Genomic DNA, 41,927 nt, shown 5'->3' with positions numbered 1-41,927 from the left:
GCTTCTGCTTCTGCTTCTGCTTCTGCTTCTGCTTCTGCTTCTGCTTCTGCTTCTGCTTCTGCTTCTGCTTCTGCTTCGGAAAGGGTCTCTTCTAGCGGCTCATCCGCGTCAACGACTGTCTCATCACGCTGCGAGGTGAATTCAACCGTTTCGTCCGACTTGGGGTCTTCCACCGGCTTTTGATCGGTCTTTTTCTTACGAGCCACCGCGACGTTCCCCTTATCGAATCCAATTTCATATGAATAACAGGCCACTCTAAGTTAATCAGTGGTCTCTCCACGCTCAACCCGCATCGCGTGTTTGACAAGCTTTTTCACGGCTTTCCGCATTTTCTTGGGTGTCGGCTCTTTGGCGATCTTTAGGCGCTCATAGTCCAAAGAATAAAGGGGCTCGGCCGTGGCTTCGCTGATGGAAATCAGCCACAAAGGTGCTGTTCCGGTCCAGATTTCGGCAAATTGTCGCGCCGTTCGGGGCGAAAACAGCGGCGCGAGCACAGGTCTGTCACCGGATGCAGCCGCAGCCGCTTCGGATGTCAGCGGTAACAGGCGCTGTTGATAGACAATCTGATCGCGAACTGTCAGCCCCGATTCGGTCAGGCGTCTGGCAACATTTCCCCGCGTATGTTCACCCCTGAGATGCAGCAACGGGCTTTCAGGCCGCTGCTTCAAAAGGTAGGCCACCAGTTCTTCGGCGGTATTGCCCACCATCATTGCATCCCATCCGGCCCCTTTGGCGGTTCCAGTGGTCGCCGGACCAACACAATAGGCGGGCAGATTGGGTTTGACGCCAAGCGAAGCGGCGGCATTGACCGAGTTGGCCGAAGTAAAGATCAATCCGCGAATTCCGTCCGTTTCGACCGCAACCCTCAGGGGTCGGATTTCCAGGATTGGAGAATAGATGACGTCTATCCGTGACCTGACGCGGTCCGAAAGCTGTGCCACAAACCTTTCAGAGGCGGCGCGAGGGCGGGTCATCAACAAATACAATGGCGGGGCCTTCGGCCTTGGGATTGTTTGCGTCCGCGCAGGGTGATACCCCGCTTGAGTGTCATGATGCAACGGATCAGGCCTATGGTGCAAACACTTACCGTTCTTGGATTGGAAAGCAGCTGTGATGACACGGCCGCCGCTGTTGTGCGCCAATCCGATGGTGCGGGTGCCGAGGTTCTGTCGTCTATCGTTCACGGTCAAACCGAGCTGCACAGCGCATTTGGCGGGGTCGTACCCGAAATCGCAGCGCGGGCCCATGCCGAAAAGCTGGACATTTGCGTGGTGCAGGCATTGGAGGTCGCAGGACTGACACTGGCAGATATGGATGCGATCGCCGTCACTGCGGGTCCCGGCCTGATCGGCGGGGTCATGTCTGGCGTCATGTGCGCCAAGGGGCTGAGTGCCGCGACCGGGCTTCCCCTGATCGGCGTAAACCATCTGGCGGGTCATGCGCTGACGCCGCGCCTGACGGATAGTATCGCGTTTCCCTATCTGATGTTGTTGGTTTCAGGCGGGCACTGTCAGTATCTGATCGCGCACGGGCCGGAACAATTTACGCGACTGGGCGGAACAATAGACGATGCCCCCGGCGAGGCGTTCGACAAAACCGCCCGCCTGCTAGGCCTGTCGCAACCCGGCGGTCCTTCTGTGGAGACTGAAGCACGTTCTGGCGATCCCAAGCGTTTCCGGTTTCCCCGACCTCTGCTGGATCGGCCGGGATGTGACCTCTCCTTTTCGGGGCTGAAAACCGCGTTGATGCGGATGCGGGATCAGATTGTTGCCGAAAAGGGCGGTCTGACCCGTCAGGACCGCGCCGATTTGTGCGCCGGGTTCCAACAAGCCATCGTCGATACTCTGGCCGAGAAAACCCGCCGCGCGATTGACAGGTATCTTGAGGAAAACCCTACAGACCCGGTTATTGCCGTCGCAGGTGGTGTGGCCGCCAATACCGCCATTCGGTCTGCATTAGAGACTGTTTGTGCAGAAAAAGGCGCGCGCTTTACCGCACCGCCGCTCAACCTGTGCACCGACAATGCCGCCATGATCGCCTATGCCGGGATGGAACGGTTTCGCCTGGGCGCACGCGATGGGCTGGACCTGACGGCCCGTCCACGCTGGCCGCTGGATAAAACCAGCCCCGCGATGCTGGGCGGCGGCAAGAAAGGCGCCAAGGCATGAGCGTTTCCGTTCTGGGATCTGGCGCATTCGGCACGAGCCTGGCCATTTCACTGGCCGGGAACGGGCCGGTTACGCTGTGGTCTCGAGATCAGGATCAGGCCCAGCATATGCAAACAGAACGTGAAAACACTCAGCGTTTGCCTGGCGTGTCTTTGCCTGCTGATATCACGGTGACATCGAACATCGATCAGGCGACCAAGGCTGATGTTCTGCTGATAGCTGTCCCCATGCAAAAAATGCGCGATGCCTTGCAAGCGCAGGCCTCTGATCTGGCCGGAAAAACCTTGGTGGCGTGCTGCAAGGGTATCGAGCTATCGTCCGGGCTTGGGCCGATTTCAGTGATCCAGCAAACGATCCCGGATGCGCGACCCGCCCTGCTGACCGGGCCCAGCTTTGCCGACGACATTGCACGCGGGTTGCCAACGGCGCTAACCTTGGCCTGCGCAGATGACTCGCTGAGTCTGACGCTGCAACACGACCTGACCACTGCCAACCTGCGCCTTTATCGAACCACCGACATGATTGGGGCGGAACTTGGCGGCGCCTTGAAGAACGTAATGGCCATCGGATGCGGCGCTGCAATCGGGGCCGGGTTGGGCGACAGCGCACGCGCCGCTTTAATGACACGCGGGTTTGCAGAAATGCAGCGCTTTGCGCTGATGCGCGGGGCGCGACCTGACACTCTGATGGGATTGTCTGGATTGGGGGATCTGGTCCTGACTTGTTCGTCCGAACTGTCCCGAAACTATCGCTTTGGCCTATCATTAGGTCGGAATATCCAGTTCGACACCCACACCACTGTTGAAGGGGTCGCCACAGCGCGGGCCATGACGAAAATTGCCGCCGCCGAAGGGCTGGACATGCCAATCAGTACAACGGTGGCAGACCTTAGCAGTGGCGCTTACAGTGTGACCGAAGCTATCCGAGCCCTGCTCAACCGACCCCTGAAGGAGGAATAATATGCTGATCGCTCTCATCGCCCGTGACAAGGACGGCGCGCTGCAAACCCGGCTGGACAATCGCGCTGCCCACCTGGCCTATATTGAGGAAACGGGTGTCGTTGCGCAGGCGGGTCCGCTGCTGGACGGCGACGCAATGATCGGCTCGTTGATCATTCTGGAGGTCGAAGACATGGCCGCCGCGCAAAATTGGGCGGACAACGATCCTTATGCAAAAGCCGGGTTGTTCCAATCGGTTGACCTGATTGCGTGGAAAAAGGTCATAGGCTGATGGCGTACTGGCTGTTCAAATCCGAACCATCGACCTGGGGTTGGGACCAGCAGGTTGCAAAAGGGGATGCGGGCGAAGAATGGGACGGCGTGCGCAACTATCAGGCGCGCAATTTCATGCGTCAGATGGCAGTTGGCGATCGCGGGTTTTTTTACCACTCGCAAAAGGAAAAGGCGATTGTTGGTATTGTCGAGGTCTGCGCCGAGGCGCATCCCGATAGCACCACGGATGATGAGCGTTGGGAATGCGTGGACATCAAGGCCGTGCGCCCGTTTGCAACCCCCGTCACGCTGGATCAGATCAAGGCCGACGAACGTTTGGCGGAAATGGTGCTGGTCAAAAACTCTCGCCTGTCCGTTCAGCCGGTCAGCGATGCGGAATGGCAGGTGATCTGCGATCTGGGCGGCACGCAGGCCACTTGATACCAAATTAAAGGGAAGGCCCTGACAGATGCAGAACCTTCCCTACCCCGCGTGCTCCCGACTCACCACACGCGTATGGAAATTTTGGCTCTGACCGTCCTGGTCACATGCTGACACTAGCCGATCCTTGCGGCGCAGTTCAAACCGCAAGTACCTAAAATTGGAAACGCCCGCCAGGGATCTGACGGGCGCTGCAAAAAAAGTATAGCGGGATCAGCCGTAAACAGCCTCTTTGCCGAAATGCTTTGTCAGCATGTAATACACGACGGCGCGGTATTTGTTGCGCTCGGACATACCATAGGTCTCAAGGGCCTTGTTGATCGCTTCCATCAGTTCCGGTCCGTCCGACAGGCCCAGCTTTTTGATGAGGAAGTTGTTCTTGACCGTTTCCAACTCACCTTCCTGAGTTGCCGCGACTGTCGATGCGTCGGCGTCATAAATTGCAGGGCCACAGCCGATTGTGACTTTGGTCAGCAGATCCATATCTGCGTCCATACCGCATTTGGACTTCAGGTCCTCGGCATATTTAGCGATCAGGTCGTCGCGTTTTCCCATGGTTATCTCCCGGTTGAAACTCGTTTTTGGCCTTACCAGCGCCGCAGACACGGTAACGGGAGCGGGAATTTGCACAAAGGGAAAAATTAGCGGCATTCCCCCTAAACCCTGCCGGTTTGATCTGAGGCTTGATTTTGATGGCCCTTTATTTAACAATAAAGTTAAATACAATGCTCGTTCCGGAACCAGGAGGTAACAATGCCCGTGTCGCTACCCAACGAAACTTCGCAATACAGAACCGCACGAAACACCTTGCTGTCGGCTGAGGCTGAATTGCGGGCTCAGATTGAAAATGTTGCAAAGCTGCGTCGTAGTTTGCCCAAAGGCGGGGCAATTCCGCGGGACTATGCCTTTCGATCAGACCGGGGTGCGCCGACACCGTTGTCGTCCCTGTTCGGATCACATGACACCTTGGCTATATACTCGCTTATGTACGGGCCGGATGCAGAGGCACCTTGCCCGATGTGTTCTGCCTTCCTGGACGGGTTGAATGGGCAGATCGCCCATATATCGCAGAAAATCGCCTTTGCGGTCGTGGCGCAAAACACCTGTGAAAGGCTGGCAGCGCTGAAAGCGGATATGTCGTGGGATGATCTACCGCTTTATTCTGCATTGGGCACAGACTATCAGCGCGACTATCTGGCTGAGGCCGAGGATGGAAGCCAACTGCCGATCCTGAACATCTTTCAGCGCGATGCGGACGGCATAAGCCATTTCTGGAGTTCTGAGCTGTTCTTCGAGCCCAGTGACTGGCATCCGCGGCACGTGGATGCGGCGTGGCCGCTGTGGAACATTCTGGACTTCACACCACAAGGACGCGGAGATTTCTTTCCGTCCCTGCGTTAAATACCCGCCAAGATAACCTATCGGCAATAACCCCATCCGGGACCCTGTAGATGAAAGTGGTCCGCGTGCAAGCGATTGAAATCAGGACCCAATACCACACGAAACCAATCACATGCGCCGCGCCAGATCTGGTGCAGAAATTGACCTTCAGGTCCTTCGTCGCCCCAATCGGATAGCAATGTCAGACTGCGCCCATCCGCGAATTGCAAACCAACAATATCAATGGAATCCGCCTTGGCATGGCTACTCCAACCACTGCTCTGACCCTGAGCGGTACGCATCTGGCGGCAATTGTAACTGCCCACATGCCGCAAGCGACTGACCTGCGTGCCCAAAAGATCTCTCGCAGCGGGTTGAATTATATGATGTTCCCACATGGCCAGCCGCAGAGTGGTCGCGCAACTGGTTTCGACCGCATTTACATCCGCTGTCACCAGCGCAGACAACAGGCCGCGCCCGGTGATGCCGCAATTCTCATCCACGACCAGATCATCCATCGCCTCAAAGTTCGCGCCGGCGTCGGCCAAGGCGGCGCGGCACTGTACTTCGTTCGCTAGCGCGCGATTAAGCTGAAACCGGGTGATTGGCGTGACTGGCGCGGTGACTTTCAGCTCTCGCAGGGGGTTCCAATGCGTTGGCACGGGTGTTTCCGGGTGCGCCAGCAACCACCATCCGCCCCCTCCGAACAGGATGGCGACAACGGCGATACTGAAAACAAAAGACGCCGCCGATAACAGGAATCGGCGGCGTCCGGAGTGTTTGCTCATGCGTTTTTTCGCACTCAATAACGGTAATGTTCCGGCTTGTAGGGGCCTTCGGGCTTCACGCCAATGTAAGACGCCTGCTCGTTGTCCATCTGGGTCAGCTTGACGCCGATGCGATCCAGATGCAAACGCGCGACCTTCTCATCCAGATGCTTGGGCAGGATGTAGACGTCGTTGTTATACTGGTCGCCCTTGGTGAACAGCTCGATCTGCGCCAGAACCTGGTTGGTGAACGAGGCCGACATCACGAAAGATGGGTGACCGGTCGCATTCCCAAGGTTCAGCAGACGGCCTTCGGACAGAAGGATGATGCGATTGCCCGAGGGCAGTTCGATCATGTCCACCTGTTCCTTGATGTTGGTCCATTTGTGGTTCTTCAGGCTGGCCACCTGAATTTCGTTGTCAAAGTGGCCGATGTTGCCGACGATGGCCATGTCCTTCATCTCGCGCATATGCTCGATGCGGATCACGTCCTTATTGCCGGTTGTGGTGATGAAGATGTCGGCCGATGCGACTTCGTCTTCCAGCAGCGTGACTTCGAAACCGTCCATCGCGGCCTGCAGGGCACAGATCGGGTCAACTTCGGTCACTTTCACACGGGCACCAGCACCGCGCAGCGACGCGGCTGAGCCTTTGCCAACGTCACCGTAACCGCAAACCACGGCAACCTTGCCGGCCATCATAGTGTCAGTGGCGCGGCGGATGCCGTCAACCAGCGATTCCTTGCAGCCGTATTTGTTGTCAAACTTCGACTTGGTGACGCTATCGTTCACATTGATCGCCGGGAACGGCAGTTGGCCGTCTTTCACCAGTTGATACAGGCGGTTCACACCGGTGGTGGTTTCCTCAGACACGCCCTGAATCTGGTCGCGCATCTTGGTGAACCAGCCCGGGGATGCTGCCATGCGTTTGGCGATCTGCGCTTTGATGACTTCTTCTTCTTCGGACGTCGGAACAGCAATGATGTCCTCACCCGCTTCGGCACGTGCGCCCAGCAGAATGTACAATGTCGCGTCGCCGCCATCGTCCAGGATCATGTTTGGGCCTTCGTCGAACAGGAAGGATTTGTCCAGATAATCCCAGTGCTCTTCAAGCGTCTGGCCTTTGATAGCGAATACAGGAATGCCAGCCTCTGCAATTGCAGCCGCCGCATGGTCCTGGGTCGAGAAGATGTTGCACGATGCCCAGCGCACGTCCGCGCCCAGCGCGACCAGAGTTTCGATCAGAACAGCCGTCTGGATGGTCATGTGCAGCGAACCGACGATACGGGCACCCGCCAGAGGTTTGCTTTCGCCATATTCTGAACGCAGGGACATCAGGCCCGGCATCTCGGTTTCGGCAATGTCCAGCTCTTTGCGGCCAAACCCAGCCAATGAAATGTCTTTAACGATATAGTCCCCGGCCATCAGGTGCTCCATTTCCGGTAAATCATAGTCCGGGCAGCCCCTAGCATTCCTTGGGGCAGGTGGCAACGCAAATGGCCGGAAAGGGGATAAACCGTCCGTCTAAATCAACTTGGTTCACCCTTTAGTTCTATCTTTGGTATCGCTTCAAAAAAATCTGTGCCAACGGCGACAATACAACTAATGCCGTTCGCCTGGGTCACCAGAACCGTATAGCTTCCGGTTGTCTTCGAGGTCCAAACCTCCATAACTGCCCGCGCGCCGCGTGTTTTCTGCAGTCCGCCAAAGACCAGCTCTTCTGAATAGCTGCTTTGCAGTTTGGCGATCACATCCGCGCGTTGTGCGCAGCTTTTGGCGAAAGCAGGCGGCGCTGTGGCGGCCATGCCGAAGGTCAGGGTTATTGCGAATAAACGTTTGAACATAACATGCTCCTTTCGATACGCGTTTCGGTTCGAGAGGGGCACAACTGAAAGGAGTACGCCCCCCTCAGTCCATATGTCGGGATCAATACGTGCAGGTTCAAAGCACGAAAGCTCAAGAATTTGTTGGCAGCCTGTGATCCAGACAGGTACATCATAGCACAAAAGCGCGAAGTTAACGTGTCCTAGTTCACAAGGCATGGCAGAATGGCAACACAACCCAGAGCATGGCAGCGAATGCTTTCCGGCCGCAGGCTGGATTTGCTGGATCCGACGCCCGTGGATATCGAGATTGAAGATATCGCGCACGGTCTGGCCTTTGTGGCGCGCTGGAACGGGCAAACCGCTGGCGATTATGCCTATTCCGTGGCCGAGCACTCCCTTCTGGTTGAAGAGCTTTTCGGCCGGATTGCACCCAAAGCGCCCGTGAAGTGGCGATTGGCCGCGCTGTTACACGATGCGCCGGAATATGTGATCGGAGACATGATCTCACCCGTCAAATCCGCCGTTGGCCCGGATTACGGTGCGCTGGATGACCGTCTGGCGGCGGCGATTCATATCCGGTTCGGATTACCCGCCGAGGTGCCGAAAACGGTGAAACGGCAGATCAAGAAGGCCGACAAGATCAGCGCATGGATGGAAGCGACCCAGATTTCCGGGTTTTCCGAGGATGAGGCGACAAAGTTCTTTGGTCGGCCCGATCAGACCGTGATGGAGGGCTTGCAAATAACGCTCAGACCTCCGGTTGAGGTTCGAGAAGCGTTTATGGCGCGGCATGAGGCGTTGATATCCTCGCTATAAAATACCGGTCTCATCCACTGTCGGTTCTCATCCCAAGGGAAAAGCCTGCGCAAGCCTGTACTCAACCTGCAGGATATGGGTACAGTTAAAAGCTCAACCAGTGTTTCAATCATGTAACAGAGAACCGGCAAAATCTTGCCGCGTATTGGCAGGCCTCTTTTCACAACCCATCGGATCACCCTAAAACATGCTTGTCTTCGAACGGGCAGTGAAGCTTCTTGAACAACGACATGCGCAATACGAATACGACCTGGCCGCGCTTGTCCGGCAAAACCCGAACCGCGCTTGCGGTTGGGCTCTTTAGTCTGATTTCTGCCTGCTCGCACAACCCAACCGATGTGGAACTTGATCCGGAACGTCAGTCAATGGCGTTGCGAGAGGTCTCTCAAAAACAGGCGCGGGGGCAAAGAGTATGGTGTGTTCCCTACGCACGCAGCCTCAGCGGTATCGAAATTCGCGGCAACGCAAAGGATTGGTGGGGCAAGGCGCGCAGTTCTTTTGGCCGCGGCAATGAGCCGGTCGTGGGTGCGGTGATGTCGTTTCGGGCAACCCGCGGGATGCCGCTTGGCCATGTGGCTGTCGTGTCAGATGTTGTTACCGATCGGGAAGTCATCGTGAACCACGCCAACTGGCATCGCAACAAGGTGTCCCTGAAAATGGGCGTCAAAGACGTATCCAAGCACAATGACTGGACCTTGGTTCGGGTCGAAAGCCTTCCGGGTCAATATGGCAGTTTGTACCCCGTGAACGGGTTCATTTATCCGGACTCTGGCAATCCACCTAAATGAGAGTCCTCTGAACGGTTTACCGCTCAGATCCACCCAAGTTCATTGCGTGCTATCGCGGTTTGCGGTTCGCCAAATTCCGCGTCAGGGTCATAAGGAAAAGGTGCCAATCGAGTACGCCCGCCTGTTCAGGTAAGGCGGGCGCTTATGGATCGGCATGAGGTTCTGCTGAACCAGCTTTAACCGAAGACGTAGAAACACAGCTTGTTGCCGTCCAGATCGCGAGCATAAGCACCGTAGAACCGATCAGGGACGCGCTGGCCGGGTTCTCCTTCATCTGTAGCTCCCAAGCTTATTGCCTTTTCGTACAGCGCTTTGGCCTCATCCTTGGAGTCTGCTGCAAAAGCAACCATTCCACCGTTGCCGGTCTCGCAGGCTTCGCCATCGTAGGGTGTGCAAACGGCGAGCATCGGAGCTAACGGGTCATTTCCGATGAAGGCGATGCGACCAGCGTCGATCACAACTTTTGCGCCCTTGTCGGCAAACAGTGTCGTATAAAAACTTTTAGCGCGCTCCAAATCCGAAACGCCGATGGTCACATAGCCGATCATTGATTTACTCCATTGTGACGAAAGATGAATTCCCTGCCCGAACCTCGGGCAAAGTGGAACTGGTATCAAGTCACTAAACCGTCAGGACCGGCGCAATATTGCAGACTTTTCCTAGGCCATGGCATTCAAGGTATTTGGGCGGCCGGACAAGGCGGTGATGAAGGGCTTGGGGATCACGTTGCGCCCACCGACAGAGGTGCGGCGGGCGTATACGAAGCGATATGGGGAGTTGTTAGCGCTTCTTTAGGGGACATTATTATGTTTAAATCAGTCTAGATAGCTACCAATTTCATTTTGCAGATCGGCAACTCTACGAACCGTCATACGCCCCAAGCAATTAACGACCGCAGTATCGTATCCCCTGTAAATCGCACCATACAGAACATTTAACTCACAGGTCGTGTCCCGGACCTCCAACCACGCACGCTGGGAGTTTCGCAGCAATTCTTCTTGGCCGGTATACGCAGTATCATCAAGTTCACGCTCAATGATCTTCGTCTTTAACAGAACCAATTGGTAGAATTCATTCAGCACCAAGTCAGCTTGCTCGGAAAGGGCGCGAGCGCAACTTGCTCGGTGAGCTTGAAAGTGAAGGTCATAACCCTCGGCAGCGTACATGCATTCATCGAACTGGGCTTCCGCACATTGTTCAAGTTCTTCGTAAGAACACGAACCCAAGTGTATGTAGTCTTCAGCTTCGAATGCTTGCGCTGCGCCAAAACCGCCTAAAGAAAAGACCACCGATAGCATCAACTTTTTCATTAAATCGCCTTTTGCCTGTTTTGCAGACGCAATTGAAGAACCAATGCGGCAAAAGAGAGGCAAAGCCCATTTGGTCCGTATCAAACACCCGGAGTGAAACTAAGCTTTTACCGCGGACTGCGCTTCGCCAATATCCGCTGCAATGTCCGACGGTGCATGTTCAGGCGCCGTGCGGTCTCGGAAACGTTCCGGTCGCACAGCTCATAGACCCGCTGGATATGCTCCCAACGGACGCGGTCCGCACTCATGGGATTTTCTGGTGGTGGGGGCAGTTCGTCGCCCTTGGCCAGCAGCGCATTGGTGATGTCGGTGGCGTCGGCGGGTTTCGACAGGTAATCCGTGGCGCCGATCTTGACCGCAGCAACGGCGGTGGCAATCGCACCGTATCCGGTCAGGACCACAACCCGGCTGTCGGGGCGCTTTTCGCGCAAAACTTCGACCACATCCAGACCGTTGCCATCTTCGAGACGCAGGTCAACGACCGCGTAGGCGGGCGGGCGGGCGGTGGAAATGGCGCGGCCTGCGGCGACGGAACCTGCGGTTTCAACCTCGAACCCGCGTTTTTCCATCGCTTTTGCCAGACGTCTCAGAAACGGTTCGTCATCGTCCACCAAAAGCAGCGTTTTATCGGGGCCGATGTCGAGGTCAGAGCTGTCCGCCATATTCTGTTCTTTCCGCTATTTCACGCCTTTGGCTTAACCATGAGTAATAGCAGCGCCATCCCAAAGGTCAAACAACCCGTCGTTTTCTAGATTTTGTCGAGGAAACAGCCAACCTTGTGGGCCATCTGCTCGGCGGTGTCGTCCCGGTTGAAGAATTCGATGAACCCATCCTCGGGTGTGACAAGATAGGTAAAGGTCGAGTGGTCTACCAGATAGTACTCATCGCTTTTGTCATGGGCCTTGTAATAAGTTTTGTAGGCCTTGCTGGCAGCCTTAACCTGCTCAGGCGTGCCGGTCAGCGCGATGGTCTTGCCGCCCAGGTTAAAGGCATAATCGGCCATCACTTCGGCCGTATCGCGATCCGGGTCAATTGAAATGAACAAGGGTGTCACGGACTGGCCACGCTCGGCCAGAATGTCCACAGCCTCGGCATTGCGGGACATATCGAACGGGCAGACGTCGGGGCAGAAGGTATAGCCGAAATACACCAGCGTCGGCTCGGTGATCACATCGGTGTCGGTGACTGTTTCGCCCTTGCCGTTGAGCAGTTCAAAAGGCCCGCCGATGGCCGCCGTCCCGCCAGCAATCTGACTGGTCCGGCATTGTGCGAACTTGTCATCTGATCCGGCACCGCGCGTCAACAGCCACATGGCCCCCAGGCCCACGGCAAGAACAACGGTTGCGAGGATGGCGTAAAGACGGACCATGACATCAATCCTGACATAAGAGGGGTTGTTGATCGTTTCGGCCGGGACACCTATCAAGAAGTTCAGCCGATGCAACAGGACATAATCGACCGATGGCAAATTCCAACATCACATTATGGCGCGGTCAGGAACGCAGCAGCTGGATTCGGCTACGCACACTGATCTTGTTGCGCTGGGTGGCCATTTTCGGCCAGATCACGGCGATCACCGTCGCGCAGCAAACTTATGACATCCAGCTGGACGCAACGCTTTGCTATCTGGCGATTGGCGTCTCGGTCATGGGGAATCTGACTGCAATTCTGCTGTTTCCCCGCAACAAGCGCCTGTCCGAGTTCGAAAACTTCCTGATGGTACTGTTCGACCTGCTGCAGCTGACCATTTTGCTTTACCTTACAGGCGGGCTGAACAACCCGTTTGCGCTGTTGCTGGTGGGGCCTGTCACGATTTCCGCGAGCGTCATGAGCACCCGGTCAACCCTGATAATCGGCGGCGTTGCCATTGCCTTGACAACACTTCTGGCCGAATTCCACATGCCTTTGCGCACCGCATTGGGGGCAGGACTGGACATCCCAGATATTCTACTGTTCGGAAACTGGGCCGCAATCGTCATCGCAATTGTCTTTCTGGGCGCGTATTCGCATCGCGTCAGCTCAGAGGTACAATCTATGTCCGAAGCGCTGGCCGCCACCCATATGGCGCTTGCACGCGAACAGAAGCTGACCGATCTAGGCGGCGTGGTCGCCGCCGCCGCGCATGAGCTGGGCACGCCACTGGCAACGATCAAACTGGCGAGCTCCGAGTTGATTGAGGAATTGGATGACCGGCCCGACCTTATCGAGGACGCCGCCCTGATCCGCGAACAGGCGAACCGTTGCCGCGATATCCTGCGAGACATGGGCCGGGCGGGCAAAGACGACCTGCATCTGCGTCAAGCCCCGCTTTCTACCGTGGTGCATGAAGCTGCCGAGCCGCATATCAACCGAGGCAAGACCGTTCATTTCTTCGAAGGCCCGGCCGAGGATGGCGATGTGCAGCAGCCCTCGATCCTGCGCAAGCCCGAGATCATTCACGGCCTGCGCAACCTGATCCAGAACGCGGTGGATTTTTCGCGCGGAAATGTCTGGGTCGAGGCGGAATGGTCCACCAAACAGATCACCGTCAGCATCATGGATGACGGTCGTGGATATCCGTCGCAGATGATCGGCCGGATCGGCGATCCCTTCATGCGCCGCCGCCGCAGTGAGACCGATAAAAGGACCCGTCCGGAATATGAAGGCATGGGTCTGGGTCTTTTCATTGCCAAAACGCTGCTTGAACGCAGCGGAGCAGAGCTGGATTTCGCCAACGGATCGGACCCTTACCAAACCCTGTCGGATAACCCCGAACGTCGGGGCGCGATCGTCAAAGTGAGCTGGCCGCGTAACCTTGTGGATGCGCAAACCGGTGATACGCCTGTGCCTTCAGGTGTAAACCAACGGTTCCAAACCTGACCTGATACTGGCGAACATTGGTTAAGACCCCGTTAACCATTAAGGCGCATAGTACCGCTTCTTGGTTTCGCGCACCGGAGGGCGCATGGTCGACTGGATCATTCTGGCCATCATCGGCATTGTTTCAGCAAGTCTTGCCGTTCAGTGGCTGTTGCCCCGCAGGCGGGAACGGGGGGACAATTTTGGGCTGTCCTCACCTGCCTCCTTGTTTGATGCGGCATTCCTGTTTGATGGTGACCGGCTTATCAGTCACTCGGACATCGCGTTGGAAGGGTTCGAGCAGGTCCGTGATTGGGCCGATCTGTGCCGGCTGCTGCACAGGGATTTTCCAACATTCCCCGAAACACCTGATCAGGTCCGGCGTGAAGGCAACCTGGTCATCCCGGCCATCGATTGCACCGTTGAACGCGATGTTCTGTGCGAATGGATAGACGGAATTGTACGCGTTCAGCTGCGCGACCGCACCGATTGTCCCTCGATAACTCAAATCGCATCAAATGATCCAAACCGCCTTGCCATGGAAAAAGCGCCCTACCCTGTCTGGCTGTTGGATCATCAGGGCGATGTGCGCTGGTGCAATGCTGCTTATGTTTCGCTGGTGCGCAAAGTACGGGATCAGGACACGGACCTGACCGCACCATTGTTTCCGGTCCCCGATGCCGACCAACGGCTAAGCGCAAAGGCGCGGGTCTCAATTTCCTCCGAGTTCAGTGAAAACAAGCTGTGGTTCGATCTGACGTTGGTAGATCACCCCGAAGGGCACTTGTCTTATGCCGTGGACATCAACGCGATCGTCGAGGCGGAGGTGGCGCAGCGCAAATTCGTTCAGACCATGACCAAGACCTTTGCGCAATTGCCCATCGGGCTGGCTATTTTTGACCGCAACCGCCAGCTGGCGTTGTTCAACCCAGCCCTGATCGACCTGACCACCCTGCCTCCGGATTTCCTAAGCTGCCGCCCCAGCCTGTCCAGCTTTTTCGATCGCCTGCGGGATCAGCACATGATGCCCGAGCCCAAGAATTACCGCAGCTGGCGCAGTCAGATGAACGACCTTCTCGAAGCGGCAGAGGACGGGAACTACCAAGAGACTTGGTCCCTGCCCTCCGGCTCGGTTTATTCGGTCAGTGGACGTCCGCACCCGGATGGAGCGGTTGCCTTTTTGTTTGAGGACATCACTGCCGAGATCACTCTGACCCGCCGGTTCCGGTCAGAAATGGATCTGATGCAATCCATTCTGGACAAACTGGCCGATGCCATCGCCGTCTTCAGTGACGATGGTACGCTGGCTTTTACCAATTTCGCCTACCAACAGCTTTGGGGTGATACAGGCGACGCAGGCTTTGACGCGGACTCCGTTCTTGAGGTGACCAAAAGCTGGCAGGAACATTGCACCGCGACACCAATCCTTGGCGAAATTCGCGATTTTGTAGAGGCGCGGGAAAATCGCGCGGAATGGTCAGGCGTGATCTATCTGCGAAACGGTATCCAGGTGTTGTGCACGGTCAGCCCGATGCAGAACGGGGCCACCATTGTTCGTTTCTCGGTGGATCGGGATGCGCTGATGCGGCAAGAGGCGCAGCAAATCAGCGCCTGAACCGGGTTGCAGCCAACCGGGCGCAAGGCCATTGTGGCGCCATGACCAATTCGCCCTGTACGATCACTTTGAATTCGCCCGAGGAAACAGCAGAATTCGCTGTTCGCGTCGGTGCAGAATTGAGATCTGGAGACATCTTGTTGCTTGAGGGCGAGATCGGCAGCGGAAAGACCCATTTTGCCCGCAGCCTGATCCAATCGCTGATGATCGAGCCCGAAGATGTGCCTTCGCCGACTTTCACGTTGGTTCAGGCTTACGACACGCCATCCGGGGAAATCTGGCACTGCGACCTGTATCGCCTGAGCGCGGTTGAGGAGGTCGAAGAACTGGGCGTGACCGAGGCTTTCGAAACCGCAATCTGTCTGATTGAATGGCCGGATAAATTGGGCTCGCTGACGCCGGAGTCTGCAGCGATAATATCTTTCGAAACAGACCCTAACATGACAGAAGCACGCCATCTGACCCTTCGCTGGTCAGACCCGAAATGGCCCGTGAAACTAAGGATTCCCGCATGACAAACCGCGCGGTATTGGCCGAAGCGTTGATCGCGCAGACCAAATGGTCAAATGCAAAGCACGCGCCGCTGGCTGGGGATGCCTCGAACCGTCGGTACGAGCGGCTGACCGATCCGGAAACCGGCAAGACGGCGGTGTTGATGGATTCACCTCCGGACAAGGCAGAAAATGTCGAAGATTTTGCCCGCATGGCCGAATACCTGCGGTCCCTTGGTCTGAGCGCGCCCGAGATTTATGCCGAGGACACGCATTACGGCTTTCTGCTGCTCGAAGACTTTGGCGACGACCTCTTCGCGCGTGTGCTTGCACAGACGCCCGACATGGAGCGTACGCTTTACGAGGTTGCAACGGATGTTCTGATCGACCTGCACAGCGCGCCAAGCCTGTCTTTGCCATCCTATGATCCGAGTTTGATGACCGAGCTGGCCGCGTTGTCTTTTACCAAATACGCGCAGGCCGTGCAGGGCACGCACGACGCCGACGCGCTTAACCGTTTCGAAAACCGGTTCTCGGACATTCTGCACCGGGAAACTTCGGGGTCCAAAGTTGTTGTGCTGCGCGATTACCACGCCGAAAACCTGATCTGGTTGCCGGATCGCGACGGGGTTGAGCGCGCCGGTCTGTTGGACTTTCAAACCGCTATGCTGGGCCATCCGGCCTATGATCTGGTATCTTTGTTGCAGGACGTGCGTCGCGATGTGTCACTTGGAACTGAGATGCAAATGGTGAACCGCTATATCGCCGCGACCGGGGTGAATGATCATGACTTCCGCACTGCCTACGCCGTGTTGGGCGCACAGCGAAATCTGCGCATCCTGGGCGTCTTTGCCCGGCTGGCAACCGAATACGGCAAGCCCAGCTATATCGATCTGATCCCGGCAACCTGGGCCCACCTGATGCGGGATCTGGAACACCCCGCGCTGGTAACCATCGCCGATCTGCTGCGCGACACCCTGCCCGCGCCCACCCCTGAAAATCTGGACAGGCTTCGACAAAAATGACCCAAGACCCGGAAGCCGTCATGCTGTTTGCAGCCGGGTTTGGCACCCGTATGGGCGCGTTGACCACAAATCGACCCAAACCACTGATCAAGGTCGCCGACCGGCCTCTGATTGATCACGCGTTGGATTTGGTGAATGCCCTGCAACCCAAGCGTATCGTGGCCAACCTACATTATCTGCCAGATCAGCTTGAAGCTCATCTAGTCCCAAAAGGTGTTCTGCTTTCCCATGAAACGTCGGAGATTCTTGAGACTGGCGGCGGAATACGCGCGGCTTTGCCCCTGCTTGGATCGCACCCGGTTTACACCCTGAACCCAGACGCGATCTGGTCAGGACCGAACCCTTTGACGATGCTCCGCGAGGCGTGGAATCCCGATCACATGGACGCGCTGTTGATGTGTGTACCGGTGGATCAGACTGTCGGGCACACCGGCAAAGGCGATTTCACAGCAGATGAGAACGGACGGATCGTGCGTGGCGGAGGCTTGATCTATGGCGGTGCGCAGATCATGAAAACCGAAGGGTTGATGGATATCCCCGAGAAAGCGTTCTCACTTAACGTGCTATGGGACCGGTTGCAGCAGCAGGATCGTCTGTTTGCCCTCACCTACCCCGGTCGCTGGTGCGATGTCGGCCACCCCGAAGGGATTACTCTCGCCGAGGGGCTGATTGCCAATGTTTGAACCCAGCCCAGCTCCGCGCGTTTTTGCCGTTTCGCCCGGTTCGGACTTCCCAAAAATGCTGGTTCAGGGGCTGCAAGATCGTAGTGCAGCGCATCCGCCCGAGATGCTGGCGCGCGTTCAACTGGTCGTCAATACAAGGCGTATGGCCCGGCGCGTCCGCGACCTGTTTGACCAAGGCCCGGCGTGCCTATTGCCGCATCTTTCACTGGTTACCGATCTGGGGGAAAGCGTCGATCTTGCGCAGATACCTCCGGCGATTCCACCGCTGCGGCGCAGGTTAGAGTTGACGCAGTTGATCGCTAAGCTGTTGGAACAACAGCCTGATCTGGCCGCACGGTCTTCACTTTTTGACTTGTCCGACAGCCTAGCCGCGTTGATTGATGAGATGCAGGGCGAAGGTGTTTCGCCCGACGCGATCCGGAATTTGGATGTCAGTGACATGTCCGGGCATTGGGAAAGGGCGCAAAAGTTCATCGGAATTGCCGATCAAATCATAGATTCAGGCCCAGATGCGCTGGATGTTCAGGCCCGGCAGCGGCTTGTGGTGGAAAACCTGATAGAACGTTGGCAAGTCGCTCCGCCGCAGCATCCGGTTATCCTTGCCGGGTCAACCGGGTCTCGCGGAACCACTCTGATGCTGATGGAGGCGGTCGCGCGCCTGCCGCAAGGCGCGTTGATCCTGCCGGGTTACGATTTCGACCAGCCCGACCGCGTTTGGCGAGGACTGGACGATGCGCTGACATCGGAAGATCACCCGCAGTACCGGTTCCGCAAGCTGATGTCACGGCTTGGTTTGGAGTCAGATCAAATCATGCCTTGGACGGGTGATCAACCACCCTCGCCTGCTCGCAACCGCTTGGTTTCGCTGGCTTTACGCCCGGCGCCAATCACTGATGCATGGATGTCCGAAGGCCCGCAACTGACCGATCTGGATGGCGCCACAAAGGACGTGACACTGGTCGAGGCGCAATCGCCCAGATCCGAGGCCCTGGCCATCGCACTGCGCCTTCGCCAGTCAGCCGAAACCGGCCAAACTGCCGCGCTGATCACACCTGACAGGATGCTGACCCGCCAAGTCAGCGCTGCTTTAGATCGCTGGAACATCCTTCCCGATGACAGCGCTGGTCTACCGCTGCAACTATCGCCGCCCGGCCGGTTTCTGCGTCACGTGGCGGGGCTTTTCGCACGGCGTCTGGATGGCGAGGCATTGTTGACCCTTCTGAAACACCCGCTGTGTCATGATGGTGACGAGCGCGGCGCGCATTTGCTGCACACGCGGGACCTTGAACTAGATTTGCGCCGACATGGCCCGCCTTTCCCGGACAGCGCCAGCCTGACCGCTTTTGCAATCCGCAAAGAAGTTCCCGAGGATTGGGTACGTTGGCTAAACTCCCATTTCTGCGATCAACAGATCGCGGGCCAACTCCCATTGACGGATTGGGTTGCCAAGCTGCGCATCTTGGCCGAGGCGATTTCGGCGGGCGCGTCAGGGGAAACAGGCACGCTCTGGGACAAGAACGCAGGCCAAAAGGCGCAAGGCGTCCTGAGCGCACTGGAAAAAGAGGTGCAACACGGCGGCCCGATGACCGCCCATGATTTCGCCGACCTGTTGGGTGCTTTGCTCGCGGGCGAGGAAGTCCGGGATCGCGACGCCCCGCATCCACACATCATGATCTGGGGCACGCTCGAGGCGCGCGTGCAAGGCGCAGATTTGCTTATCTTGGGCGGCTTAAATGAAGGCAGTTGGCCCGAGGCCGCTGCGCCAGACCCCTGGCTGAACCGCCAGATGCGCGACAAGGCCGGACTTTTGCTGCCCGAACGGCGGATCGGCCTGTCGGCACATGACTTTCAACAAGCCATCGGCGCGCCCGAGGTCTGGCTGACCCGTGCCAAGCGGTCCGATGACGCAGAAACCGTTCCGTCACGCTGGCTAAACCGCCTTACGAACCTGCTGCATGGCTTGCCGGGGCAGGGCGGGCCTGAGGCACTGTCAGAAATGCGCAACAAAGGCCGGCAATGGTTGCAATGGGCGGAACAGCTTGAAATCGCGCCGCATATCGAACCGGCAACGCGCCCGTCTCCGCGGCCACCAGTGGCATCGCGCCCAAATCGGCTGAGCGTGACGGAAATCAAACGGCTGATCCGCGATCCTTATGCGATTTACGCCAAACATGTGCTGCGCCTGAAGCCGCTGGACCCTTTGGTGCAGGCGCCGGATGCCTTGTTGCGCGGGATCGTGATCCACGAAATTCTGGAACATTTCGTCAAAGACAGTGTTCTGGACACCGCCTTGTTGACCCGCGAAAACTTTTTGAAACGCGCGGAAACGTTATTAGATCAACATGTTGCGTGGCCCACGGCGCGTAAGCTGTGGCTGGCGCGGTTGGAACGCATCGCGGATGATTTTCTGGCCGCCGAAATCGCGCGGCGAGGGGACGGGGGGCCGGTCGCCTTCGAAGCGGCGGTGAAACTTGTACTGTCGCCCCTGGATTTCACCATCGCGGGCCGTGCTGACAGGATAGATCGCAACAAACGCGGCGCGTTGCGGATTGTCGATTACAAGACAGGAACGCCCCCGACGGAAAGCCAGCAATCCAAGTTCGACAAACAGTTACTGATCGAAGCCGCGATGGCCGAAGAGGGCGGTATCGACGGTTTCGACCCTTCTCCCGTGGCCGAGGCGATTTTCATCGGCATGGGCGGCACCTACAAAGAAGTACCCGCACCGCTGGCGAAAGAGCCGCCAGACAAGGTACTGGCCGAGCTCAAAGAGTTGGTTTCTGCCTATTTAGAGCCTGATCAGGGGTTTTCTTCCCGTCGGATGTTGCACAAGGATTCGGATGTGGGTGACTACGATCAACTGGCCCGGTTCGGGGAATGGGACCGCACTGATGACACTACGCCCGAGGACCTGACATGAGCGCTCGCAACGACGCAACCGAGCGGCAGGTACAGGCCGCGCGGCCCGACGCCTCGACCTGGTTGGCGGCCAATGCAGGCTCAGGAAAAACGCGGGTGCTGACTGATCGGGTGGCCCGATTGCTGTTGGGCGGCGTCCAGCCACAGCATATCCTTTGCCTGACCTACACCAAGGCCGCCGCCAGTGAGATGCAAAACCGGTTGTTTGATCGCCTCGGACAATGGGCAATGAAGGATGATGCCGGTCTGATGTCCCAACTGACCGATCTGGGCGTATCCGGCGAGATCGACTCGGAACGGCTGGCACAGGCCAGAACCTTGTTTGCGCGCGCTATTGAAACGCCTGGTGGCTTGAAGATCCAGACGATCCACTCGTTTTGCGCCTCGTTGCTGCGGCGCTTCCCTCTTGAGGCCGGGGTCAGCCCGCAATTTTCCGAGATGGAGGACCGTGCGGCGGCCCTATTGCGTGAAGAGGTTGTCGAGGATTTTGCCGCAGGTCCGCAGGCGAATCTGATCGAAGACGTCGCCCGGTTTGTCACCGATACAGGGTTCGACAAACTCACCGCGGCCATCACCCAGAAACGCAACCTGTTTGCGCAGCCGCTGGAATGGGCCGATGTGCTGCAGCGGTTTGAACTGTCCGACGGATTCAATGAAGACGCTTTGATAGCACGTGTGTTTCTGGGTGGCGAAGTGGAATTGATCCGGTCGATCCTGCCAGCGCTTTCCGAAAGCGGCGGCAACAACGCCAAGGCGGCCGACAAGCTGGCAGCATTTTCCGAGGCTCGGGTCAGCAGCTTGCCAATACTGGAAAGTGTATTTCTGACCGGAAAATCCGCCAAAGAACCCTTTACGGCCAAAATCAACAGTTTCCCCACCAAAACTCTGCGAGAAGACGTGCTGGTGGACCAGATGCCCCAACTCGAAGCGTTGATGCTGCGGGTCGAGGCAGCGCGTGAGCAACGGCTGGCCCTGGTTGCCGCGCGCAAGACAATGGTGCTGCACCGCTTCGCTGCGGCGTTTTTGCCGGAATATGAGCGGCGCAAGCAACTGCGCGGGTGGTTGGACTTTGACGACTTGATCCTACGCGCGCGGCGGGTGCTGAATGATCCCGCAGTTGCCGAATGGGTGTTGTACCGACTGGATGGCGGCATCGACCACATTCTGGTGGACGAAGCGCAGGATACCAGTCCCGATCAGTGGGATGTGGTCGAAAAACTAGCGCAGGAATTTACCAGCGGGGAAGGGGCCCGGTCCGGGGTTGAACGCACGATTTTCGTGGTCGGTGACAAAAAGCAGTCGATCTATTCCTTCCAAGGCGCCGATCCGCAGGCATTCGATCTGATGCAGGCTGAGTTTGGGCGGAAGCTCTCTGAATCAGGCTCTAAATTGTGGGATTCCACGTTAGAATACTCATTCCGATCCTCCAGCGCGATCTTGTCCTTGGTCGACATCCTGTTTGAAAACCGCGCTGAGGCCGGGTTTCACAAGGAAAGCCAGCACCGCGCGTTCAAGGCGGATCTGCCGGGCCGAGTTGATCTGTGGCCCGTGGTCGAAAAGATCGAAGACGATGACGATACCGACTGGACCGATCCGGTAGATCGGCCCGGCGCACGGCATCATACCGTCATTTTAGCCGAGAAGGTGGCGCAGTCGATCAAGGCAATGATCGAACAGGGTGAGTCGATCCCCGAGGATGGCGAAACGCCCGGCACATTTGTACGGCGGAAGGTTCAACCGGGGGATTTTCTGATCCTCGTTCAGCGCCGCTCGGACCTGTTTGCCGAGATCATCCGCGCCTGCAAAGCCGCTGACCTGCCGATCGCCGGGGCAGACCGGCTGAAGGTCGGCGCGGAATTGGCGGTCAAAGACCTGGCCGCGCTGCTGAGCTTTCTGGCCACGCCCGAGGATAGCCTGTCGCTTGCTACAGTTCTGAAATCGCCGCTGTTCGGGTGGGGCGAACAACAATTGTTCGATTTGGCACATCGGCGCAATGAACAGTTCCTTTGGGCGGCCCTGCGTCAACGTGCCGAAGAATACCCTGAAACACTGGCCGTTCTGCACGACTTGCGCGGGCAGATCGACTTCTTGCGCCCCTACGACCTGATAGAACGCATCCTGACCCGCCATGAGGGCCGTCGTAAACTGTTGGGCAGACTGGGCGCCGAGGCCGAAGACGGGATCAACGCGTTGCTGTCGCAGGCGCTGGCCTATGAGCGCACAGATATCCCCAGCCTGACCGGATTTCTGGTGTGGATGCAGACCGACGATCTGGAAATCAAACGGCAGATGAGCGGTGTGGGCAACATGATCCGGGTGATGACCGTACATGGCTCCAAGGGGTTGGAGGCGCCGATTGTGATCCTGCCGGACACGGGTAAACGGCAAGCTCCGCGCGATGCCGAGATCATGGTGGCCGAGGGCACACCACTTTGGAAAGTTCCGGCAGATGCTTCTCCGGCATTGATTGCGCGCGCGCGCGGCGAGGCCCGTGAACGGGAAGAAAATGAGCGGCTTCGCTTGCTCTATGTGGCTCTAACTCGGGCTGAAAAGTGGTTGATCGTGGCGGCTGCCGGCGATGTCGGTAAGGATGGGACCAGCTGGTATCAGATGGTTCAGGCCGCGATGGAACGGGCAGGGGCGGTGGCGCTGCCCAGTTCAGAAACGCTGCGATTGTCACATGGTGATTGGAACGCATCGCCGATTATTGAGTCCGCAGAGACCTTAACTGCCGTGACGGACCTGCCAGCCCCGTTCCTGTCGCCCGCCACACAACCAGAGCCTGAAGCGGAAACGCTCAGCCCTTCCGATTTGGGCGGCGCCAAGGCTTTGCCCGGCGATGCAGGTCAGGACGAAGAGGCGGCAAAGCTGCGTGGCACACGATTGCACCTGCTGCTGGAACACTTGCCTTCGATTGCGCGGGAAGACTGGCCGCAGCTTTGCGCACGGGTTCTGCCCGATATGCAGGACGCGGAACGGCAAGAGTTTCTGGACGAGGCATGCGACGTTTTGACTGCGGCGCATCTTCGGCCTGTCTTTGCCGCCGACGCCTTGGCTGAGGTGCCCGTGACAGCCGACCTGAACGGACGTCGCATGCATGGGGTGATCGACCGGCTGATCGTCACCGATACCGAGGTTCAGGTCATTGATTTCAAAACAAATGCAACGGTTCCCAACAGTGCTGAGACATGTCCTGAGGGGCTTTTGCGGCAAATGGGGGCGTATGCCAACGCCTTGTCACAGGTCTATCCGAACCACGAAATCCGCACTGCGATCCTATGGACCAGAACAGCAGATCTGATGTGGCTGCCACACGATCTTGTGACGCATGCATTGTCGCGCACCCAGATATCTTGACCTTGGATTAACGGGCCCCTACGTTCAGTTCCCGAGTTTACCCCATTCAGGAGACAGAATATGTCGACCGTTGCCGTTACCGACGATACCTTTGACGCCGAAGTCAAAAACTCCGATGTCCCCGTTGTAGTGGATTTCTGGGCCGAATGGTGCGGCCCCTGTAAACAGATCGGCCCCGCTCTGGAAGAGCTGGCCAACGAATACGGCGGCAAGGTGAAAATTGCCAAGGTGGACGTGGACAGCAACCCGAATTCGGCAGCTGCCATGGGCGTGCGCGGCATTCCGGCGCTGTTCATCTTCAAGGACGGTCAGGTTGTGTCGAACCGCGCCGGTGCAGCACCCAAGGCCGCACTGCAAAGCTGGATCGACGAATCCATCTGATCCGATGTGATCGGTATTGATCAAGGGCGTCCGAATTTGGGCGCCCTTTTTTGTGACTGGCTCAATTGGGCCATCAAACAGGGAAAGCAAATGGCAAAAACACGGGTACTGGTGGAATTCGGGATGGGCACATCCCTGCGGCGCGAGGATTATACCGAGGCTGCGCTGCGGGCGATCAAGGATGCGCTGTGGCACAACTCAGTAAACATGGCCGAGCTGTTCGACTTTCCGAAAGAGGCGATGATCATCGACGCCGAGGTGGGTGTGCAGCAGCCCGACAAGGTCGATACCGATACGCTGAAGGCGATTTTTCCTTACGGCCAGCCTAACATCACAGTAACGCAGGGTGGTCTGGATATCGATAAGCCCCACACCGATGGCCGCACTGTGATCGCCAACGCGGCGGTCATCGTCTCATTCGATATGGAGCCCGCCCAATGACCGAGAAGCGCATCATTCTGGAAATGGGTACCGGCAACGATCTGTACGGTCAGGATTACACCAAAGCCGCCCGTCGCGCCGTGCAGGACGCGCTGCATCATTCGTCGATCACGCTGTTTTCCAAGCTTGGAATCGATCACACGGAGATGCGGGTTCAGGCGACCATCGCCGTTCAACAACCTGATGAGGTTGACTGTGACAAGGTCGCCGCCGATCTGCCAAGGGGCCGCGCCGAAGTGCGGGCCGTCAAGGGTGGGTTGGATGTTTTGGATGACGCCGCTGGCACGCGCCATGTCATCGCCACAGCCGCGATCGAGGCGTTTTTGCCGGATCAGGCTGGTAAATACGTGCAAAGCTGACAAAGAAAAAGCCGCTCGGATACCCGGGCGGCTGCTTCAAATTCTGGTTCTGATTGCGGGATCAGATTTTTGCGATGTCCGCGCGCGCCAGACCGATGTCTTCCAGCTGTGCGTTGGTCAGACCCGACAGGATCTTGCGTGTCTTGCGGCTTTCGTTCCACTCAACAGCGGATTCGAAGACATTGATGAATGCATCCACTACGTGCAGGATGGTAGCTGCTCCGAGTGGGGCATGGATGTTTGCAGTTGTTGCCATGTTCCCAGTCCTTATATCTGAAACAGCCGACCCGTTGTCGGTTGTGAGCCTCATGTAGTCCCACGGGCGGGGACTCACAATTGCTGGTCTGGTAACCCCGGTTTGCGTTTTGTGCATATCTTTTGGGCAGTTGTGCAACGGGTTGCGCCGATCCCGCGCCCAGCCCATATATAGCGACTGAGAACACGGAGGCATTCATGGCGGACAGCGATTTTCCCGGATGGCACGGGACCACGATCATTGGTGTCAAAAAAGACGGGCAAGTCGTTATTGCCGGGGACGGACAGGTCAGCCTGGGCCAGACCGTGATCAAAGGCACTGCGCGCAAAGTGCGTCGTCTGTCGCCGGGCGGATTTGAAGTTGTCGCCGGGTTTGCGGGATCAACCGCAGATGCGTTTACCCTGCTGGAACGGCTTGAGGCAAAACTGGAAGCAACACCCGGTCAACTGGCCCGTGCCTCGGTCGAGCTGGCCAAGGACTGGCGCACCGACAAGTACCTGCAAAAGCTTGAGGCGATGTTGATCGTCACTGACGGCAAAGACCTGTTGGTTATCACCGGGGCGGGGGATGTGCTTGAACCGGAACACAACGTGGCCGCTATTGGATCGGGCGGGAACTTTGCCTTGGCCGCTGCGCGGGCAATGATGGGCAGCGATAAGCCCGCCGAAGAGGTCGCACGCGAAGCCATGGCGATCGCCGCGGACATCTGCGTCTATACCAATGGAAATCTGACGGTTGAGACGATCTAGGCTAACAACGCCGAGATTTCTTTCCCCTTCCAGCGCCGGTACATGCCGACCAGCCCAAGCAAGGCCGTTGCGATGACGATGTAATAGGGCAGGCGGATGTCGATGCTCATCAACCCGCCGCCGACCAGCGACATGACACCACCGGCAAGGCAGAAGACCGCCGTCGTGACGCCCATGACCCAACCCTGATCCGCTTCGCCAACGCTGGACGAAAACAGGCCCAGCAGGGTCGGGTAGGCGACGCCGAAGAAAAAGTAGAAGAAGAAGACCGGGACGTAGCTCAGAACGCCGCTGGGGCTGAAGGCGAAGCCAAAGCCGCAGATCACCATGACCACCAATGAGGTGTGGATGATGGAGTGTTTGCTGAACCTCTCTTGCGCCGGTTTCACAAGGAATGTGCTGGAAAACGCCAGCGCAAAGCCGATGACCACCATTGCCATGCTGCCGCCGATCACGCCGTAGCCCCAGGCGCTGGTCAGAAAGTTGTCGACGAAGACGTAGAACGTGACGTTGGCAATCATGAACAATGCGTAGACGGGCAGGATTTTCAAAACCATCGGATGTTCCCGCACTGCGATCAAGCTGTCGGTGATATCACGTGGACGGAATACGAAAGCCGCGCGTTCGGTGCGGGTGTCCTTGAAGAAAAAACTCACCAGGAAGATGGCGATCATCACCAGAACAAACGCGCCGTAGAACGGCATCTTGAGCGTGGCATAGCTGCCCAGTATCGCCGCGTCGGACAGAACAGCCCCGATAATCGGGCCGCCGACCAGACCAAAGCTGACGCCGGTGATGATATACCCCATGTTTCGGTCGCGGTCGGCGGCATCAGTGCTGCCGTCAATCATCGCCGCTTGTGCAATGGGCTGATTACCCGCCGTAAAGCCGGTGATCGACCGACCAACGATCAGCAGAAGCAAACTGTTAAGGTAAAGTGCCGTGATGGTGATGGCATAACCGGCCAGCGCCCCACCTAAACACACCAACAAAGCATTCTTACGCCCGATGGAGTCCGACACTTTCGAGACATAGACCACACCCAAAAACCAGGACAAAAAGAAACACCCGATCACCAACCCATAGTAAAAATGGCGCTGGCCCATAGATGTGCTTTCCGGCAGGAACCCGGACTTTGTTTCCATGATCAAAGAGTTGATGATGGGAAAGACCAGCCCTTGTCCGATCAGATCCACGAATACCACGAACAATAACGTAATCTTGGCAATCTTCGTCATGATACACACCTTGGAACTGGTTCCTTGAGGTGAGTGTAACAGACAGGTGCTATGGCACCTAACGCCTTGTCAGAGGCCGGTAATTTACCGGCCTCCGGGCGCAATTCGTCGTTGGGTTACGAAAGCGCTGCAACGCCCAGCGGAACGCCGGCAACGTCACACCAGATGTAAACTTCGTTATAGCCCGAGATATCCATGGTCGGCGGTACCGCATAAGACTGCTTGCCTTTCAGGTTCAGCAACGCCCCCAGTTTCGAGTTGGGGTCATAGGTGCCGTCCTTGCCGAAGGCCACGCGCGGGTCCGGACCGTTATCCAGCGAAAAGTCATCACCCAGCTCAACGATATAGCGCTCACCGTCCTTGACCACTTTGACCGAACCGGTGGTGATATGTTTCGAGCGGCCCTCGAATGTGCCCTTTTTCTTGGCACCGCCGGCGGCAGCGACATTGGCGCTGGCCAGTGTCAGAGCGGCGCCCGTTGCAGCGGCATTCAAAAAGAGCGAACGACGAGTCATCATGATGTGGGTCTCCATTTCAAAGTGCAGGCGAACTTGCCCGTCGACGCAGACTATGCGCAGCTATTTTCTGTCTGGCGATTCACATCACCACGATTTTCCGTGTGCAGACCGTGTGTTGGCGTGAGTTTTTCGTGATCAGCTTGTGTTTTTGTGGCTTATGATTAGGTTCCGGTGCGAAACAATTGGATAGAACTCACATGACCGACCTGACCCCGCGCGAAATCGTCTCGGAACTGGACCGTTTCATCATCGGGCAGAAGGATGCCAAACGGGCCGTAGCCGTTGCGCTGCGCAACCGCTGGCGGCGCAAGCAGTTGGCTGACGACATTCGGGACGAGGTCTATCCGAAGAACATCCTGATGATCGGCCCCACCGGCGTCGGCAAGACCGAGATTAGCCGTCGTCTGGCCAAACTGGCCCGCGCGCCCTTCATCAAGGTTGAAGCCACCAAATTCACCGAAGTGGGCTATGTCGGTCGTGACGTGGAACAGATCGTGCGCGATCTGGCCGACGCCGCCATCCTGCAAACCCGCGAATACATGCGCGAGGATGTCAAAGCCAAGGCGCATCAGGCCGCCGAAGACCGCGTGATCGAAGCCATTGCAGGCACCGATGCACGCGAAGGCACACGCGAGATGTTCCGCAAAAAGCTGAAAGCGGGCGAGTTGGATGATACGGAGATCGAGTTGGAGCTGTCAGACTCGTCGAACCCGATGCCAATGTTCGATATTCCCGGTCAGCCCGGCAGCCAGATGGGTATGATGAATCTGGGCGACATATTCGGCAAGGCCTTTGGCGGGCGTACCGTGAAACGCAAGATGACCGTCGCCGATAGCTATGAAGCACTGATCGGAGAAGAGGCCGACAAGCTGCTGGATGATGAGATCGTTAACCGCATCGCGCTGGAATCCGTTGAACAGAACGGCATCGTGTTCCTGGATGAGATCGACAAGGTCTGCGCCCGCACTGACGCGCGGGGTGGCGATGTTAGCCGCGAAGGGGTACAGCGTGACCTCTTGCCTCTGATCGAAGGCACGACGGTATCCACCAAGCACGGTCCGGTCAAAACCGACCATATCCTGTTCATCGCGTCGGGCGCGTTCCACATCGCCAAACCGTCGGACCTGTTGCCAGAACTGCAGGGCCGCCTGCCGATCCGCGTGGAATTGCGCGCGCTAACCGAAGAAGACTTTGTGCGCATCCTGACCGAAACCGACAACGCGCTGACCCGTCAATACACCGCCCTGATGGGTACCGAAGAGGTCACGGTCAGCTTTACCGATGACGGAATCGCGGCCCTTGCGCGTATCGCGGCCGATGTGAACCAAAGCGTCGAAAACATCGGTGCGCGCCGTTTGTACACGGTGATGGAGCGCGTGTTCGAAGAGCTGTCCTTTACCGCGCCCGATCAGGCCGGAATCTCGATCACGGTTGATGCGCAATTCGTGGACGACAATCTGGGCGAATTGACCAAATCTACTGACCTCAGCCGTTACGTTTTGTAACATCGCCAGCCGGTTTTTGCCGCTTCGGCAGTGTAGTGCCGCTGGACGCCGGGCCAGAATGAGATAGCGTAGTCGCAACTCACCCAGAGGGCTGACCAGTGCTGCGCTATTTAATAATTCTGATTACATCCCTGACGCTAAGCGCCTGTGTTGATCGGACGGTAACCGAGATTGTTCCATCGGCCGCAACTGTCGGAACGCCTGAAAAGATATTCGCAGCCACGACGCGAGCTCGTCAAGCAGACGGAACTTATGGATTCAAGCGTGGGGAAGCGCTGAAGTTTTTGGAAACAACAGTGTCGATCCCGCCATCACACACGCCGGGAACATTGAAATTCTCTTATGCGAATCCGAACCCGAAAAAAGAATTTGTTCTTACAAATGTTACCGAACTGGGCGGGCCAAAGGGCTTACGCGAACATTTGCGCGGCGAAGACGATGTTACGATTTTTGTACACGGCTACAACTCGACCCAAACCGAGACGATTTTCCGCGCGGCTCAGCTGACCCATGACATTGGCCTTCCGGGATCTACTCTGGTCTATTCCTGGCCCAGCCGCGCGACCGGGTATGGATATGCCTATGATCTCGACAGCATGTTGTTTGCCCGCGACGGGTTGGAGCAGACAATCCGTGAACTGAAATCCATGGGTGTCAAACGCGTCATTCTAGTCGCGCATTCCATGGGGGGCGCATTGACGATGGAGATGATGCGCCAAACGGAACTGCAGGAACCGGGTTGGGCGAAAAGGAACCTCGAAGGGGTCGTGCTGATCTCGCCCGATCTGGATCTGGATCTGTTTCGCTCCCAAATGAGGCGGATCGACAATCCTCCCGACCCATTTATCGTGATGGTCTCGCAAAAGGACAAAATCCTGAACATTTCCGCCCGCCTGCGCGGCACGGATGAGGGTGTGCGGCTGGGAAACATCACCTCACTCGAGTCCCTCGAGGAGTTCCCGATTAACGTGATCGATACAACCGCGTTTAGCAGCGATGCGGAATCCTCGCATTTTGTGGCGGCGACTTCCCCGGCTCTGTTGTCGATCCTTAGTTCGTTGCGGCGCGTCAATAACACGTTCGGACGCGAAGACAGGCCCGGCATCGATATACTGGTGCCGCCCAGCGAGCGTAATCCAGACGGCGCCACGGAAATCGTTCTGACAGAAACAGGGCAGGCTCAGGTCACTACCCCGTGACGCAGTTTAGTTTGCGTGAGTATTTTCGGGACAACGCGACCTGGTTGGGTGCGGGGGTCCTTTTGACCTTTCTGTCCAGCTTTGGGCAGACCTTCTTCATCTCGATCTTCGCTGGAAACATCCGCGCCGAATTTGGTCTTGGGCACGGCGCGTGGGGCGGTCTTTACTCTTTGGGCACCACCGTTTCGGCCATCGTTATGATCTGGGCCGGCGGGCTGACAGATGTTTTCCGCGTCCGTGTATTGGGGCCCTCCGTTCTGGTCGGCCTGGCCGTGGCAGCAGTGGCCATGGCCGTGAACAGCTGGCTTGTCCTGTTACCGCTGGTGGTCTTTTTATTGCGCCTGTTCGGGCAGGGGATGAGCATCCATCTTGCACAGGTCGCCATGGCGCGATGGTTCATCGTTACACGTGGCAAAGCCCTGTCGATTGCATCGGTCGGCTACGCGATTGGAGAGGCGCTGCTGCCGCTAGCTTTCGTGGCCGCGATGGCGTTTCTGGACTGGCGATGGCTTTGGGTGTTGTCCGCAGTGGTTGTCCTGATGGGGATACCCGTTCTGACGCGACTTTTGCGTCAGGAGCGCACGCCGCAGAGTCTGGCGGATGCCTATTCAGCGACAGGGATGCAGGGCCGCCATTGGACCCGGAAAGACGCGCTGTTTCACCCTCTGTTCTGGTTCATGGCCCCGACTATTCTGGCCCCATCGGCCTTTATTACTGCGTTCTTCTTCCATCAGGTGCATCTTGCCCAAGTCAAGGGATGGCAGCATATCGAACTGGTCGCCCTGTTTCCGGTTTTCACCGGCGTATCCTTGATTGGGATGTTTGCGGCCGGCTGGGCGCTGGACAAATGGGGCACCGCGAGGCTGATGCCTTTTTACCAAATCCCGATCGCAATAGGTTTTGTGATCGCAGGAATGACAAACTCGATCGGCGGGGCCTTGATTGCAATGATCTTTCTGGGACTGACGGTTGGAGCAAACAACACACTACCAAGCGCCTTCTGGGCAGAATTCTACGGCACCAGGCACATTGGGGCGATCAAGGCGATGGCCACAGCAGTTATGGTTTTGGGATCAGCGATCGGCCCCGGCCTGACCGGGATATTGATCGACGCCGGTATACCGCTGAGCACACAGTTCCTGTGGATCGGAGGTGTTTTCATTCTTGTATGCCTGTCGGCTAATATCGGAATTACGCGCGCTGTGCGCTCGCTTTAACGCGTCCGGCGCAAATAGACGTAGTAGGCCCCTTCGCCGCCGTGGCTGATATGGGCTGGGGTCACTTGCAAAACGGCCTGCGCAAGCGGCGGCAAGGCCAACCATTGCGGCACTTGGTTGCGCAATACACCGCGCGGCGTGGGGATAGGACCGGGTTCATCCCTGTCCTTTCCTTTTCCGGTGACAACCAGAACAAGGCGCTTACCTGACGCCTGGGCCGTCAGAATAAACCGGGTGAGCGCCGGATACGCAGTGTCCATGCGCATGCCATGCAGGTCCAGTTTCCCTTCAGGCTTGATCTTGCCGCGTTTCAAACGGCCAAATGCCTTGGTGTCCATTTGCACCGGGCTGGTACGCAAACTTTCACTGATCGAGGGCTTCAGCGCATTTCGCACGGGTTTACCGGGCGCGTTTTGTCCGACCTCGAATGCCTCAAACCGGGGTTTTGGGGGTTTGTTCGGCTTGGGTTTGGGCAGTGTGACCGGGTGGACCGATTGTGGAATTTCGGGATGCAGCCGCTCAGCCTGTTTGGCGACCTTGCGCCACAGCTCGACCTCGTCTGCCGTCAGTTTGCGCCGGGACATCAGAATTCATCCGGTAGTAAGGCATAGGCCCGTTGGATCGGCAGCAACAGCACCATCCGTCCCGGATCCCTGAGGCGCCCGGCGGCCTTTCCGGCGTCATCACCTGTGCCAAAGAAGATATCCGCACGCTGCGCACCTTTGATGGCAGCACCCGTGTCTTGAGCAATCATCAAACGCCGCAACGGAGTCTTGCCATCTTTTTCCACCCAGACAGGGGCGCCCAGCGGCGTATAAGCCGGATCAGCCGCAATGCTGCGCATCGTGGTAACTGATCTGTTCATGGCACCCAACGGCCCAAGCTCGGGCGCAACGCGCGAAACTTCGCGGAAGAACACGTAAGAAGGGTTGTGAAACAGCAGTTCAACCCCGGCTTCAGGGTTCTTGCGGACCCATGAGCGGATCATCTGGGCACTGACTTCATGCGCGCCCAGCGCACCCTGGCGGATCAGCTCAGCCCCAATGGAACGATAAGGGTGACCGTTTGCCCCGCCATAGCCCACGCGCAGGGCACTGCCATCTGGCAGGCGCACACGTCCCGAACCCTGAATTTGCAGAAAGAACAACTCGACCGGGTCATCCACCCAAGCGATCTCAAGGCCGCGACCCTGCATCGCGTCGCCCGTCAGGATTTCGCGACGGCTGAGCCATGGTCCTTCGGCACGCGCTTCGGGTGGCATTTTGTAGATTGGATACTTGAACCGGTTGGTCCGGGTTTTAGACCCATCCAGTTCCGGTTCGAAATAACCGGTGAAAAGGGCGTCGTCGCCGTCCTCGACCAGAACCGGGCGAAAGAATAACTCAAAGAACGACCGCGCCGCGTCTGCCTTGTATGTTCGGGCCACGTTGCATAGCGCTTGCCAGTCCGGATTATCCAGATCGCCGCAGGTGTTCAGAAATACCGAAAGGGCCGCCCCATGATCATCGGCAGCCCATCCATCCAGATCGTCAAAGGAAAGAATTGATCGCGTCGGTTCAGCGCTGGTGGCAGTGGTCATGACTGCCACCAGTAATAGCGACCGGAGCGCGCCAATCATGCGTCCGTGGCAACAAGCAGCCAGTTTGGATCATCAGCACCCATCACACGGGCAAAGGTCCAGCTGTCCTTTTGGCGTTTTACGGTGTTCGGGTTGCCTTCGATGATGTCGCCACCGCGGTCGCGTACGACCGAGGTCAGCTCGCCCACAAACCGCATCGTAATCTCGGCTTGGTTTGTGTCTTTGTCGAAGGTCACATCCGCCAGCGCGGTTTCGCGGACGCCGATAAACTCGGCCTCGATGGTCAGGCCCTGATCTTCACGGGCTGCCACAACTGAAACAAAAGTGTCGAACACCTCTTCGGACAGGAAGGGCTGAATTTCATCCAGATTCCCCTTTTCGAACCCCATGACGATCATCTCATAGGCACCGCGTGCGCCCTGCACAAATTCAGTGACCGAGAAGCTGGGCTCAACCCGCTTCATCGCGGCCAGTGTTTGCGCCTGTTCGCTGTCTTCGGCGACATGGTCTGTAATGTCATGATCCGGGCCGCCTTCGATCACCTCGAAGCCGCGACGCGACTTGTCCGCCTCGGGTTGCTGTTGAACAGGGGGTTTCTCAAAACCCTCACGTGTACCCAGCACGCTTTTTAGGCGCAGGATCAGGAAAACGGCAATTCCGGCCAGGACCAGCAACTGGATCATCGGTTCGTTCATTTCATCCTCTTTTCAGACCGCGGCTTTGTATACGCGGCCTCATGCCACTATGTAGGTGACAGATCGTGGCAAGTCCACAGCCCGGCCTAAGGGAAAGGATAAAGCAAATGTACTTGTTCTTGGCATTTTTATTGGTGCCGATCATCGAGATCGCCCTGTTCATACAGGTCGGCGGCCTGATTGGCCTGTGGCCTACGCTGGCGATCGTCGTTCTGACGGCCGTTATCGGCACCTTTATGGTCAGGACACAAGGTCGCATGGCGCTGGTCAATTTGCAGCGATCCTTTTCTGAACTTGATGACCCGACAGAGCCGCTTGCCCACGGTGCCATGATCTTGTTGTCGGGTGTATTACTGCTAACGCCGGGGTTTTTTACCGATGCCGTTGGTTTTGCACTGCTTATTCCTGGTATTCGGGTGGCCGTGTTCAAATATCTGAAATCCAAGGCGACCATCACTCAATTCCAGATGGGCACCGGGGCACAATTTGGAACTGGTCCCACCCAATTTGATCAGGATGACGTGATCGACGGTGAATTTACCGAAGTGCGCCCCCGTCAAAACCCTTCAAAGCCATCCAAATGGGTCGAAGGTCCGCCTCAGCATTGAGGTGCAGCGCCCAACTTGCTAAGCAGTGGCGAATTTCATTTTCGGAGTAGATCCATGGCTGACGAAAGCCCTGCAGAAAACACCGCGGCACAGACCGCCCCTCAGATCCAGATGCGCGTTCTGGGACAGTTCATTCGCGATATGTCTTTTGAAAACGTGATGGCACAAAAAGGCGTGTCTGGTGACGTTCAGCCCGAGATTGCTGTTCAGGTGAACCTGGACGCCAAAAAACGCCCGACCGAGCATCAGTACGAAGTTGCCGTCAAACTGAACCTGACCTCCAAAGCCAAGGGCATGGAAGATATTCTGTTCCTGTGCGAGCTGGATTATTGCGGCCTGTTCCACATCGAAGGCGTGGCCGAAGATCAGTTGCACCCGTTCCTGATGATCGAATGCCCGCGCATGCTGTTCCCGTTCCTGCGCCGCATTGTCAGTGACATCACCCGTGACGGTGGTTTCCCGCCGGTCAACCTGGACAATATCGACTTTGTTGCGCTGTACCGCAACGAGCTGATGCGCCGTCAGGCCGAAGCTGAGAAAACCGAAGCCTAATCGGTTACACCCGCGCCGGGCAGGGGCTCAGGCGCGGGTCCACAGGGCGTTTTCGCCCAGCTTTTCCACAAATGTCTCATGTGCCGCGCGTTCTTCCACGGTGATTTTTGACGCCAGCGGCGTCGGGCGCGCAGCGGGCCGCCAATCGTCCCCTCCGCCACCGGCAGAAGCCGCGCTGGTGGACAGGCCAAAGTCCGGCTGTCGCCCACCAATCAGTTCCAGATACACCTCGGCCAGAATTTCTGAATCGAGCAGCGCCCCATGCAAAACACGGTTCGTGTTGTCGATGTTGAACCGCCGGCACAACGCATCCAATGATGCAGGCGAACCCGGAAACAGTTTGCGCGCAATCGCCAGTGTGTCCAGCGCCTGATCCATCGGCAGCTGCGGCAAACCCATCCACCTGAGTTCCGCATTCAGGAATTTCATATCGAACGAGGCGTTGTGGATCACCAGTTTGGAATCCTGAATGAAATCAAGGAACCCCTGACCAACCTTGGCAAAAACCGGCTTGTCTTTCAGCGTGACCTCGCCCTTTTCCGGGGCGCGCGGAGTGTCCAGCAGGTCGGGGCCGATACCGTGCACGCCAAATGCCTCTTCGGGCATCGAACGCTCGGGGTTGATGTAAACGTGATAGGTCTCACCCGTGGCCATATGGTTCCACAGTTCGACTGCACCGATTTCAACGATCCGGTCACCGCTTTCGGGATCAAACCCCGTAGTTTCGGTATCGAGTACAATCTCACGCATTAGCCATCCCCGCCCGTATCTGTTTGACCACATCCTGCACTTGCGTGCGGGCGTGGTCCAGTGTGTCCGTCACGATCACAAAGTCCGACCGCGCGCATTTTTCGTCATTGGGCATCTGCTTGGAGCGGATTTGTTCGAACTGCGCCTCAGTCATCGTTCCGCGCTCCATCACACGTCGCTTTTGCTCGTCGGCCGGGACCTGAACACAAGCAACCGCATCCATCGCCGCATTGCCGCCTGTTTCAAACAACAAAGGGATGTCGAAAACCAGAATGTCCGCCGTGGCGCTATCCCGAAAACCCACCCGGTCGGCGGCCACCAAAGGGTGAACGATGCCTTCGATCACTTTCAATGTTGTTGGGTCCGCGGAAATAGTTTGTTTCAAGGCATCCCGGCTGACCGCGCCATCAACAATTGCCTCAGGAAACGCAGCGCGCATCGGTTCTACCGCAGCGCCGCCCGCTGAATACAGCCGATGCACAGCCGCATCCGCATCCCAAAGCGCACAGCCTTCATCCACGAACATTTGCGCCGTCGTGCTTTTGCCCATTCCGATCGAGCCCGTCAGGCCAAGAGCAAAGCTCATTCCAGCACCGTGGCGCGCAACTCATCCGTTACCTCGGGTCGTTTTCCAAACCAACGCTCAAAGCCCGGAACCGCCTGGTGCAGCAACATGCCCAGACCGTCAACTGTTGTGCACCCGGCCTCTTCGGCCGCTTGCAGAAGCTTGGTTTTCAGAGGGGCGTAGACAAGGTCGGTAACCACAGCACCCGGCTGCAAACCATCCAACGGCACACGCAATTCGGGCTGTCCCTGCATACCCAGAGATGTTGTGTTCACCACCAGCTCCGCATTCTCGATCACATTGCCGGCCTTGACCCAATCAACCACTGTAATGCGCGGCCCAAACTCTGCTTTTAATTGGTCGGCCCGGGCACGCGTGCGGTTGGTCAGCATGATCTCGGGCACTCCGGCATCCACCAGTGCCTGCAAAACGGCGCGCGCAGCCCCGCCCGCGCCGAAGACCACGGCCGGCCCATCCTGTGGGTTCCAGTCGGGCGCCCCTGCAAGCAGGTTTTCCATAAATCCGTAGCCATCGGTGTTGTCTGCGTGGATCGAGCCATCAGGCAGAAAGACAAGTGTATTTGCCGCACCAATCTTTGCCGCCCGATCCGACACGTGATCCGCAACCTGCAAGGCGGCTTCTTTATGGGGGACGGTTACATTTGCACCGACATACCCGGCTTTGGGCAGGGTCCGCAGAACACTCTCCAAATCCTCGGGTGCGACATCCATAGGGACATAGTGCCCGGGCAGCCCATAGGTCTTTAGCCAATGTCCATGCAGTTTAGGGGATTTTGAATGTCCAATAGGATGCCCAATCACGCCGGCCAATGGAATTTGGTTATCCGTCATTGATCAATCATCCCTTTCACAGCCAGAAAATTCAGCAACTCCAACAGGGGCATACCCAAAACATTAAAATAGTCGCCGTCAATGGTGGCGAACAGGCGCACACCTTCCTCCTCAAGCTTATAAGCCCCGACCGCATGGCGAATGCTGTCCCAGTTGCGGTCAATATAGTCGCGCAGATAGGTGTCCGAGCTCATGCGCATCCGCAGACGCACCTGACCAACATGGCGCCAGATGGGTTCACCATTCTGATAGATCACGGCCGCAGACAACAGCATATGCCGCTTGCCCCGCATTGCCTTCAACTGCGCCAGCGCGTCCTCGGGTGTTTCTGGTTTCGACAAAAGCTGGCCATCGAAGTCCAGCACCTGATCACAGCCCAAAACCATCACGCCCGGGTTCTTGTCACTAACCTTGCGGGCCTTCATTTCTGCCAAAGTGTCTGCGATATCTCGTGGGGGCGCATCCTCGGCCAGCAAGGCGCGTTTGGCTGTATCTTCGTCAACGCGCGCGGTTTCCACTGTGAACGGCACGCCCGCATTGCGCAATAGCTGCGCGCGGATAGATGACCCCGAGGCAAGGATGATGGGGACAGACATGTGGAAAACCCCCTTAGCAAATCGTTGAGCGTTCTAGGATGGTTTGTATGGTTTTCCGGTTGACACGCAACCCCGGGAATTTCGCCTGAAACTTCCCTGAGTCGTTCGAAGACCGTCCTTTTGGGACAAGGATAACTTTGCTGCACGGGAAAACTGGGGTTTCCTGTCTTACCCAACGAGTTATCCCCAGACAAGCTTGAGTGGTATCGGACTAATATACTGAAATTAAATAATAAAAACTGAAATCAACAGAATCACCTATTTACGGCACAATTCTATCCACCTGGGGAAAACACATGCGTAAAAAAGTAATCCACGGAATTTACTCACCCTACAAAACCATCATCCTTTTTCTTTTCCTATTTTTTTATTAGGGAGGGTTCCAACCAAAGTCCGGAGCCAGAATGACCGATCTTCTTTTCACGATTTACCCGTGGGTGAAGTCATTGCACATCATGGCTGTGATTTCATGGATGGCAGGTTTGTTCTATTTGCCCAGACTATACGTCTATCACGTTGAGAAAGCCCAACACGTCGAAGGCGCAGAAACTATCTTCTCTGAGATGGAAGAGAAGCTGCTGCGGGTGATCATGCGCCCTGCGATGTATGTTGCGTGGCTTTGCGGGCTGATCATGGTTTTCACGCCCGGCATCGTGGGGTGGGATTGGTCCTGGCCCTGGATCAAGGGTGCTGCCGTAATTGGTATGACCTGGTTCCATCATTGGTTGATGGCGAGACGTAGGGATTTCCTAGAAGGCCGAAATAAGCTTACTGGACGGCAATTTCGCATGATGAACGAGGTTCCGACTGTTCTGATGATTATCATCGTTCTGGCGGTCGTTGTGAAGTTCTGAGGGGCTGTTTGACTCCGAGGGCAGTCGCGCTTATGTAGGGATCAACACGCCCGTCCGGGCGGCGTATCTTCCGTACTGAAATTCCACTTCGTGCCGCAATGTCAGCGGCGAAGGTATATATCATGTCCACTGAATCCCTGAATCTGGCCGACCTGAAGGCCAAAAGCCCCAAAGACCTTCTGGCGATGGCCGAAGAGCTGGAGATCGAAAACGCCTCGACCATGCGAAAAGGCGAGATGATGTTCCAGATTCTGCGCGAACGCGCGGATGAAGGCTGGACCGTTGGCGGAGACGGCGTGCTGGAAGTGCTGCAAGACGGCTTCGGCTTTCTGCGCTCGCCCGAGGCAAACTATTTACCAGGTCCGGATGATATCTATGTCTCGCCCGACATGATCCGCCAGCATGCCTTGCGCACCGGTGATACGGTCGAAGGGGATATCAAAGCGCCTGATGACAATGAACGTTATTTTGCGCTGATCAAGGTCACCAAGATCAACTTTGAAGAACCAGAAAAAGCCAGACACAAGATCGCGTTTGACAACCTGACGCCGCTCTATCCCGATGAACGTCTGAAGATGGAGATCGAGGATCCCACCATCAAGGACAAGTCGGCGCGTGTGATCGATCTGGTGGCCCCGATCGGTAAAGGCCAGCGATCGCTGATTGTGGCGCCGCCGCGGACCGGTAAAACGGTGATCCTGCAGAACATCGCGCATTCGATCGAACAGAACCACCCAGAGTGCTATTTGATCGTTCTGCTGATCGACGAACGCCCCGAAGAGGTGACCGACATGCAGCGTTCGGTGAAGGGTGAAGTTGTATCTTCAACCTTCGACGAACCCGCAACTCGCCACGTGGCGGTATCTGAGATGGTCATCGAAAAGGCCAAGCGTTTGGTTGAGCATAAACGAGATGTTGTTATTCTTCTCGACTCGATCACAAGACTTGGTAGGGCCTTCAACACTGTGGTGCCATCATCGGGCAAAGTTCTGACCGGTGGTGTAGACGCGAATGCTCTGCAACGGCCCAAACGGTTCTTTGGTGCCGCCCGTAATATCGAAGAAGGTGGCTCGCTGACCATCATCGCCACCGCGCTGATCGACACCGGCAGTCGGATGGACGAAGTTATATTCGAAGAATTCAAAGGCACCGGTAACTCGGAAATCGTTCTGGATCGCAAGATCGCAGATAAGCGCGTGTTCCCGGCCATCGACATCCTAAAATCCGGCACCCGGAAAGAGGATCTGCTGGTCGACAAGGGCGATCTGGCCAAGACATTCGTCTTGCGTCGTATCCTCAACCCGATGGGCACAACCGACGCAGTCGAGTTCCTGTTGTCCAAGTTGAAACAGACCAAGACGAACGGTGAGTTCTTCGATTCGATGAACACCTGACACCGGTCTTAAACGACGCGAGGCCTTCGAATGGATACGATATTCGCCTTGGCCAGCGCGCAAGGCAAAGCCGGGGTGGCGGTCATCCGCCTCTCGGGACCACACGCGCATTCCGCAGCTGCCAGCTTAACCGGAAGCCCGCTGCCGTCTCGTGGCATGCGGGTCCGTACGCTGTACGCCACCGATGGTGCGCGGTTGGATGACGGGCTGGTTCTGACCTTTCAAGCCCCGGCCAGTTTTACCGGTGAAGACGTGGCCGAACTGCAGATCCATGGTAGCACCGCTTCGGTGAACGCAGTGATGCGATGCCTGTCCGATATGGACGAGCTGCGACTGGCGGAGCCTGGTGAGTTCACCAGACGCGCGCTGGAAAACGGCAAGATGGACCTGACACAGGTCGAAGGTCTTGCTGATCTGATTGATGCGGAAACCGAGGCGCAGCGCAAACAAGCACAAACTATTCTGGCTGGTGATTTGGGTTTTCTGGCGGAACGGTGGCGACGCGATCTGATCCGTGCTGCATCCTTGCTGGAAGCTGTCATTGATTTCGCGGATGAGGATGTTCCAACAGATGTCACGCCCGAGGTTAAATCGCTTGTGAACGGCGTTATGGCTGATCTGCAACGTGAAGCGGATGGCGTAAAGATTGCAGAGCGCATTCGAACGGGGTTTGAAGTCGCGATTGTTGGTCTTCCGAATGCCGGAAAATCAACCTTGCTAAACGCTCTGGCAGGGCGTGAGGCGGCGATTACTTCGGAATATGCCGGAACTACTCGCGATGTGATCGAGGTTCGAATGGATCTCGCAGGACTTCCGGTCACGTTGCTGGACACCGCAGGATTGCGGGAAACTGAGGATCACGTTGAAAGCCTGGGAATCGAACTGGCAAGAAAGCGCGCCGATTCAGCGGATCTGCGTGTGTTCCTGACAGATGACCCGAAGGAACTGGGTGTTCAAATGGTGAAAGGCGATATACAGGTTTTGCCGAAATCTGATCTTCGCGATCTATCTGAGGGTGGAATATCCGGAAAAACCGGGCAGGGTATTGATCAACTCATTTCCCAGATTTCGGATGTGCTTAGCAACCGAACTACAAGCAGTGGTATTGCGACGCGGGAAAGGCACCGGGTTGCTTTAATCAAATCGCGGGAATCCCTAGGTTCTGCCATGGCGGTTCTGGAATCAGGTCCAGACTTGTATGATATCGCAGCAGAAGAATTGCGCACGGCAATCCGTGCACTTGAAACCTTGGTTGGCAGAATCGGCGTTGAAGATCTTTTGGATGAGATCTTCTCGAGTTTTTGCCTGGGTAAGTAAGGAGTGTTTCACGTGAAACATTCAGATTTCGATGTAGTGGTCATTGGCGCGGGACACGCGGGCACCGAAGCCGCGCATGCGGCAGCGCGTATGGGCGTCAAGACAGCACTGGTTACATTGTCCGCATCAGACATAGGCGTCATGTCCTGCAACCCGGCAATTGGTGGGTTGGGTAAAGGCCATCTGGTCCGTGAAATTGATGCCCTGGATGGGGTCATGGGACGTGTTGCCGATCAGGCCGGAATTCAATTTCGCTTGCTTAATCGACGTAAAGGACCAGCTGTTCAAGGCCCCAGAACTCAGGCAGATCGTGCGCTGTACCGCGCGGCCATGCAGAAAGAGACGGATAAGCAGCCAAATCTGTTCGTCGTTACCGGAGAAGTTGTCGATTTTCTGATGGAAGGGAACCAAGTTTACGGTGTGAAACTTGCTGACGGTTCTGAAATCAAGAGTAAAACGGTTATCCTGACGTCCGGTACGTTCTTGCGTGGTGTCATTCATATTGGGGACGTATCACGCCCAGGTGGTCGTATGGGTGATCGCCCGTCAGTCAAATTGGCAGAACGGCTCGAAAGTTTCGAGCTACCCCTGGGGCGTTTGAAAACAGGAACACCGCCGAGGCTGGATGGCCGGACGATTGATTGGAGTGATCTGGAACAGCAAGACGGG

Annotated in this window: 46 protein-coding genes and 1 pseudogene (1 of these 47 running past the window's edge); 27 read left to right on the top strand and 20 right to left on the bottom strand. The window is 56.9% G+C overall.

Annotation, left to right across the window (positions count from 1 at the left end):
• Together AC2FI9_RS04695 and AC2FI9_RS04690 are read right to left on the bottom strand one after the other, a co-directional pair.
• Window positions 1–206, bottom strand: a pseudogene (locus AC2FI9_RS04695) (hypothetical protein); the annotation flags it as partial.
• Between the two features lie 54 nt (window positions 207–260).
• Complete coding sequence (locus AC2FI9_RS04690) at window positions 261–974, bottom strand: uroporphyrinogen-III synthase (RefSeq protein ID WP_496766087.1); 714 nt, start codon at window positions 972–974, stop codon at window positions 261–263.
• A 96-nt stretch (window positions 975–1,070) separates the two neighbouring features.
• Here AC2FI9_RS04690 and tsaD point away from each other — a divergent pair, with 96 nt between their 5' ends.
• The 4 genes from tsaD to AC2FI9_RS04670 are packed head-to-tail and all read left to right on the top strand — an operon-like array spanning window position 1,071 to window position 3,820.
• Window positions 1,071–2,168 (top strand): tRNA (adenosine(37)-N6)-threonylcarbamoyltransferase complex transferase subunit TsaD, encoded by a 1,098-nt coding sequence (gene tsaD / locus AC2FI9_RS04685; RefSeq protein ID WP_496766085.1) that lies wholly within the window; start codon window positions 1,071–1,073, stop codon window positions 2,166–2,168.
• Window positions 2,165–3,127 (top strand): NAD(P)H-dependent glycerol-3-phosphate dehydrogenase, encoded by a 963-nt coding sequence (locus AC2FI9_RS04680; RefSeq protein WP_496766083.1) that lies wholly within the window; start codon window positions 2,165–2,167, stop codon window positions 3,125–3,127. The genes tsaD and AC2FI9_RS04680 overlap by 4 nt, the downstream gene beginning before the upstream one ends.
• 1 nt (window position 3,128) lies before the next feature.
• Window positions 3,129–3,398 (top strand): YciI family protein, encoded by a 270-nt coding sequence (locus AC2FI9_RS04675; protein ID WP_058275177.1) that lies wholly within the window; start codon window positions 3,129–3,131, stop codon window positions 3,396–3,398.
• Window positions 3,398–3,820, top strand: coding sequence for an EVE domain-containing protein (locus tag AC2FI9_RS04670; protein WP_496766081.1), 423 nt, complete (start codon window positions 3,398–3,400; stop codon window positions 3,818–3,820). Before AC2FI9_RS04675 ends, AC2FI9_RS04670 begins: the two co-directional genes overlap by 1 nt.
• A gap of 213 nt (window positions 3,821–4,033) precedes the next feature.
• On the opposite strand, the gene AC2FI9_RS04665 is transcribed toward AC2FI9_RS04670, so the two are convergent.
• A complete protein-coding gene (locus AC2FI9_RS04665) occupies window positions 4,034–4,375 on the bottom strand; it encodes a DUF2853 family protein (protein ID WP_282153670.1) in 342 nt (113 codons plus the stop codon).
• A 198-nt stretch (window positions 4,376–4,573) separates the two neighbouring features.
• Between AC2FI9_RS04665 and AC2FI9_RS04660 the strand changes: the two genes are divergently transcribed.
• On the top strand, window positions 4,574–5,221 hold the full coding sequence (locus tag AC2FI9_RS04660; protein WP_496766079.1) for a DUF899 family protein: 648 nt from the start codon (window positions 4,574–4,576) through the stop codon (window positions 5,219–5,221).
• A gap of 17 nt (window positions 5,222–5,238) precedes the next feature.
• On the opposite strand, the gene AC2FI9_RS04655 is transcribed toward AC2FI9_RS04660, so the two are convergent.
• The 3 genes from AC2FI9_RS04655 to AC2FI9_RS04645 all read right to left on the bottom strand — a co-directional run bounded on the left by AC2FI9_RS04655 (window position 5,239) and on the right by AC2FI9_RS04645 (window position 7,810).
• Window positions 5,239–5,988 carry an extensin-like domain-containing protein gene (locus AC2FI9_RS04655; RefSeq protein ID WP_496766077.1) on the bottom strand — a complete coding sequence of 250 codons (750 nt, stop codon included), beginning with the start codon at window positions 5,986–5,988 and terminating at the stop codon, window positions 5,239–5,241.
• A 14-nt stretch (window positions 5,989–6,002) separates the two neighbouring features.
• A complete protein-coding gene (gene ahcY / locus AC2FI9_RS04650; protein WP_496766075.1) occupies window positions 6,003–7,391 on the bottom strand; it encodes an adenosylhomocysteinase in 1,389 nt (462 codons plus the stop codon).
• Window positions 7,392–7,495: 104 nt separating this feature from the next.
• Entirely contained in the window at window positions 7,496–7,810 is a 315-nt protein-coding gene (locus tag AC2FI9_RS04645; RefSeq protein ID WP_496766073.1) for a hypothetical protein, read from the bottom strand.
• A gap of 204 nt (window positions 7,811–8,014) precedes the next feature.
• Here AC2FI9_RS04645 and AC2FI9_RS04640 point away from each other — a divergent pair, with 204 nt between their 5' ends.
• Window positions 8,015–8,608: an HD domain-containing protein gene (locus tag AC2FI9_RS04640; RefSeq protein WP_496766071.1), complete on the top strand. Its 594-nt coding sequence runs from the start codon at window positions 8,015–8,017 to the stop codon at window positions 8,606–8,608.
• Window positions 8,609–8,838: 230 nt separating this feature from the next.
• Window positions 8,839–9,396 carry a CHAP domain-containing protein gene (locus AC2FI9_RS04635; protein ID WP_496766069.1) on the top strand — a complete coding sequence of 186 codons (558 nt, stop codon included), beginning with the start codon at window positions 8,839–8,841 and terminating at the stop codon, window positions 9,394–9,396.
• A gap of 176 nt (window positions 9,397–9,572) precedes the next feature.
• On the opposite strand, the gene AC2FI9_RS04630 is transcribed toward AC2FI9_RS04635, so the two are convergent.
• The 4 genes from AC2FI9_RS04630 to AC2FI9_RS04615 all read right to left on the bottom strand — a co-directional run bounded on the left by AC2FI9_RS04630 (window position 9,573) and on the right by AC2FI9_RS04615 (window position 12,075).
• Window positions 9,573–9,944 (bottom strand): VOC family protein, encoded by a 372-nt coding sequence (locus tag AC2FI9_RS04630; protein ID WP_496766067.1) that lies wholly within the window; start codon window positions 9,942–9,944, stop codon window positions 9,573–9,575.
• A 267-nt stretch (window positions 9,945–10,211) separates the two neighbouring features.
• Entirely contained in the window at window positions 10,212–10,706 is a 495-nt protein-coding gene (locus AC2FI9_RS04625) for a lysozyme inhibitor LprI family protein (RefSeq protein WP_496766065.1), read from the bottom strand.
• Between the two features lie 107 nt (window positions 10,707–10,813).
• On the bottom strand, window positions 10,814–11,368 hold the full coding sequence (locus tag AC2FI9_RS04620) for an ActR/PrrA/RegA family redox response regulator transcription factor (RefSeq protein ID WP_058275167.1): 555 nt from the start codon (window positions 11,366–11,368) through the stop codon (window positions 10,814–10,816).
• A gap of 86 nt (window positions 11,369–11,454) precedes the next feature.
• Complete coding sequence (locus tag AC2FI9_RS04615) at window positions 11,455–12,075, bottom strand: SCO family protein (protein ID WP_496739296.1); 621 nt, start codon at window positions 12,073–12,075, stop codon at window positions 11,455–11,457.
• A 92-nt stretch (window positions 12,076–12,167) separates the two neighbouring features.
• Here AC2FI9_RS04615 and regB point away from each other — a divergent pair, with 92 nt between their 5' ends.
• The 10 genes from regB (at window position 12,168) to AC2FI9_RS04565 (ending at window position 24,815) form a co-directional block, all read left to right on the top strand.
• On the top strand, window positions 12,168–13,565 hold the full coding sequence (gene regB, locus AC2FI9_RS04610) for a sensor histidine kinase RegB (RefSeq protein WP_496766062.1): 1,398 nt from the start codon (window positions 12,168–12,170) through the stop codon (window positions 13,563–13,565).
• 85 nt (window positions 13,566–13,650) lie between these two features.
• Window positions 13,651–15,159: a PAS-domain containing protein gene (locus AC2FI9_RS04605; RefSeq protein WP_496766060.1), complete on the top strand. Its 1,509-nt coding sequence runs from the start codon at window positions 13,651–13,653 to the stop codon at window positions 15,157–15,159.
• Window positions 15,160–15,200: 41 nt separating this feature from the next.
• Window positions 15,201–15,674 (top strand): tRNA (adenosine(37)-N6)-threonylcarbamoyltransferase complex ATPase subunit type 1 TsaE, encoded by a 474-nt coding sequence (gene tsaE / locus AC2FI9_RS04600; protein ID WP_496766058.1) that lies wholly within the window; start codon window positions 15,201–15,203, stop codon window positions 15,672–15,674.
• A complete protein-coding gene (locus AC2FI9_RS04595) occupies window positions 15,671–16,675 on the top strand; it encodes an aminoglycoside phosphotransferase family protein (RefSeq protein WP_496766056.1) in 1,005 nt (334 codons plus the stop codon). The genes tsaE and AC2FI9_RS04595 overlap by 4 nt, the downstream gene beginning before the upstream one ends.
• Window positions 16,672–17,358, top strand: coding sequence for a nucleotidyltransferase family protein (locus AC2FI9_RS04590; protein WP_496766054.1), 687 nt, complete (start codon window positions 16,672–16,674; stop codon window positions 17,356–17,358). The genes AC2FI9_RS04595 and AC2FI9_RS04590 overlap by 4 nt, the downstream gene beginning before the upstream one ends.
• Window positions 17,351–20,278: a double-strand break repair protein AddB gene (gene addB / locus AC2FI9_RS04585; RefSeq protein ID WP_496766052.1), complete on the top strand. Its 2,928-nt coding sequence runs from the start codon at window positions 17,351–17,353 to the stop codon at window positions 20,276–20,278. Before AC2FI9_RS04590 ends, addB begins: the two co-directional genes overlap by 8 nt.
• Entirely contained in the window at window positions 20,275–23,634 is a 3,360-nt protein-coding gene (addA, locus tag AC2FI9_RS04580; protein ID WP_496766050.1) for a double-strand break repair helicase AddA, read from the top strand. Before addB ends, addA begins: the two co-directional genes overlap by 4 nt.
• 60 nt (window positions 23,635–23,694) lie before the next feature.
• Window positions 23,695–24,015 carry a thioredoxin gene (trxA, locus tag AC2FI9_RS04575; protein WP_170410773.1) on the top strand — a complete coding sequence of 107 codons (321 nt, stop codon included), beginning with the start codon at window positions 23,695–23,697 and terminating at the stop codon, window positions 24,013–24,015.
• Window positions 24,016–24,105: 90 nt separating this feature from the next.
• A complete protein-coding gene (locus AC2FI9_RS04570; RefSeq protein ID WP_496766048.1) occupies window positions 24,106–24,456 on the top strand; it encodes a Lin0512 family protein in 351 nt (116 codons plus the stop codon).
• Window positions 24,453–24,815: a Lin0512 family protein gene (locus tag AC2FI9_RS04565; protein WP_496766046.1), complete on the top strand. Its 363-nt coding sequence runs from the start codon at window positions 24,453–24,455 to the stop codon at window positions 24,813–24,815. The genes AC2FI9_RS04570 and AC2FI9_RS04565 overlap by 4 nt, the downstream gene beginning before the upstream one ends.
• A gap of 61 nt (window positions 24,816–24,876) precedes the next feature.
• Here AC2FI9_RS04565 and AC2FI9_RS04560 read toward each other — a convergent pair whose 3' ends face one another.
• Window positions 24,877–25,071, bottom strand: a complete 195-nt coding sequence (locus AC2FI9_RS04560) for a DUF1127 domain-containing protein (RefSeq protein ID WP_108860504.1) — start codon at window positions 25,069–25,071, stop codon at window positions 24,877–24,879.
• A 197-nt stretch (window positions 25,072–25,268) separates the two neighbouring features.
• Here AC2FI9_RS04560 and hslV point away from each other — a divergent pair, with 197 nt between their 5' ends.
• A complete protein-coding gene (gene hslV / locus AC2FI9_RS04555) occupies window positions 25,269–25,820 on the top strand; it encodes an ATP-dependent protease subunit HslV (protein WP_058279280.1) in 552 nt (183 codons plus the stop codon).
• On the opposite strand, the gene AC2FI9_RS04550 is transcribed toward hslV, so the two are convergent.
• Window positions 25,817–27,058, bottom strand: coding sequence for an MFS transporter (locus tag AC2FI9_RS04550; RefSeq protein ID WP_496766044.1), 1,242 nt, complete (start codon window positions 27,056–27,058; stop codon window positions 25,817–25,819). The genes hslV and AC2FI9_RS04550 overlap by 4 nt on opposite strands.
• Before the next feature lie 116 nt (window positions 27,059–27,174).
• Window positions 27,175–27,576, bottom strand: coding sequence for a DM13 domain-containing protein (locus tag AC2FI9_RS04545; protein WP_058279372.1), 402 nt, complete (start codon window positions 27,574–27,576; stop codon window positions 27,175–27,177).
• Between the two features lie 197 nt (window positions 27,577–27,773).
• Between AC2FI9_RS04545 and hslU the strand changes: the two genes are divergently transcribed.
• The 3 genes from hslU (at window position 27,774) to AC2FI9_RS04530 (ending at window position 31,497) form a co-directional block, all read left to right on the top strand.
• Complete coding sequence (gene hslU, locus AC2FI9_RS04540) at window positions 27,774–29,081, top strand: ATP-dependent protease ATPase subunit HslU (RefSeq protein ID WP_496726293.1); 1,308 nt, start codon at window positions 27,774–27,776, stop codon at window positions 29,079–29,081.
• A gap of 98 nt (window positions 29,082–29,179) precedes the next feature.
• Window positions 29,180–30,280, top strand: a complete 1,101-nt coding sequence (locus AC2FI9_RS04535) for an alpha/beta hydrolase (protein ID WP_496766042.1) — start codon at window positions 29,180–29,182, stop codon at window positions 30,278–30,280.
• Window positions 30,277–31,497 carry an MFS transporter gene (locus tag AC2FI9_RS04530; RefSeq protein WP_496766040.1) on the top strand — a complete coding sequence of 407 codons (1,221 nt, stop codon included), beginning with the start codon at window positions 30,277–30,279 and terminating at the stop codon, window positions 31,495–31,497. Before AC2FI9_RS04535 ends, AC2FI9_RS04530 begins: the two co-directional genes overlap by 4 nt.
• Here the strand turns inward: AC2FI9_RS04530 and AC2FI9_RS04525 are convergent.
• From AC2FI9_RS04525 to AC2FI9_RS04515, 3 genes are read right to left on the bottom strand one after another with little or no spacing between them, the layout of a single operon-like run.
• Window positions 31,494–32,081 carry a Smr/MutS family protein gene (locus AC2FI9_RS04525; RefSeq protein ID WP_496766038.1) on the bottom strand — a complete coding sequence of 196 codons (588 nt, stop codon included), beginning with the start codon at window positions 32,079–32,081 and terminating at the stop codon, window positions 31,494–31,496. The two genes, AC2FI9_RS04530 and AC2FI9_RS04525, sit on opposite strands and share 4 nt — an antisense overlap.
• Entirely contained in the window at window positions 32,081–33,115 is a 1,035-nt protein-coding gene (gene mltA, locus AC2FI9_RS04520; protein ID WP_496766036.1) for a murein transglycosylase A, read from the bottom strand. Before mltA ends, AC2FI9_RS04525 begins: the two co-directional genes overlap by 1 nt.
• Window positions 33,112–33,771 (bottom strand): Tim44/TimA family putative adaptor protein, encoded by a 660-nt coding sequence (locus tag AC2FI9_RS04515; RefSeq protein WP_496766034.1) that lies wholly within the window; start codon window positions 33,769–33,771, stop codon window positions 33,112–33,114. The genes mltA and AC2FI9_RS04515 overlap by 4 nt, the downstream gene beginning before the upstream one ends.
• A gap of 107 nt (window positions 33,772–33,878) precedes the next feature.
• On the opposite strand from AC2FI9_RS04515, the gene AC2FI9_RS04510 reads away from it, so the two are divergent.
• On the top strand, window positions 33,879–34,379 hold the full coding sequence (locus tag AC2FI9_RS04510; protein ID WP_496766032.1) for an FxsA family protein: 501 nt from the start codon (window positions 33,879–33,881) through the stop codon (window positions 34,377–34,379).
• A gap of 54 nt (window positions 34,380–34,433) precedes the next feature.
• Window positions 34,434–34,931 (top strand): protein-export chaperone SecB, encoded by a 498-nt coding sequence (gene secB, locus AC2FI9_RS04505; protein WP_496766030.1) that lies wholly within the window; start codon window positions 34,434–34,436, stop codon window positions 34,929–34,931.
• A 27-nt stretch (window positions 34,932–34,958) separates the two neighbouring features.
• Here secB and dnaQ read toward each other — a convergent pair whose 3' ends face one another.
• Genes dnaQ through AC2FI9_RS04485 form a run of 4 tightly spaced genes read right to left on the bottom strand, consistent with a single transcriptional unit; the run spans window position 34,959 to window position 37,693 of the window.
• On the bottom strand, window positions 34,959–35,681 hold the full coding sequence (gene dnaQ / locus AC2FI9_RS04500; protein ID WP_496766028.1) for a DNA polymerase III subunit epsilon: 723 nt from the start codon (window positions 35,679–35,681) through the stop codon (window positions 34,959–34,961).
• Entirely contained in the window at window positions 35,674–36,267 is a 594-nt protein-coding gene (gene coaE / locus AC2FI9_RS04495) for a dephospho-CoA kinase (protein ID WP_496766025.1), read from the bottom strand. Before coaE ends, dnaQ begins: the two co-directional genes overlap by 8 nt.
• Window positions 36,264–37,097 carry a shikimate dehydrogenase gene (locus AC2FI9_RS04490; protein ID WP_496766023.1) on the bottom strand — a complete coding sequence of 278 codons (834 nt, stop codon included), beginning with the start codon at window positions 37,095–37,097 and terminating at the stop codon, window positions 36,264–36,266. The genes coaE and AC2FI9_RS04490 overlap by 4 nt, the downstream gene beginning before the upstream one ends.
• Complete coding sequence (locus AC2FI9_RS04485; RefSeq protein WP_496766021.1) at window positions 37,094–37,693, bottom strand: Maf family protein; 600 nt, start codon at window positions 37,691–37,693, stop codon at window positions 37,094–37,096. The genes AC2FI9_RS04490 and AC2FI9_RS04485 overlap by 4 nt, the downstream gene beginning before the upstream one ends.
• 404 nt (window positions 37,694–38,097) lie before the next feature.
• On the opposite strand from AC2FI9_RS04485, the gene AC2FI9_RS04480 reads away from it, so the two are divergent.
• The 4 genes from AC2FI9_RS04480 to mnmG all read left to right on the top strand — a co-directional run.
• Window positions 38,098–38,547: a CopD family protein gene (locus AC2FI9_RS04480; RefSeq protein ID WP_496766019.1), complete on the top strand. Its 450-nt coding sequence runs from the start codon at window positions 38,098–38,100 to the stop codon at window positions 38,545–38,547.
• Window positions 38,548–38,669: 122 nt separating this feature from the next.
• Window positions 38,670–39,941 carry a transcription termination factor Rho gene (rho, locus tag AC2FI9_RS04475; RefSeq protein ID WP_496726283.1) on the top strand — a complete coding sequence of 424 codons (1,272 nt, stop codon included), beginning with the start codon at window positions 38,670–38,672 and terminating at the stop codon, window positions 39,939–39,941.
• A gap of 30 nt (window positions 39,942–39,971) precedes the next feature.
• On the top strand, window positions 39,972–41,258 hold the full coding sequence (gene mnmE / locus AC2FI9_RS04470; RefSeq protein WP_496766017.1) for a tRNA uridine-5-carboxymethylaminomethyl(34) synthesis GTPase MnmE: 1,287 nt from the start codon (window positions 39,972–39,974) through the stop codon (window positions 41,256–41,258).
• 12 nt (window positions 41,259–41,270) lie between these two features.
• Window positions 41,271–41,927, top strand: partial view of a tRNA uridine-5-carboxymethylaminomethyl(34) synthesis enzyme MnmG gene (gene mnmG, locus AC2FI9_RS04465; protein WP_496766014.1) — the start only. 1,212 nt of this gene lie beyond the right edge of the window; 657 of the gene's 1,869 nt are visible here — the first part of the coding sequence; its start codon is at window positions 41,271–41,273; its stop codon lies off the right edge, out of view.

This window comes from Ruegeria sp. CDSA246, from assembly GCF_059611225.1.
This window is presented reverse-complemented; position numbering and strand designations above follow the sequence as displayed.

Coding starts and splice junctions, on each gene's coding strand:
- AC2FI9_RS04690 (WP_496766087.1), bottom strand. CDS start 974: ATGACCCGCCCTCGCGCCGCCTCTGAAAGGTTTGTGGCACAGCTTTCG.
- tsaD (WP_496766085.1), top strand. CDS start 1,071: ATGGTGCAAACACTTACCGTTCTTGGATTGGAAAGCAGCTGTGATGAC.
- AC2FI9_RS04680 (WP_496766083.1), top strand. CDS start 2,165: ATGAGCGTTTCCGTTCTGGGATCTGGCGCATTCGGCACGAGCCTGGCC.
- AC2FI9_RS04675 (WP_058275177.1), top strand. CDS start 3,129: ATGCTGATCGCTCTCATCGCCCGTGACAAGGACGGCGCGCTGCAAACC.
- AC2FI9_RS04670 (WP_496766081.1), top strand. CDS start 3,398: ATGGCGTACTGGCTGTTCAAATCCGAACCATCGACCTGGGGTTGGGAC.
- AC2FI9_RS04665 (WP_282153670.1), bottom strand. CDS start 4,375: ATGGGAAAACGCGACGACCTGATCGCTAAATATGCCGAGGACCTGAAG.
- AC2FI9_RS04660 (WP_496766079.1), top strand. CDS start 4,574: ATGCCCGTGTCGCTACCCAACGAAACTTCGCAATACAGAACCGCACGA.
- AC2FI9_RS04655 (WP_496766077.1), bottom strand. CDS start 5,988: ATGAGCAAACACTCCGGACGCCGCCGATTCCTGTTATCGGCGGCGTCT.
- ahcY (WP_496766075.1), bottom strand. CDS start 7,391: ATGGCCGGGGACTATATCGTTAAAGACATTTCATTGGCTGGGTTTGGC.
- AC2FI9_RS04645 (WP_496766073.1), bottom strand. CDS start 7,810: ATGTTCAAACGTTTATTCGCAATAACCCTGACCTTCGGCATGGCCGCC.
- AC2FI9_RS04640 (WP_496766071.1), top strand. CDS start 8,015: ATGGCAACACAACCCAGAGCATGGCAGCGAATGCTTTCCGGCCGCAGG.
- AC2FI9_RS04635 (WP_496766069.1), top strand. CDS start 8,839: ATGCGCAATACGAATACGACCTGGCCGCGCTTGTCCGGCAAAACCCGA.
- AC2FI9_RS04630 (WP_496766067.1), bottom strand. CDS start 9,944: ATGATCGGCTATGTGACCATCGGCGTTTCGGATTTGGAGCGCGCTAAA.
- AC2FI9_RS04625 (WP_496766065.1), bottom strand. CDS start 10,706: ATGAAAAAGTTGATGCTATCGGTGGTCTTTTCTTTAGGCGGTTTTGGC.
- AC2FI9_RS04620 (WP_058275167.1), bottom strand. CDS start 11,368: ATGGCGGACAGCTCTGACCTCGACATCGGCCCCGATAAAACGCTGCTT.
- AC2FI9_RS04615 (WP_496739296.1), bottom strand. CDS start 12,075: ATGGTCCGTCTTTACGCCATCCTCGCAACCGTTGTTCTTGCCGTGGGC.
- regB (WP_496766062.1), top strand. CDS start 12,168: ATGGCAAATTCCAACATCACATTATGGCGCGGTCAGGAACGCAGCAGC.
- AC2FI9_RS04605 (WP_496766060.1), top strand. CDS start 13,651: ATGGTCGACTGGATCATTCTGGCCATCATCGGCATTGTTTCAGCAAGT.
- tsaE (WP_496766058.1), top strand. CDS start 15,201: ATGACCAATTCGCCCTGTACGATCACTTTGAATTCGCCCGAGGAAACA.
- AC2FI9_RS04595 (WP_496766056.1), top strand. CDS start 15,671: ATGACAAACCGCGCGGTATTGGCCGAAGCGTTGATCGCGCAGACCAAA.
- AC2FI9_RS04590 (WP_496766054.1), top strand. CDS start 16,672: ATGACCCAAGACCCGGAAGCCGTCATGCTGTTTGCAGCCGGGTTTGGC.
- addB (WP_496766052.1), top strand. CDS start 17,351: ATGTTTGAACCCAGCCCAGCTCCGCGCGTTTTTGCCGTTTCGCCCGGT.
- addA (WP_496766050.1), top strand. CDS start 20,275: ATGAGCGCTCGCAACGACGCAACCGAGCGGCAGGTACAGGCCGCGCGG.
- trxA (WP_170410773.1), top strand. CDS start 23,695: ATGTCGACCGTTGCCGTTACCGACGATACCTTTGACGCCGAAGTCAAA.
- AC2FI9_RS04570 (WP_496766048.1), top strand. CDS start 24,106: ATGGCAAAAACACGGGTACTGGTGGAATTCGGGATGGGCACATCCCTG.
- AC2FI9_RS04565 (WP_496766046.1), top strand. CDS start 24,453: ATGACCGAGAAGCGCATCATTCTGGAAATGGGTACCGGCAACGATCTG.
- AC2FI9_RS04560 (WP_108860504.1), bottom strand. CDS start 25,071: ATGGCAACAACTGCAAACATCCATGCCCCACTCGGAGCAGCTACCATC.
- hslV (WP_058279280.1), top strand. CDS start 25,269: ATGGCGGACAGCGATTTTCCCGGATGGCACGGGACCACGATCATTGGT.
- AC2FI9_RS04550 (WP_496766044.1), bottom strand. CDS start 27,058: ATGACGAAGATTGCCAAGATTACGTTATTGTTCGTGGTATTCGTGGAT.
- AC2FI9_RS04545 (WP_058279372.1), bottom strand. CDS start 27,576: ATGATGACTCGTCGTTCGCTCTTTTTGAATGCCGCTGCAACGGGCGCC.
- hslU (WP_496726293.1), top strand. CDS start 27,774: ATGACCGACCTGACCCCGCGCGAAATCGTCTCGGAACTGGACCGTTTC.
- AC2FI9_RS04525 (WP_496766038.1), bottom strand. CDS start 32,081: ATGTCCCGGCGCAAACTGACGGCAGACGAGGTCGAGCTGTGGCGCAAG.
- mltA (WP_496766036.1), bottom strand. CDS start 33,115: ATGATTGGCGCGCTCCGGTCGCTATTACTGGTGGCAGTCATGACCACT.
- AC2FI9_RS04515 (WP_496766034.1), bottom strand. CDS start 33,771: ATGAACGAACCGATGATCCAGTTGCTGGTCCTGGCCGGAATTGCCGTT.
- AC2FI9_RS04510 (WP_496766032.1), top strand. CDS start 33,879: ATGTACTTGTTCTTGGCATTTTTATTGGTGCCGATCATCGAGATCGCC.
- secB (WP_496766030.1), top strand. CDS start 34,434: ATGGCTGACGAAAGCCCTGCAGAAAACACCGCGGCACAGACCGCCCCT.
- dnaQ (WP_496766028.1), bottom strand. CDS start 35,681: ATGCGTGAGATTGTACTCGATACCGAAACTACGGGGTTTGATCCCGAA.
- coaE (WP_496766025.1), bottom strand. CDS start 36,267: ATGAGCTTTGCTCTTGGCCTGACGGGCTCGATCGGAATGGGCAAAAGC.
- AC2FI9_RS04490 (WP_496766023.1), bottom strand. CDS start 37,097: ATGACGGATAACCAAATTCCATTGGCCGGCGTGATTGGGCATCCTATT.
- AC2FI9_RS04485 (WP_496766021.1), bottom strand. CDS start 37,693: ATGTCTGTCCCCATCATCCTTGCCTCGGGGTCATCTATCCGCGCGCAG.
- AC2FI9_RS04480 (WP_496766019.1), top strand. CDS start 38,098: ATGACCGATCTTCTTTTCACGATTTACCCGTGGGTGAAGTCATTGCAC.
- rho (WP_496726283.1), top strand. CDS start 38,670: ATGTCCACTGAATCCCTGAATCTGGCCGACCTGAAGGCCAAAAGCCCC.
- mnmE (WP_496766017.1), top strand. CDS start 39,972: ATGGATACGATATTCGCCTTGGCCAGCGCGCAAGGCAAAGCCGGGGTG.